Origin of the sequence: Methylohalomonas lacus, from assembly GCF_024808875.1 — a bacterium.
Taxonomy (GTDB): domain Bacteria; phylum Pseudomonadota; class Gammaproteobacteria; order Methylohalomonadales; family Methylohalomonadaceae; genus Methylohalomonas; species Methylohalomonas lacus.
Map to the genome: position 1 here is coordinate 1 of NZ_JANUCT010000015.1, position 55,943 is coordinate 55,943.

Genomic DNA, 55,943 nt, shown 5'->3' on the forward strand with positions numbered 1-55,943 from the left:
GAAGCCCGCACTCAATCGCTTTATCATCGAATACGGTGAACGCGTGACACAATATCTTTGAACGGGCACTTACACAGAATTATTTACAGGCTCGGGTGAAAGTGCGCTACGCGCTATTGGTTAATGCGCTCCTACAATGGCAGGTATTGCCAGTCACTAATCACCAATTACCAGTCACCCAACAACCCATGCCCCACTGGCGTCAACTTGTTACCCGCATCAAAGCCGAGAGCTCTGTCTGGCGCTGTGTAGCCGAGCATCCCGGCACACCACGATCGGCACGCTGGCTGCTGGGGCTGGCGCTGTTTTATCTACTGTCACCGGTCGATCTGATCCCCGACTGGATCCCCCTGCTCGGCCAGCTCGACGACCTCGTCATTGTGCCGTTGCTGATCTGGCTGGCGCGACGCCGGATACCGGCATGGGTCATCGACGACTGCCGCGCCCGGCAACACCAATCAGTCGCTGGCTGACGAACGTGCAGCCGACTGCAGCCGTTGCAGCGGCTGCTGGCGATAGAAAAGCGCGAGCTGTTCGTAGACCTGCGGGTACTCAGCCTGCAGCAGCCCCGGCAACGAAAAGAAATACTCGCTGAACACGGCAAAACACTCGGCCGGCGATTCCGTGGCGTAAGCATCGATACTGACGCGGATCCGGCTGTCGACGCGTTCGCCCAGGTCATCGTAGGCGGCCTGGAACACCCGGCTCCAGATCTCGCTGGGCATGTTGCGGTGTAGTGGCGGGTAGCCGTTGGCATCGCCATTGAGCATATCCAGCTTGTGTGCCAGTTCATGGATGATGACGTTATTGCCATCACAGTGGCCACTGTTGCGCACTTCCGGCAACGACAGTATGACCGGCCCGTGCTGCCAGGACTCACCGGTCTGCAGCATATCGTGTTCATGGACGACACCGGCATCATCGATCTCGGCATGACCACCGACGAAGTCGTACGGATAGATCACGATCCCGCGCCAGCCGTCATACCATTCCAGCCCCAAGCCAAGGATCGGCAGACAGGCCTGGGCCGCGATCCAGTACCGGTCGGCATCGGTCAGCACCAGCCCCTGTACCGGTTCGAATGACTTGTCATGCAGGAACAGGGTTGTCAGGTACTCGAGCTCACGCTTTTGATCCATCTCCAGGCCAGCGAGCAACGGCAGGCCGGCGAGCGTCTGCTGCCATAGTGCCGCATCCAGTGGTTTGCGCCGCACAACGCGTCGCCGGCGCCAGCGAGTCAACCAGGCCAGCATGGCTGTTCCCGGCATGGATTAAAAAGTCCTTTCATGGCAATCTGGCTGTTAGTGATTCGATATCATTTATTGTCCGGTGACGGCCACGGGGGAAAAGCCGCATGACCGACACACCTCGGGGAAAAGGTTCCTATCTGCGGCGTCTGGCCGAGTATCTCGCCTGCGCGCCCGGCACCATCCGCGCCGCGTTGCAGCACCAGGCTCAGCATGCAAGCGGTAACGGCCAGCACAAACGCATTGGCGAAATACTACAGGAACTGGGCACGGTCTCGCAGAGCGAGCTGGAAGCCGCCATACGTCACCAGCGCACCGACCGGCTGCGAGAGTGTTATGTCTTCAGGAATTTGAGTGGCCCGGAACTGAATTCGCTCAGCAGCCGTTTTCGTGAAGTCACTGTGCCGGAAGGTTACCAGTTCATCATCCAGGATGAAGAGGACCCCACCCTGTACGTGCTCGGCCTGGGACGCGCCGAGGTCTATCGCACGGATATCGACGGTCATTGGATGCACATTGCCTACCTCGAGCCCGGCGATCCGATCGGCGAGATGGGCTATTTTCAGGATGGCCGACGCAGCGCCTCGGTCAGGGCCATTGAACGCTGCGAACTGCTGTGTGCCAACTACGGTGATCTGACCCACTATTTCGAGAATGTACCGCACGTGGCCCATGCCTTCATGCGGCTGGTACAGCAACGCGCCCGGGAAACCGCACGTATCCAGGAAGCGTTCGACCAGCAGCAGCCGGATACCTGAGCCGACTTAATCCTCCGGCGCCGCCTCGATGGCCTGGATGCGGGTTTTCAATGCCATCGGCCCGGCCACACCGAAAAAAGTCACCTCAATACCGGCACCGCCGGCGCTGGAGAATTCGACATCACCAATACCGAGCAAACGCTGGAGGATACTCTGGCGCACGTTGATATTGCGTAGATCGCGAATACGTATGGAGCGCACATCACGGGAGATGATGCCGTAATGACTTTCTATGGCGCCATCGCTGATCTGAAAGCGCCAGACATAGTGCCGGTACAGCAATACCAGTACGGCCAGCACGGTCATCGCGGCCAGTGTCGCTGTCACCACCCCGGCTGGCATATCGGCCATACCGACGACTCCGCTGGTAACCGTCGCCAGGACCAGCAGCACAATCAATAACATTAAACCCAACTGATCCCGCCAGCTGGGCCGAATTTCCAGATCCATGTCGGTCACTCCCGGCACATTATTCTAATGCGGTCAGCATAGGCGCTGCCCCGCCATTGCTCAACTAATAGATTGATTTGAATGATAAACCGGCGCAATGCCGGAATCCCGGATCGGGACCCGATGGCGATGCGGAAAGCCTCATTCTCACTCTGTCAAGAGCCTGATAAAAATCTATCGCATTGCACAAGACGAATGTGTTCCGCATCGGTAGAATAGCGCCTCCCCTGACGGCCTGTCGCATACAGCCGTGACCGCGGGGCGTGAAGACCCGCCCGTAAAACTGTGCAGTCCGATAGTGACGACAGCTCTTTTTATGATTGTTAACGAAGAGGAAGATCATGTCCCAATCCGCCAAGCTGACCTACGATGACAAGAGCCTGGAACTGCCGGTGGTCGTCGGCACCGAAAACGAAACCGGCATCGATATCAGCTCACTGCGCGCCCAGACCGGACTTATTACGCTGGACAACGGTTACGGCAATACCGGTTCCTGCCAGAGCAACATTTGCTATATCGACGGCGACAACGGCATTTTGCGCTATCGCGGTTATCCGATCGAACAGCTGGCCGAGCAATCGACCTTTGCCGAAACCGCCTACCTGCTGATATTCGGCGAATTGCCCGGTGAATCCCAGCTCCAGGAATTCCGCAACCAGCTCACCGAACACCAGTTCATTCACGAAGACATGCTGCATGCCTTCGAGGGCTTTCCGGCGGACGCACCGCCGATGGCCATCCTGTCGGCGATGATCAATGCCCTCGGTTGTTTTCAGCCCGTGTTCATGTCACCGGACGACGACGATCACTTCATGGACCCGGCCGCGCGCCTGATGAGCAAGGTTCGCACGATCGCGGCAGCCAGCTATCGCAAGTCGATCGGCAAGCCGATGAACTACCCGCGTTCTGACCTGCGCTACACCGCCAACTTCCTGCATCAGCTGTTATCCCTGCCGCACAAGCCGTATGAACCCGATGATGTTGTCGTCGATGCGCTGGACAAGCTGCTCATCCTGCACGCCGATCATGAACAGAACTGTTCAACCTCGACGGTACGTATGGTCGGCTCCGCCCAGGCCAACCTGTACGCCTCGGTCGCCGCCGGCGTCTGCGCCCTGTGGGGACCGCTGCACGGGGGCGCCAATGTCGCGGTCATGGAAATGCTGCAACAACTGCATGACAGCGGCATGACGCCGGAAGAATACATGGAGAAGGTAAAGAACAAGGAAGCCGGCATCCGCCTTATGGGCTTCGGTCACCGCGTCTACAAGAATTTCGATCCACGCGCGAAGATCATCAAGCAGGCCTGCGACAACGTCCTCGACCGGCTTGGCATCCACGATCCGTTGCTGGACATTGCCAAACGGCTTGAGGAAGTGGCCCTGGAAGACGACTACTTCATCGAGCGCAAGCTCTACCCGAATGTCGATTTCTACAGCGGCATCATCATGCGGGCGATCGGCATCCCGACCAACATGTTTACCGTGATCTTCGCCATCGGTCGGTTACCGGGCTGGATATCACACTGGCGCGAAGTCCACATGGCACCAGCCAAGATCGACCGGCCCCGTCAGATCTACACCGGCGCCCCGAAACGCGACTACGTGCCAATGGACAAGCGGTGAGTTGGTGATTGGTGATTGGTGATTGGTGATTGGTGATTGGTGATTGGTGATTGGTGATTTAAAGAAGCGTGAGCGACGCTGTTTCGGTGTCAAGGCAGAATTAAAATTCAATAACCCCTCACCGGCATGTTCGCGGCGGGGGCGCTGCTCCTGCCTATCGTTCACGCCCGTAGGAGGCCCGCCCCCGGGCCGAACAGGCGCTCGCTTACCGCATGGTATTCGAATCTTTTTCGCGGCGGGGGCGCCGCTCCTACGCTTATCCGACCATCTCTGAGGAAGCCAACTTCAGCCGGTGAAACATGCGCCGATGGGTTCGTGGATTTCAACCCGTTCCTACAAGTGCCGGCTCTTGCCGATCACCAATTACCGGTCACTAATCAACCAGGACACCGCTCACCCAACCTGGATCGCGTCAAAGGTACTGGCGACAGGATGCTCCCCTGTCGCCTGCCCTTCGCGCACCAGCTGCGTGGTTTGCAGGCCGGCGGCACGTGCGGCGTTCAGTTCCTCGATGACGTCGGAGAGGAACAGGATGTCCGCCGGCGCCTGGTGCATAGTTTCGGCAATGCGCGTGTAGGCGCCAGCCTCACGCTTGGCGCCGGTGGTCGTGTCGAAGTAGTGACTGAACAACGGCGTCAGGTCACCGTAGTCGCTGTAACCGAACAGCAGTTTTTGCGCGGCAACCGAGCCAGAAGAGAAAATTGCCAGCTGCAGGCCCGTGGCGTGCCACTGCTGAAGCCTGCGAGCGGCATCCTCGTAAATGTGACCGGTAAAGTCGCCGCTTTCATAGCCACGGCGCCACAGCAGACCCTGCAGTGACTTGAGAACTGTGTCCTTGCGGTCCTCCTCCACCCAGTAAATCAGCAAGTCAATAATCTGGCCTTCATTGAGGTAGCGCTGCTGTTGTTCGCGCAGGTCATCCAGCAATGCCTTGACTTCCGCTTCATGCTGGTGCTCACGGATGAACGCCGGCAGGTGTTTCCGCGCGTAGGGAAACAGAACGTCATGGACGAAGGACAGCGACGTGGTCGTGCCCTCGATATCGGTCAGAATGGCCTGGCTCAATGCAGAAACACCCGGTAGTGAAAAGACTGGTTATATTTGTCGCCGTCAGCCTGTTGCGCTGACATAGCTGTCAAAATCGGGAAAGTGCTCGGCGATATCACTGCCGGTGAAATGACCGACCCAGCCTTCTGCCGTGGTGAAGAAGCGGATGCACTTGAAGTCCGGCTGTGTCCCCATGTCGAACCAGTGCGTGGTATTGGCCGGCACACTGATCAGATCCCCCCTGGTGCAAAGCACAGTATAGACCTTGTTCTCTATATGCAGGTAGAACAGGCCCTGACCGTCGACGAAGAAACGCACTTCGAAGTCATCATGGGTATGTTCGCTGAGGAATTTCTGCCGCATCTCGGCCTTTTTCGGATTGTCCGGCCGCAGGCTGATCACATCCACGGACTGGAAGCCATACTGCCGGTTCAGGCGTTCGATATCATCACTGTATGCGGCAAGGACTTCTTCCTGGTCGGCATCCGCCGATAATGGCTGATTCGCCTGCCAGCGTTCCAGTTGTATGCCGACATCACGCAAACGGGCGCTGATCGCGTCGAAGTCGGTCAGTGTTTCAGCCTCGTCTGGCCGGTTATCGGTGTAGATGGAAAGTGTCGTCATTGCACACTCACTCCCTGCAGCATCAACTCGCATTTGAATAGAAACTCGAAAGCCTCGACGTGGCGCATGGCGTCGGCGACGCTCCCCCCCCAAGTATAGAAACCGTGACCCCGAATCAGATAACCGTGAATCGGCCCGGCCGAGTCCATCCAGGCATCAACCTCGGCGGCGAGCCGGTCGATATCCTGATCATTGTTGAACACCGGCACCGTCAGGTGCGACTCATGGGTGGTGAATCCGGGAAAGGCCTTGAGCAGTTCGTAGTCGCTGAGTTCCAGCGGGCCATCGAGCAGTCTGGATAACAGCGTCGCATGCACGGAATGCGGATGCAACACCGCACCGGCGTCGCCAAATCTTTGATATATCTGGATATGCAGGGCCGTTTCCGCCGACGCACGACGGCCATCCAGCGACTGGCCAAGGCCGTCCACGAGCATGATATCGTCGGCGCTCAGATGCCCCTTGTGACGGCCGGAAACGGTGATGGCGATACGTTCGGCATCCAGGCGGGCGGAAAAATTGCCACTGGTTGCCGGCACCATGCCAAGCTGGTATAGCTGACGGCCGGCATCAGCCAGCGCCCGGGCGGCCTGTTCGAAATCCTGTGTCATGAGGCGGGCAGTATACAAACTCGTCGGCACGACGGCAGCCCCGGACAATAAAAAACCCCGCCGAAGCGGGGTTTATCAGGCTCTGGAAAGCAGTGCTTCAGGCGGCCTGGACGTTGGCGGCAGCCAGGCCCTTGGGTGTCTTCTGGACCTCGAAAGACACTTTCTGACCCTCGGTCAGGGAACGGAACCCACTGCCGGCAATGGCCGAGTAATGAACAAACACATCTTTGCTACCATCATCAGGCTGGATGAAGCCGAATCCCTTGCTTTCGTTGAACCACTTTACGGTACCGGTATTCACACTAATTCACCTCAATAAAAATAAAAGATAATGCGCAGAGGTGTCCTGAGAGAGAAATTACGAAAAGCGTGCTGAACGATCAGGTGGGCTGTTCCGAAATCACTGTAGTTGGTCCACTGCGTAATTTTCAGCATAGGACATCCATCGGCTGAATGCCACTATCAAAAGGCCGTTATTTGAACGCGTTCCGCCGCTACGGTGCGGCCCACAGGACGCGGCCGCCATGCAGTATCTGATGGAATTTGAATTCAGTAAGATAACGCATACTGTTAACCCCCGGTGACCAATTCATGACCAAGGCCACTCGCAAACGCCACCCCTGGCGCCGCCGGTTGCTCACCGGCTGCGGCCTGCTGGCGCTGGTATTCCTGCTGGTCACGCTGCTGCCGGTGCTGTTGCTGCGTTGGCTGCCCCCACCGACCAGCGCGTTCATGCTCGGCCATTGGTTCGAGCAGCAGGGTCAGACACAAGCCTGGACCGGCCACCCGCGCTATCAGTGGGTAGACTGGCACGACATTGCACCGGCCATGCGCATCGCCGTGGTCGCCGCCGAGGATCAGAAATTTCCCCGCCACAATGGCTTCGATGTCGCCTCGATCCGGGACGCCATACGCGACCACCTGCGCGGCGGCAGCCTGCGTGGCGCCAGTACCATATCCCAGCAGGTGGCCAAGAACCTGTTCCTGTGCTCGCAGCAGAGCTGGCTGCGCAAGGGCCTGGAGGCCTGGTTCACCCTGCTGATCGAACTGAGCTGGCCCAAGCAGCGTATCCTCGAGGTCTATCTGAACATCGCCGAGTTCGGTCCCGGGATCTACGGCGTGGAGGCGGCGGCGCGCGAATACCATGCCACCTCTGCTGCCGCTCTGACGCCGCCCCAGGCCGCCCTACTCGCCACTGTACTGCCCAATCCGAAATACTTCGACGCCGCCGCGCCGACGGACTACATGCTGGAGCGGCGCGACTGGATACTGCGCCACATGCGCCAGCTCGGCGGGCCCGCCTACGTCAGCGACATGTCGGAGTAGCCTGATGCGCCGCCGATACCTGTTGTGGCTCAGCTTGTCGGCCCTGCTGCTGGGCTGGCTGCTGGTCGAGCAAACCGCGATGGTGCCGGAACCGGACACCGCCACCGAGACACCCCCGGAAGCCGCGGCGGACAGCTACGCGGCCTATTACGCGGCGCTGGAACAGGACACCGAACTGGCGCTGTACCGCCAAAACCAGTTTTTGACCCGCGAACTGTCGGCCCTGCAGCCGGGCAATCCCGACGCGGTTGAACTCTACTTTCTCGGTATCGCCGGTGATGGCAGCCAGGAAGTCTTTCGCCGCGAGGTTGAAACGATCCGGACACAATTGGACCGTGACTTCGCCACTGCGGATCGGTCACTGTTGCTGGTCAACAGCCGCACGACCACCACCCAGCTGCCGCTGGCCACAAGCACCAGCATCGAAACCGCACTCAAGGGCCTGGCGGCAATCATGAACCCCGAACAGGATATCCTGTTCCTCTATCTGACCTCACACGGCAGCGAACAGCATGAGCTGGTGTTGCACCATGACGGTTTTGCCCTGCCGGATCTGTCAGCCACACGGCTGGCAGGACTGCTACAGTCATTGCCGGTAAAGTGGAAAGTGATCATGATCTCCGCGTGTTATTCTGGCGGCTTCATTGCACCGCTCAAGAACGAACACACGATGATCATGACCGCGGCGCGTGCCGACCGCCAGTCATTCGGCTGCAGCGATACCGCCACCATGACCTATTTCGGCCGCGCCTACTTCCAGGAAGCACTGCCGCTAGCACATTCATTCAGCGACGCTTTCGCGCGTGCCCGGCAACACATCAGCAACTGGGAAGCCGAATTCGAACAACAGTCATTACCGCAGATCCACGCACCTGACGCGATCCGTGCCCAACTCGATCGCTGGGCCGAAAGCCAGGGGGTGTTCGAATAACTACTCAAGGCACCGGCATGGCGCACACTAGCGCCAAAACAGTGCATCAGTGGCTTACGCTGCACCTGTTCCCGCCTTTTGATAGTCATACGAACAGTAAGTTATTTGTTCTGGCCCGATGTTTGCCTTGTCTTTTTATCAACCAGCTGCACCTGATCATGAACGGTGTTTCAGCGACCACGTAACAGGACGTGATCCGCTCTGGTCAACGATGTCACGCTGTCGAACACTGTATTGAGCCATGGCTATGTCGATCGGTTACGTCGTGGCATTGGCAAACATTTAACCCTTGGCGTAAAGTACGCGCATTATGGCGCTGACCGTCATTCACTCAACCTAAGTCGTGGCATAAGTACCGACGTCGAGCAGTTCCGGCTCTTTGCCACTGCCCCATGACATTCAGATTATCATCGAGTCCGTCACTTCGTGAGTAACAATCAATTAAAAATAATACTCATCGACGAACAACCGGAGCGGTTTGAAATTCTCGACAATGCGCTGCGCGAGCAGGGTCATGAAATTGTCGCCCGCATTTCCGCGAGCGAGGACATCATCGCCACCGTCGAACGTACCCAGCCCGATATCATCATCGTGGATCTGGAATCACCCGGCCGCGATACGCTGGAATCCATGCAGGCCATCAACCGCGATCGGCCACGCCCGATCGTGATGTTCACCAATGACGGAGACAGCGCAACGATCGAGCGCGCGGTCAAGTCCGGCGTATCCGCCTACATCGTTGACGGTCTCAGCCCGGAACGCATTCGCCCGATTCTCGATGTTGCCATGCACCGTTTTCGCGAGTATCAGCAGCTGCGCAACGAGCTGGAACAGACGCGCATGCAGCTGACCGAACGCAAGCTGATCGAAAAGGCCAAGGGCATACTCATGAAAAAACGCGGTCTTGACGAGGATCAGGCCTATCAGAGCCTGCGCAAGATGGCGATGGATCGAAATCTGAAACTGTCGGAACTGGCGCGCAGCATCATCGCAGCAGCCGAATTACTGGAATAACCCCGGAGATTGCATGCAACCTGAAACGCGTGATCTGACCCTCGGCTTCATTCCGCTCATCGACGCAGCGCCCCTGGCCGTCGCCCGGGAGCAGGGATTCTTCGAAACGGAAGGTCTGAACGTACGCCTGTCGCGCGAGGCCTCCTGGGCGAACATCCGCGACAAGCTGTGCGTCGGCAGTCTGCACGGCGCACACATGCTTGCACCCATGTCCCTGGCCATCAGCCTGGGCCTGAACGGCATCCGCACACCGCTGGTCAGCAGTTTTTCGCTCAGTCTGAACGGCAATGCCATAACCATCTCGAACAGCCTGCGCGAACAGCTGAAGAATCTGAATCCGGAGGCGCTGGCCTCGGCGCATCAGTCGGTCATCAGCCTGAAACAGATCATCGACAGCCGCCGCCGGGAAGGCCAGGCGCCGCTAACCTTCGCCATGGTCTATCCCTACTCCTGTCATAACTACCTGCTGCGTTACTGGCTGGCGGCCGGTGGCATCAATCCCGACGAAGACGTCAATCTGGTCGTTATTCCGCCGCCGCAGATGGTCAGCCAGCTGGCGGCCGGCCGCATTGACGGCCTGTGCGTCGGCGAGCCCTGGAACCAGGTTGCCGCGGCGCGCGGTTACGGCACTATTCTGCTCAAGGGTTACCAGATCTGGCAGAACGCACCGGAGAAAGTCCTGGCGCTGCGCGCCGACTGGGCCCAGGAACATCCGCACACCCACCAGGCGCTGCTGCGCGCACTGCTCGCGGCCAGCCGCTGGCTGGCCGACGACCGGCATCGTGACGAGACGGTCGCGATGCTCAGCCAGCCGCAATACCTGGATCTGCCGCCGGAGCCGATTGCCGCCGGCCTGAAGACCGGTGGCCACGTGTTTTATCGCTACTGCGCCAACTTCCCGTGGCGTTCGCAGGCCATATGGCTGCTCAGCCAGATGATCCGCTGGGGCCAGATCGGTCAGACTCTTGACCCCGAAGCACTGGCCGCCAGTGTCTATCGCAGCGACTGGTACCGCGAGGCCTGCGCCGCGGCAGACATCCCCTGTCCGTCTGTCGATCACAAACCGGAAGGCGTACACGTTTCCGAATGGCAGCTTGAATCGCTGACGCTCGGTCCGGATCGGTTTCTCGACGGCCGCGAATTCGATCCGGCAAAAATGCTCGACTACGTGGCGGATGCCGACATTGCCAGCATCCACCCGGCGTTGGAAAACACGCGCCAGCAATAAGCCGGTCCTGCACCCATCAGGTGCACGTTAGCGTCTGCGCAGCCCATTTTTGTGCGTTGCAGCGCGCTGGTCGCTGGCGGTCATTCCTGACCGGGCACAACAACCCCCTGTTATATCAGAGTTTTTCTGGAAACCTCGCGGTAATCCAATACTGGCACGGGGTTTGCTCCATTCAATACAAACGCCATTCAAGAATGGCACTTGCAGGTTTCGACCATGCGGCGACGCACCGCCGCACCCGGTAAGCCAGCGATATCAATGTGCGGGTCTAACGGCGGACCCAAAAATAGGCAAAGGCGTCAGCTGCGGGCATTGCTTCTGTTACGAGCAACCCGGTGACGCCTTTTTTGTTGCTTTATTTTTGACTAGGGAGACGCCAATACCATGGACATTGCCAACAAAGCCACGCGCATCAGACTGTTTGATTTCAAGTCGATCCAGATGCGCGCCTTCCACATGAGCTGGTTTGCCTTCCACCTGTGTTTCTTCGGCTGGTTCGGTATCGCGCCATTAATGGCCGTGGTCCGCGAGGATCTCGATCTCAGCAAGGCACAGATCGGTAACACCATCATTGCCTCGGTTGCCATTACGATCCTCGTGCGACTGATTATCGGACCACTGTGCGATCGTTTCGGCCCGCGCCGGACCTACAGCTGGCTGCTGGTGCTCGGTTCGATTCCGGTCATGGGCATCGGCCTGGCCAACAGCTATGAAAGCTTCCTGCTGGCGCGCCTCGCCATCGGCGCCATCGGTGCCTCGTTCGTGATTACGCAGTACCACACCTCCGTGATGTTCGCCCCCAACGTGGTCGGTACCGCGAATGCGACCACCGCCGGCTGGGGCAATCTCGGCGGCGGTACCACGCAGATCGTCATGCCGCTCATTTTTGCCGCGGTACTGACGCTGGGTGTATCCGAGGCTGTCGGCTGGCGCCTGGCGATGATCGTGCCGGGCATCGTGCTGCTCGTCACCGGCGTCGGCTACTATCTGCTGACCCGCGACACGCCGGACGGCGACTACAGGGAGCTGCGCGAACGCGGTGAACTGCCCGCCAACAGAAACTTCATGGAATCCTTGCGCGCGTTTATCGAGGCTGCCAGGGACTATCGCGTCTGGGCGCTTTTCGTGGTCTACGCCGCCTGCTTCGGTATCGAGCTGACCATCAACAACATTGCCGCGATCTACTTCTTCGATCGCTTCGAGCTGGATCTGAAAACGGCCGGACTCATTGCCGGCATGTTCGGCCTGATGAACCTGTTCGCCCGCACCCTCGGCGGTGTCGGTTCCGACTACTGTGCCCGCCGCAGTGGCCTGAGAGGACGCGTCAACTTCCTGTTCGTCATCCTCTTGTTGGAAGGCCTGGCGCTGGTGCTGTTTTCGCAGATGGCCGTGCTCGGCCTGGCGATCATGACCATGGTCATCTTCAGCCTGTTCGTGCAGATGGCCGAGGGCGCAACCTATGGCGTCGTGCCGTTCATGAACCGCAAGGCACTCGGTGCCGTCGCCGGCATCGTCGGTGCCGGTGGCAATGCCGGTGCGGTGCTGGCCGGCTTCCTGTTCCGTTCGGAGGAAATGAGTTATGAACAGGGGCTGTTCTATCTCGGCATCGCAGTGTTGGTCTGCTCGCTGTTTGCGCTGGCGGTACGCTTCTCGCCAGAGGTTATCGCCGAGGAAGACCAGGCCCTGAATGACGCCTTGGCCGAACGCGAACTGGAGAGTGCCAATGCCAAACCGGCACTACAGTCATAAGACATCAATCAGAACCCGGAGCAGGATATGATTAAGAAACTCGCCGATCAAAAACAGGACCTTGTCGTCATCGGCAACGGCATGGCCGGCATGAGAACGGTCGAGGAATTACTGCAGCTGGCACCGGATCACTACAACATCACGGTGTTCGGTGCCGAGCCCTACGGCAACTACAACCGCATCATGCTGTCGCCACTGCTGGCCGGCGACAAGGACGTCGACGAGATCATGATCAACACGCCGGAGTGGTATGAACAGAACAACATTACTCTGTACAGCGGTGACCCGGTGGAGCGCATCGATCGCCAGCGGCGCATGGTGCATTCGAAGTCCGGCCGCGAGATCCCGTACGACCGTCTGTTGATCGCAACCGGTTCGAATCCGTTCATGCTGCCGATCGACGGCAAGGAGCTGCCCGGGGTCATCACCTTCCGTGACATTCACGACGTCGAGTCCATGCTCGAGGCCAGCAAGGAACACAGCAAGGCAGTCGTTATCGGCGGCGGGCTGCTGGGCCTCGAGGCCGCGCATGGTCTGCACAAACAGGGCATGGACGTTACCGTAGTCCACTTGCTGGATACGCTCATGGAACGCCAGCTCGACGGTGCCGCCGGCCGGCTGCTACAGCAGTCGCTGGAACAGCGCGGCCTGCATTTTCGCATGGAGGCGAAGACCGAAAGAATCCTCGGCAAAAAGGACAAGTTGCTGGGCAGCAAACGTGTCAGCGGGGTGCGTTTCACGGACGGCAGCGAGGTCAAGGCGGACCTGGTTGTCATGGCCGTCGGCATCAAGCCGAACATCGAACTGGCGCAAAACAGCGGCCTGTACTGTGAACGCGGCATCCTCGTCAATGACACCATGCAGACCTACGATCCACGCATCTACTCCGTCGGCGAATGCGTGCAGCACCGCGACAAAACCTACGGCCTGGTCGCCCCATTATGGGAACAGGCGAAAGTCTGCGCCACGCACCTGGCCAACGTCGGCAGTGGTCGCTATGTCGGCTCGGAAACCTCGACCAAGCTCAAGGTCTCCGGCGTCGACCTGTTCTCGGCCGGTGACATCATCGGCGACGACGACAGCGAGGACCTGGTGTTTCAGGATCCGCACCGCGGCGTCTACAAGCGCATCATACTAAAAGACAACCGCATCAAGGGCGTGGTCCTCTACGGGGAAACCGGTGACGGCTCGTGGTATTTCGACCTGATGAAGGCAGAACGCGATGTCAGCGACATCCGTGACCGCCTGGTGTTCGGCCGCGCCTACGCCGAGGACGAGGCGAAGGCCGATGCCGGCGTCGAATCGCTGCCGGACGATACCCAGATTTGCGACTGCAACGGCGTCTGCAAGGGTACGATCGTCGAGACCATCCGCAGCCAGGAGCTGACCTCGCAGGCCGATGTCGAGAAACAGACCAAGGCCGGCACATCCTGCGGCTCGTGCAAGGACAAGGTCGGCGAACTGCTTGCCGCCACCATCGGCGCCGATGCCATCGCCACGGTCGCGGCCGAGGACAAACCGATGTGCGACTGTACGACCCTGAGCCATGGCAAGGTGCGTGCGGCGATCCGCGAGCAGCACCTGTTGAGCGCCACCGACGTGCGCGAAGCGCTGGGCTGGGATCGTGCCGACGGCTGCAACAAGTGTCGCCCGGCGCTCAACTACTATTGCATCTCGACCTTCCCGGCCGAGGCGATCGACGATTCGCAATCGCGCTTCATTAATGAACGCGCCCACGCCAACATCCAGAAGGACGGCACCTACTCGGTTGTACCGCGCATGTGGGGCGGCCTGACCAGCTCGCAGGAACTGCGCGCCATCGCCGACGTGGTCGACAAGTACGACATCCCGACGGTCAAGGTCACCGGCGGCCAGCGCATCGACCTGCTGGGTGTGAAAAAGGAAGACCTGCCCGGCGTCTGGCGCGACCTGCGCGAGAAAGGCGGCCTGCAGTCGGGCCACGCCTACGGCAAGGCGCTGCGCACAGTGAAGACCTGCGTCGGCAAGGAATGGTGCCGATTCGGTCTGCAGGAATCGACCAAGCTCGGCGTCGAACTGGAGCAGATGACCGCCGGTACCTGGACGCCGCACAAGTTCAAGATGGCGGTCTCCGGCTGTCCGCGCAACTGCGCCGAGTCATCGATCAAGGACTTCGGCGTCATCTGCCTGGAAACCGGCTATGAACTGCAGGTCGGCGGCAACGGTGGCGTCAAACTGCGCGGCACCGATGTACTGTGCCGCGTGTCGACGCCCGAAGAGGTCAAGGAATACTGCGGCGGCTTCATGCAGATCTACCGCGAAGAGGCGTATTACCTGGAACGTACGGCGCACTGGATCGAGCGCGTCGGTCTCGATTACGTCATCGACCGCGTGGTCAAGGATGATGCCGGCCGCAAGGCTGCCTACGAGCGGTTCCTGGAATCACAGCAATACATCGAGGTCGACCCGTGGGCCGGGCGCAGCAGCGACTCCGGCGCGGCACCGATCGAGTACGTGCCATTAAAGGAGGTCAGCTAACATGGGTGCTGCACAGAAAATGGTCGAGGACTGGATCGAGGTCGGTCCGCTGGATGCCATACCGCGTCTCGGCGCACGCACGGTCAAGTCCGGCCAGAACACGATTGCGGTGTTTCGCACCCGCGACGACCAGGTCTTCGCGCTGGACGATCAATGTCCGCATCGCGGCGGTCCGCTGTCGCAGGGCATTGTCACCGGCTGCCAGGTCATCTGCCCGCTGCATGACTGGTGCATCCGCCTAGAAGACGGCGCGGCGGAGACACCTGACGAAGGTCAAACCGGCAGCTACCCGGTCAAGGTCGACGCCGGCGTCGTCTACCTGTCGCTGACGCCGGCCTGAGCGCGCCTGCCGTATGTCAAAAACGATCAATACGACTTGTTATCCCTCATGCAACAAAAAGAACTTCCCGTTCTTTTTGTTGCCGTTCAGCGAAAACGCGGTTTCCGTTTCACTTCGAATCGCGGATCGGGCCCGGGACAGGCTATGTGCCAAACGGACAAGTCATCATGGCTGAGGAACAAACCAAAACCATCAGGACGACTTGTCCTTACTGCGGCGTCGGCTGCGGACTCAAGGTGACGCAACGGCAGGATGATGCACCGGTCATCCAGCCGGACCCGGATCACCCGGCCAACTACGGCCGCGTCTGCACCAAGGGCGCGGCGCTGGGTGAAACGCTGGATCACGACGACCGCCTGCTGCAGCCGCAGCTGCGCGGCCGCCCGGTGGACTGGGACACCGCGCTGGATACCGTCGCCGACGGCTTGCGCCAGGCCATTGACCGTTACGGGCCGGATTCGGTGGCATTCTATGTCTCCGGCCAGCTGCTGACCGAGGACTACTACGTCGCCAACAAGCTGATGAAAGGCTTCATCGGCTCGGCCAATATCGATACCAATTCACGCCTGTGCATGTCGTCGGCAGTCGCCGGCCATCAGCGCGCCTTTGGCGAGGACCTAGTGCCCGGCTGCTACGAGGACCTCGAACAGGCCGACGTGATCGTCATCGTCGGCGGCAACAGCGCATGGTGTCACCCGGTGCTGTTCCAGCGCATCCAGGCAGCACGCGAACGGCGCAGCAACATGCGCCTTATCGTCATCGATCCGCGGCGTACCGCCACCGCCGACATGGCCGATCTACATTTGGCCGTCAGGCCGGGCAGCGATGTCGCCCTGTTCAACGGCCTGTTCCGCTATCTCGATGACAACGGTTACGCCGATCGGAGCTTCATCGACGCTGAAACCGAGGGTTACACCAGCGCCCGCGATGTCTGCGCGGCATTCGATCCCGATCGCGTCGCCGTCGACTGTGATGTCGAACGCCAGGCAATTGAAGACTTTTACCGCAGCTTTGCCGAACACGAACGCGTGGTCACGCTGTTTTCCCAGGGCGTGAACCAGGCCAGCAGCGGCACCGACAAGGTCAACGCCATCATCAACTGCCACCTGCTCAGCCACCGCCTCGGCAAACCGGGCTGCGGCCCGTTTTCGCTCACCGGCCAACCCAATGCCATGGGCGGCCGCGAGGTCGGCGGCCTGGCCAATACCCTGGCCGCGCACATGGGCTTCGAGGCAGACAACGTCGATCGCGTACGCCGCTTCTGGGACAGCGACAGCATCGCCGGCGAACCGGGTCTGAAGGCAGTCGACCTGTTCAACGCCATCGAGGCGGGCCAAATCAAGGCCGTCTGGATCATGGCCACCAACCCGCTGGTCAGCCTGCCGGACGCCGACCAGGCGCGGCGCGCGTTAAGCGCCTGCGACTTCGTCGTCGTCTCCGACTGCATGGCCACCACCGACACGACTCAGTATGCCGACGTCTTATTACCGGCCGCGGCCTGGGGCGAAAAGGACGGCACCGTGACCAATTCGGAACGGCGCATTTCGCGCCAGCACGCATTCCTGCCGCTGCCCGGCGAGGCGCGGCCGGACTGGTGGATCATCAGCGAGGTCGGCAAGCGCCTGGGCCATGAGCAGGCTTTCGACTACCGCCAGCCCGCCGATATTTTCAGCGAGCATGCACGCCTGTCGGCATTCGAGAATGACGGCAGCCGGCTGTTCAACATCGGCGGCCTCGGTGCGCTGAGTCAGACCGAATACGATGCCCTGACACCGCGGCAGTGGCCACTGAAAAATGCAGACGATACCGGCAGCGCGCGCCTGTCGGGCGTTACCGACGGCACGCGGCAACCGGCGCGCTTTGTCACCACCATGGCGCGGCCGCCAGTGCATGCCGTCAGCGCCGAGTACCCGTTTATTCTCAACAGCGGCCGCGTGCGCGATCACTGGCACACGCTGACGCGCACCGGCAAGTCGCCGCGCCTGTCGGCGCACCGCGACGAGCCTTTTGTCGCCATCCATCCGGATGACGCCGACGCCCTGGCCCTGCAGGAAAATACCCTGGCCGAGGTCGAGACCCGCTGGGGCCGGCTCAACGCCCGCGTGCGCCGCGATAATGGCCAGCGCCGCGGCGAACTGTTCGTACCCATCCACTGGAATGATGTGTATAGCCAGCGCGCCCGTGTCGGGGCGCTTGTCAATCCGGTCGTCGACCCCCTCTCCGGCGAACCGGAATTCAAGCATACCCCGGCGCGGGCCCGACCTGTCGCCATGGCCTGGTACGGTTTTCTGATGACGCGCGAAGCACCCGCGCCGCAGCGGTTCAGTGGTCTCGACTACTGGACCCGGGTGCGCGGTTATGCCCACTGGCGCGTGGAAATGGCCGGTCTTGAGGTACAGAAGAACTGGGCACCGTGGGCGCGGCGCCTGCTCGGCGCAGTCCGCCCGGATGCCGACTGGCTGGAGTTCAGTGACCACGCCGGTCGTAACTACCGGGTCGCCAGCATCGCCAGCGACGGCCGGCTCGATGCCTGCCTGATGCTGGCGGCGACGCCGGCGGCGCTGCCGGCGCGTGACTGGCTCGGCGGCCTGTTTGCCCGGGCCGCGCTCGACAGCGGTGACCGCATGGCCCTGCTGGCCGGCCGTGACGCCGGCGCCAGCGATGCCGGCGCGATCGTCTGCAGCTGTCACGCGGTCGGTCGCAATACCCTGATCCAAGCGATTAGCGAAGAGGGATTGAACAGCACCGAGGCGCTCGGCCGGAAACTGAAGGCCGGCACCAACTGCGGCGCCTGCATACCGGAACTGCGTCAGCTCATTGCCAGCTGCCAGCCCGCCGATTCGGCCGTCAGCTAGTTCGCGTCAACGAAGGCGTCATTGATGTAACTGTCGCCCAGCCTGATCAAAGGCTGCGCCGCACCACGCAGCTATTCCGCCAGGGTTTCACCCGAGCCGCCCATATCGCCGGGCAAGTCCTTCATCTTGGGCAGGCCGTCCTGAATACGCAGAACCGCTTCCTGATAGTGCACATGGATTTGCGGGCTGAAGCTCAGGTCCGGAATCACCGCAGCATAGACATCAGTCAGTCCCATGCCCGGATGTTCCGTGAAAACGTGGCCGCCACATGTCTTGCACCATTTGCGATAACTCGCCGGTGTCTTGTTATAGGTACCGATATTGTCGGCACCTTGCGTGATCTGTACCGCATCGGGCTGCCACAGGCTGAATGCATTGACCGGCCCTGCAGACCAGTGCCGGCATGACTCGCAATGACAATAGCCCATGGCGGCAGGCACGCCGTTGACCGTGAATTGAACCGCACCACAGAAGCAACGCCCTGTGTAGGACTTGTCGCTCGACATCATGTGCCTCCTTGTATGCTCCACAATAGAACGTCGATACTGCCTTAAAGTATCGACAGTGGCGAATCCTGCTGCGTTCAGACGATCACCTATTGCATGTAGGGCTTGACCTGCGGCTCGGGTTCCGGCGCCTCGGTACAGCCGCCGGCCTGGTGCATGACCATGCGGATCTCGCCGTCTTCCTCGATGAAGGCGTTGGTCGCCACCAGCCGGTTGTCGCCGACCGTTTCGTAGCAGACGACGCTGGCGTAGTGGCCGTGATCGAACACGCGCACGTTGTCGTGACCGATATCCGGAGACTCGTCGCCACTGAGAATGCGTTCCCAGCTCTCCATGACCGACTCGCGATCGGTCAGCGCCGGCCAGCCGGGATGGATGCAGAACACCGGCGCCTGCCGCGCCCACAGCGCCTCCATGAGTTCGTAGTCAGAGTTGTTGAAGGCCAGGTAAAACTGGTCGTTGGCAAACAGCAGGGTTTCACGGCGCATGGGAATCTTCGGCGGTTGAGAATTTCGGCGACGGCTATACGAGCCGGCGCATACTATAACGCAATTGCCCCTGTTTTTGTGCCCGTGCCAGGGCCGGGATCTGCCGCAAGTGCTGCTTCATGACATGGGCCTGGGTGCGAAAACGCGGGAATGCGCCAACGACGTTATTCAACAACGGCGTACGCAGTGCGTAGGCCACCGGCAACTGCCGCTGCAGCGTTTTGTGTGTTGACCAGGCGCACTGGCGACAGGCACGGCTGTCCGGCAGATTCATCGTCAGCACACCGTCACCCGTCACTCGCGACAGCAGCAGCCGGAACCAATCGACGTCGGCCTCGATGGCGCGCTGGGCATCGCTGCCCTCCTCCAGGAAAAGGTCGTCGATGATCGCATCGAATGTCGGCCCTTCATAAGACTGCAGCCAGTCGCCGGCGTCGGCCTCGTGAAGTTCAACGTCGCGCAGACCAAAATAGCGTTCAGCCACCTCCAGGTGCACTGCGCTGACATCCACCCCGATCACCTCGGCATGGGGCAAATGCTGACGTAGCAGGTGCATCACGCTACCGCCACCGACGCCGAGCACCAGCACCCGCTTGATGCTTTGCGGCGGTTTGAACAGCAGCGGCAGAAACAGGCAGTCCCAGACGCTGCGGGTGATCGCGCGATCCGGATGATAATCGCTGTGACAGACGCCGTTCGTGTACAGTCGCCGCGTACGGCCATGGCTTCGCACCTCGTACCGGTTGCCATTGATCTGCTGCTGCCAGAGTACCGCCATCGATCTCATATCTTCGTGAAAAGCAGACGTGCATGATACACAACCGGCGCCTAGTGCGAACGTCGGCACTTGCATTCGGTTTTGCGACATCGCATCCTCGTATTGGAGGTCAATGCCATGTCAGCCACCGCCAGCCGCACCATCGAACACGTGACGATCGAATGTTGCCAGGGCGACATTACCCGGCAGCCGGACATGGATGCGGTGGTCAACGCCGCCAATGCCGAGCTTATGCCGGGTGGTGGTGTCGCCGGTGCCATTCACCGCGCTGCCGGCCGCGGCCTGGCCGAAGAATGCCGGCCGCAGGCGCCGATCCGGCCGGGCGAGGCGGTCATCACCGGCGGCCACGATCTGCCGAACCGGCACATCATCCATTGCCTGGGTCCGATCTACGGCGTCGACCGGCCCGAAGCCGACCTGCTGGCCAGGTGCTACCACAATGCCCTCAGCCTGGCCGAGGCGAATGCCCTGACCCGCATTGCCTTTCCGGCGATTTCCGCCGGCGCCTTCGGCTACCCGCTGGAACCGGCCGCGGAAGTGGCGCTCTCCAGCGTCCGCCAGTTCGGCGGTGATGACATGCGCACCTTTCAGAACCTGCGCCATATTCGCTTCGTGCTGTTCAGTGCCGCCGATCGGGACGCTTTCAGCGCGGCGCTGCATCGCCTGGCAGGCTGAATACTACTTTTGGGCCGAAACCGGCCTATAATCCGCGCGCGCCACTCGGCGCCTGCCTGGACAACGTACATCGATGAACAACCCCTGCCTGAGTTGCGGTGCCTGCTGCGCCCATTACCGCGTGTCATTTTACTGGCGCGAAGCCGAGAACAACGTCATTCGGGCCGAACTCACCGTTGCGGTAACGCCGCACCGGCTGGCCATGCGTGGGACCGAGCGCACGACACCGCGCTGCGACGCGCTGCTGGGGACGATCGGCGAATGCGTCAGCTGCGCCATCTACACCGCCCGGCCCTCACCCTGCCACGGTGTCATGCCCTCCTGGCACGCCGGTGATGCGGACGCGCACTGTGACCGGGCGCGCGCCGCCTGGGGCTTGCCGGTGCTGCAACCAACCGGTCCGGATGCAGCACCGGCCACGGCAGATCTCTCGCAGGTGGCCTGAGTCAATCCAGGCTCGGCGCCACTTCACATTTCTTGCGCAATATTGCCGAAGAATGAATAACCTGAATTGAGGTTCGACACGTCCCACCATGCATTTAACCGTCGGTCATAAACTGTTTCTGATGCTGGTCATCGTCACCGGCCTGGTGGCGTTTGCCATGGCGACGTTCATGAGCTGGTCGTTCGAACGCGGCTTCATCAACTACATCGAGGAGCGCAAGCAGGAACGGACCGACGATTTCGTCCAGCGGCTGGAGAACTATTACCGCAATAACGGCAGCTGGGCCCCTCTGCTTGATGATCGTGCCGCCTGGCTGCGACTGATCTTCAGCGACGAACCCCACGAGCAGGACAAGCCGCCGCGCTGGATAGACCGGCTCATGAAGGAAAGCATGCGCAGTCCGGAACCCGACGAGGCACACCCCGATAGCCAGCGTCCGCATCTGCCGATCGACAAGCGCGTTGTGTTATTGAGTCCGACCAAGCAGCAGCTCATCGGTCGCGTCGATAATGTCGCCGAGCTCGAACATTTCCCGATCGAGCTCGATGGCGAAATCGTCGGCTATGCCGGTATTCGTTCCGGCCCGCCACTGGAACGCATTGTCGAGGCACGCTTCCTGGAAAAGCAGCACACCATGGTGATCTGGATTGCGCTGGCCACACTGCTGTTCAGTGCCGCGCTGGCCATACCCATCGCCAGGCGCCTGGTCAAACCGCTGAAAGCCTTCAGACGCGGCTCCCGGGCGCTGGCCACCGGCCAGTACGACACCCGCATCCCGGTCGAATCGAACGACGAGCTCGGCCAGCTGGCACGTGATTTCAACAGCCTGGCTGCGGCGCTGGAGCGCACCGAGGCCCAGCGCCGCCAGTGGGTGGCCGACACCTCGCATGAACTGCGTACGCCCCTGAGCATTCTTCGCGGCGAGATCGAGGCATTGCAGGACGGCATGCGGCCGTTCAACAAGCAGGCGATCGATTCGCTGCACGGTGAAATCATGCGTCTGAACCGCCTGATCGACGATCTCTATGAATTGGCGCAGTCCGACGCCGGTTCGCTCAGTTACCGACCCGACGAGGTCGAGGTGGGCGACGTGCTGGAGGAAGTACTCAACCAGTACGCCAGCGAGTTCGAGGCGCACTCGATCAAGCCGACGCTGGTTATCGACGACTCAACCCCCGAGGTCATCCATGCGGATGCGGATCGGCTGGCCCAGCTGTTTCGCAACCTGCTCGGCAATGCACTACGCTATACGGACAGCGGCGGCTGCATCAGCATCAGCACCAGTGCGGCCATGGACGGGCACCAGATCGTTATCGATTTCGAGGACAGTGCCCCCGGTGTGCCGGAGACTGAACTTGAACACCTGTTCGAACGTTTCTATCGTGTCGAAAGCTCGCGAAACCGCGACAGTGGCGGTGCCGGACTGGGGCTGTCGATATGCAGGAATATCGTCGCCGCCCATGGCGGCACGATCAGCGCACACCACTCGGCGCTCGGCGGGCTACATGTACGCGTCAATCTGCCAGTAAGCCAGTAAGCCAGTAAGCCATGACCAGCAATCATCCCCACATTCTGATCGTTGAAGACGAAGCCAAGCTGGCCCAGCTGTTGCAGGACTACCTGCAGGGTGAGGGGTACGGCACGACGGTGCTTGGCAATGGCAGTGCCGTCGCCGAGTTCCTGGCCGAAAATCAACCGGCACTGATCCTGCTCGACCTAATGCTGCCGGGCCGCGACGGTCTCGATGTCTGCCGGGATATACGCCAGGGTGCAGACGGTAACGCCGAACTACCGATCATCATGATTACCGCCAAGGTTGAAGAGATCGATCGCCTGCTCGGCCTGGAACTTGGCGCCGACGATTACATTTGCAAACCTTTCAGTCCGCGCGAGGTTGTCGCCCGCGTCAAGGCAGTACTGCGACGCAGCCATGCCACTGAACCGGCCACCGACGCACCGATGCAGCTGGACGCCGACAGCTATCGCGTGCATGCCGGCGATGCCACGATCGACCTGACCAGTGTCGAATACCAGCTGCTGGCGACGCTGATGTCGCAACCGGGTCGCATTTTCAACCGCGATCAGCTCATGGACCGCATCTATAACGACGGCCGCATCGTTTCTGATCGCACCATCGACAGCCACATCAAGAAATTGCGCCGCAAGCTGCGCGAATTGCTGCCCGACCAGGAGCTGGTCCATTCCGTATACGGCGCCGGCTACCGCTACGAGCCCGGCGACCCTTCCTGACGGGCCACTAACCGGCCCGGTACCGGCCGTTTCCACAATCCTTGCATAAATGCTGCGCACTGTGTGCGCAATCGATCGCTATTCTGCAGAACATGGGTACGGTACCCGAACCGGGATGAGTCAGCCCGGCAAGCTGAACATCCTCAGGAGACATGCAGATGAAAACAACACTGGTCGCATTGATTCTGACCGCTTTCATGACCCCGGCGATGAGTCATGACAAGGGCCATGATCATGAGCACGAAAAAGGACAGCACATGATGGAGCGCCTGGACAAGGAACTCGAACTGAATGATGAACAACGCCAGCAGGTACAAGCCGTATTCGCGGAACAGCATGCCAGACACAAGGCGCTGCGCGATGAGACCCAGGGCCGCCTGAACGAGATCCTCGACGAGGAGCAGCAGGCCAAGCTGGAAACGCTGCGTGCCGAGCGCAAGGCCAGATGGCAGGAAAAGCGCGAACAATGGAAAGCGCACAAGACGTCGCACTAACGATTTTATTTTTGGCTGATACCAGGAGCATACGTCAGAGTTAACCCTTAACTCCCGCTCTCTCCCACTTTACCCCTACTCCCTCAGCCAGGGCCCGGTTCGCCGGGCCTTCTTTTTTCCATCAATCAACGCAACAACAGGATTGGCCGATCACAGGTCCGCAGCAACGCCGTCGTCGTGCTGCCGACGATGAACTGGCGGATGCGCGAATGACCATACGCGCCCATGATCAACAGCGACAATTGCTGCTCCTCGGCGTAGGCGGGAATGACCTGTTCGGCATACCCGGGGCGCAACTCGGTATGCACATTGAAACCGGCCGCAGCGAGCAGATTCTCCGCGTCCCGTATCTGTCCGCGATGCTTGTCGTTGTCCTCGGCCACCATCAGCAGGTGCAGTTCCATACCCTGCAATAACGGACTGGCGGCGATCATCTCGATACCCTTGCGGGTCGTGGCGCTGCCATCAAACGCGATCAACGCGGAGCGCATTTCCTGGTGCTGTTCGGTGACAACCAGAATGGGTCGGTGCAGCGCCCGCACTGCGCGCTCCAGGTTGGCGCCCAGATGCGGCTGCGCTTGATCGGCAGAACGGCCGCATTTGCCGACCACAAACAGGCGTGTATCGCTCTCAAGGTCGGTCAGCGTTTCCACCAGCGCACCGTGACGCTGACGCGTTTCGACGTCAGTGAGACCGGCGTCCAGGGCGCGCTGTTTAACACCTTCCAGTAGCAGCCGACCGCGTTCCTGGGACAGTTTACTGCGCTGTTCGTCGAGTTCAGACAGTTGCTCCAACAGGGTTTCCTGGGCTCCCAGACCAATGTTGCCGCTCAGGTCCGCAGCCGTTGCCGTCTCCGGATGGCGGTTGATGGCATGCAACAACTCCAGCGGGATCTGCAGCTGCCGCGCCGCCCATACGGCGTGGTCGCAAACACTGTTGGCGTATATCGAGTCGTCGATGCAGGCGATTACTTTGCTCATGTTCAGTCCTGTTAGTGGCCCATCAGCTGTTCAACGGCGTCGGGCTTGTCGTGCACCGCGAACCGATCCACCAGGGTCGCGCTGGCCTCGTCCATACCGATGATCTCGACCTCGGTACCCTCACGCCGGAACTTTATCACGACCTTGTCCAGCGCGCTGATCGCGCTGATGTCCCAGAAGTGGGCCCGGGTGACATCGATGCGCACGCGCTCGATCACTTCCTTGAAGTCGAAACCGGCGACAAAACTGTCTGCCGAAGCGAAGAAGATCTGCCCCACCACCTGGTAATGCCGTGCCCGGCCCTCCTCGGTGATACTGGAACCGATATACAACACGCGACCCACCTTGCGGGCAAAGAACAGCGCACTAAGCAGTACACCGACCAGAACGCCCTTGGCCAGATCATGTGTTGTTACCGTCACGATGACCGTCGCGACCATGACGATGCTGGAGCTCAACGGATGTGTGCGCAGGCTGACCAGTGACGACCAGCTGAAGGTACCGATCGCCACCATGATCATCACTGCCACCAGCGCCGCCATCGGGATCTGCTGCACCCAGTCGCCGAGAAAGACGACCATGACGAGCAGATAGATACCGGCCATCAATGACGACAGACGGCCACGACCGCCGGATTTGATGTTGATCACCGACTGGCCAATCATGGCGCAACCGGCCATACCGCCGAAGAAACCGGAAACGATATTGGCCACACCCTGGCCGCCAGCCTCACGGTTCTTGTTACTGGGCGTGTCGGTCAGGTCGTCAACGATCGAAGCGGTCAGCAACGATTCCAGCAGACCCACCACGGTCAGCGTCAGCGAATACGGCAGGACGATAAGCAGGGTTTCCAGGTTCAACGGCACGTCCGGCAACAGGAATACCGGCAGACTGTCCGGCATCTCGCCCATGTCGCCGACCGTGCGGATATCCAGTCCCAGGGTCATCGCCACGGCGGTGAGTGCGACGATGCACACCAACGGCGACGGAATGGCGCGGGTAAGAAACGGGAACAGGTAAATGATGGCCAGCCCGGCGGCTGTCATGGCGTAGACCGGCCAGTCGACACCGGTCAGCTCCGGCAGCTGAGCCATGAAAATCAGTATGGCCAGCGCGTTCACGAAGCCGGTGATCACCGAGCGTGACACGAACTGCATCAGCGCACCGAGTTTCAAGACCCCGGCCAGGATCTGCAGCACGCCGGTGAGAATGGTCGCCACCAGCAGGTACTGCAGCCCATGCTCGCTGACCAGATCCACCATCAGCAGGGCCATGGCGCCGGTGGCCGCCGAGATCATACCCGGCCGGCCGCCGGTAAAGGCGATCACGACCGCAATCGAGAACGAGGCGTACAGACCGACGCGGGGATCGACGCCGGCGATAATGGAAAACGCGACGGCTTCGGGGATCAGGGCCAGGGCAACAACAAGGCCGGCGATCAGGTCACCGCGCACGTTGCCCAGCCAGTCCTGGCGTATCGAGCAAGCGATATTCAAAACAAGTTGTTCCTGTGACCCGCCACAGCAGGCTGTGCACGGGCTGCGTTATGTGCGGATCGACCAGGCGATCAGCGGGTGAGCCAGGGGTGAACCGGGGAAGTCAGGCGGAATGGCGTGGCGACCGAGCGGCGCAACGCAGGCAGCAGTCCTTCACAATTCAACATGATTGGTTATTAAAACGGCAGGCATTATACCTCAAATGCATCGTCGCCGGCGCCAATAAAGTCGGGTACTGACTGAAACAGTGTGTTTCCCGACAGTCGTCGGTGCTGCAAACCGGCACCAGCCAGGCCGGGTGTCGTTCAACAGCAGCCCGCCGATCTGGTATTCTGGGCCAATATCTGAACTTTAAACCGAAAACCGAGGATTTATCGATGGCCGGACAGGAACTGCCCGAAATCAAGCTGGATGGCGACAGCCTCTACCAGGAAGAAATTTTCACCGATCGCCGTGTCGGCACACTCATGCGCATGACACCGGTCAACAAGGACGGCAGCCCGGACGACAGCCGCCAGGTGGTCTATGCCGGCAGTGCCTCGCTGATGACACCCATGGGATCGTTGCCGTTGCAGTTTGAAATCGAGGCCGACTCGATCGAGGACGCACTGGCCAAGTTCCCCGATGAAGCCAACAAGGCACTGGAACGCGCCCTCAAGGAAATCGAGGAAATGCGCCGCGAGCAGTCCGGCGGCGGTATCATCACGCCCGACAAGATGGGCGGCGGCCAGGGTGGCCTTGGGGGTCAGGGCGGCCTCGGCGGTCAGGGCGGCGGCGGCGGCGGTATCCAGATGCCGTGATCGTACCGTGTCGCTCCCCGTACCTCGAAAAACGCGTTTCGGGGTACGGGTCCGGCGACAGTCATGAATATGTCAGTACACCACATGGCGGGTTTATCGTAATCCGCCATCCTGTCTGCCGCAGTTTGCCGGTATAATCCGTTTCCCCATGTCACTGCTTACCATCGACGATATTTCCCTGGAGTTCGGCGACCTGCCGATCCTGCGCCATGCCAATCTGACGCTCGAACCCAATGAACGCGTCTGCCTGGTCGGCCGCAATGGTGCCGGCAAATCCACCCTGCTGAAACTGATCACCGGCGAGCAACAGCCGGACAGCGGCGAGATCCGCTATCGTCAGGCGCTGCGCATCAGTCAGCTGCAACAGGCATTGCCGAACGAGCTGAACCAGACGGTGCACGAGTTCGTCGCCGGCGGCCTGGTGCACCTCGGCGAGTTGATTCGCCAGTACCACCGGCTGTCGGAGCAGCCACTGGATGATCGCGGCCTGCGCGAACTCCAGGATCTGCAACACCGCATTGATGCCGAGGGCGGCTGGAATCTCGACCAGCGTGTCGAAACCATCCTGTCGGAACTCGACATTCCCGGCGACAAATACCTGAACGCGATGTCCGGCGGTTGGCAGCGGCGCGTCGGCCTAGCCCGCGCACTGGTCTCGAACCCGGAACTGCTACTGCTGGACGAACCGACCAACCACCTGGACCTGGCCGCAATCCAGTGGCTGGAAGATCGCATCCGCAACTTCGCCGGCAGCGTGCTGTTCATTACCCATGATCGCGCCTTCCTGCAGCGACTGGCGACGCGCATCGTCGAACTCGATCGCACCCGCTTGACCAGTTGGCCGGGCGACTACAGAAACTTCCTGAGGCGCAAGGAGGAAGCCCTGCACGCCGAGTCGCTGGACAAGCAGCAGTTCGAAAAGAAACTCGGTGAAGAGGAAGCCTGGATCCGCCAGGGCATCAAGGCACGGCGCACCCGCAACGAGGGGCGGGTACGGGCGCTGGAAGCCATGCGCGAGGAATACGCCGAGCGCCAGAAACTCAAGCGCCAGTCAAAAGCACGTATCCACATCGAGGAATCTGACAACGAGTCCGGCCGCAAGGTCATCGAGCTGCACAGTGTCAGTCACGGTTACGGCGGCGAGCCACTGATTAACAAGCTGTCGCTCAAGGTCTTGCGCGGCGATCGCATCGGCCTGGTCGGCAACAATGGCGTCGGCAAGAGTACGTTGCTGAAGATCATGCTCGGTGAACTGACGCCCGACAGCGGCACGGTCAAGCTCGGCACCAATCTTGACACCGGTTACTTTGACCAGATGCGGCGCGAACTGGATCCGAACAAGACCATTGCCGAGGTGGTTGGCGACGGCCGCGAGTACATCCGCATCGGCGGCAAGGACCGCCATGTCATCGGTTACCTGCGCGGTTTCCTGTTCAGTGCCAAGCGTGCCATGACGCCGGTACGCGCGTTGTCCGGCGGCGAGAAAAACCGCGTCATTCTGGCGCGGCTGTTCACCCGGCCGACCAACCTGCTGGTGCTCGACGAACCAACCAACGACCTGGACGTGGAAACGCTGGAAGTGCTGGAAGAAAAGCTGGTCGAATACCAGGGCACGTTGATCGTCGTCAGCCACGATCGCGAATTCCTCGACAATGCAGTCACCAGTGTACTGGCCTTTGAGGAAGGCGGACGCGTACAGAGCTATGCCGGTGGCTACAGCCAGTGGCTGAAGCACGGTCGCCGGTTAAAGGAAACCGACGACCTGAACCGGGGCCGCAACGATGGCCCGGACGCCAGTGCCGACGCGACCGCGCCGGCGAAGCCGAAAAAACTCAGCTACAAGCACAAGCTCGAACTTGAGCAACTGCCGGATCGCATCGAGCAGCTGGAACAGCAGATCGCCGATCTGGAAAAACGCATCGCCGATCCGGAGTTCTACAATCAGGCCTTCGAAAAGGTGCAGCCGGTCATGGAGGAACTGAAGACGCGGCAGGCGGAACTCGACCAGGCGATGGCGCGCTGGGATGAACTCGAAAACCAGCAGGCCTGAGTCCGTCAGCTTCAGTCAGCAGACAGCCAGTCATCCGCTTCCTCCAACCAGTCCGCCTGCCAATGGGGACCGGCATAGATCAGTTCGTAGTGACTGCTGTCCCGATCCACGGCACGCAGCCGCAGCAGCACCCGGGTCTCATGATCACTGAAGTAACTCGACCAACGGCCGCAGCCATCATGCGCCAGACACTTGTTGAACTCGTAATACTCGGTGTATTTTTCCCGGCCACTGTACTCGGCGGTTTTATCGGCTGAACCGAAACGCTCGGCCAGAATGGCCTTGAGTTCATCGTAGCGCTGGCGGATCTTCTCGCCGGTACGATCGTTAGCGACGACCTGGCCGGTGACCTTGATGCCCTGCAGGCCGTTATCCGGTGTCAGCCAGAGCCGGTAACTTTCGCCATCACCGAGATCGCCCGGCAGGCTCCAGAGACGGTAAACGCGGACGCTGTCATGCTGCGCCACCGGATCCTGCAGTTCGACCCCATCGGTCGCCAGCGCCTCGCTGGTCATGCCCCAGCCAAGCCCGAAGGCGACACTGCGCTCGATCGGCACGATCTCGGCGGCCAGTGGCATTGATGCAAACCACAGCGCCAGCGCCGCCAATACAGGTTTTCCAGTCATACACTTTTACGCGCGGGCTGCGGCCAGCAGCCACAGCGATTCCATTGAGGTGTTGGCGTATCCGACTCAAACGACACCGGATTGTTCGACGCCGAATCAAAAAAAGGGCCCTGCCGGGCCCTTCTGTCATATCGACCAGCGATCGCTTATGACTTGACTTCAATGCGTTTCGGCTTCGCCTTCTCGCTTTTTGCGATGACCACTTCGAGCGTACCGTTCTTGCCCTTGGCACTGATCTGCTCCGGATCAGCATAATTCGGCAGGGTGAAACGCCGCACGAAGGCGCCATACTGCCGCTCGACGCGACGGTAGTCGTGCGGGTCAACGCTTTCCTCCTTGCGCTCCCCGCGAATGGTCAACACGTTGTTCTCCATGGTGACTTCGACATCCTTCGGGTCGATACCCGGCAGATCGGCACTGACACGGTAGGCATTCTCGTCCTCACGGATATCGACCGCCGGCAACCAGGTCCCCTGCGAAAGCTCCGGTGCGCGGCTGGCGATATCTCCCGTATCATCCAGGTCGCCGAACAGGGTATTGATGTCGTTGCGCATCTTTCTCAGTGCACCCCAGGGTTCATAATTCACCAGATTCATCACTATCACCTCCGGTTCACGGAATTCGTTGCTTGTCTGTCTACGCGCAGAGATAGGGACGACGGTGATTTTTTCAAGGGCTGGGTGTAGCGCTGTCGAGCACGCCGGCGAACGGGATCAATGGCCGTCGTGCTGGGCCTGCTCGTAGGCGCTACGCGCGGCCACCAGCGGCACCAGCCGATAGAGGCACCAGGTGAAGGTAATGGTAATGGCGGCGATCAGTCCGGGCATGCTGTCGAGCACGCTGGCAAAACCGCGACTATAGCCCATGATCACCGAGGTCAGCAGCATGATTGCGGGTATCACCAGCAGATAGGTGAGGTAACGGACGATGTTGAAATTGATGTGGTACAGCCCGGCCCGGCTGTCGCCGGTATCACGGCGCCGGTCGCCGATGCGCAGGCGATAGGCCAGCCCGAACAGTATTGGCAGGATCACCAAAGGCAGCATGAAGAACAGGGTATAACCCAATGTGGCGGACAGGAAATCCAGCAAGTTCGACTCCCGTGAGTGGCTAGATTGGCATTATAGGGTCAACCTCACTCAGGCCCAAGTCCCGCCGGGTGAATACAGGGACGGGCAGTGCCCCGTCCCCGATCCGATTATTGCCGCATGTTCCAGACATGGGAGCGCAACGACCACTCACCGTCATCACCCCGGTGGAAATGACTGCTGAGAATGCCGCCATAGACGGGCCGTTCGCCACCGTCACTCGCCGCGCCATGCGCCTGCCAGCGGGCTACCTGGTTCAGGCTGTCACCATCCCGGTGCGCGGCTATCACCTCGATACTGTGATCATGCAGACCATTATCGAAAAAGCCCTGGAACAGGCCGGCAATATCATCACGCCCTTGCAGGGTTTCGCCATTGCCCGGTGAGACGATGGCCTGTGCATCGTAGAGTTTCGCCAGCGCACTGGCATCCTGCCGATTAAAGGCGGCATCCCAAGCCGAATTAAGCTGGGCGGCGGTCTCCCTGGCATCGTCGGCATAAACCGGTGCCACAGCCAGCAGGGCTGCAGCGGCCAGCATCGCGGTCAGCAGGCGGTTTAACTGTTTCCTAATCATGACTCACTCCTTCGTACAGTTGCATAACATGGGCGCCAAAATCGAAGCCCGGTTTGTGGGGTAACAGTTGTGCATTTTCGGCTCGCTAATGATAATTTTCCAATATAAAATTATGCTTAAATGATATCCAATTTTTATCACGATCGGATCGAACTCAAGCACCTGCGCTCGTTCATGGCGATAGCCCGACTATTGAGCTTTCGCCGCGCAGCCGAACAACTCGGTGTCGCCCAGCCGGCGCTGTCCCGGCAGATGAACCAGCTCGAAACGGCCTTGGGCTGTCAGCTGTTCAACCGCGACCGGCAACGCACCCAGCTGACGGCCGCCGGCGAACACCTGCGGCAGGAGTTACCCGCTCTATTCGATCGGATCGCCTCGCTGGCCAAACAAACGCACCGAATCGCCAGCGGCCACACGGTGTCATTACGAATCGGCTACGCCGCCGCGGCCATGTCCAGCTTTCTTCCTGCTGTTATTCGCAAACTGCATAAACACCTGGAAAACTGCGAATTCGAATTTACCGAAGCCACATCCGATCGTCTGATTGATGCCGTGCTCGCCGGTCACCTGGACACGGCGTTTATCCTTTACCGCCCGGATAATCCACTACTGAACATGATCCCGATCCGCGCTGAACAAACCGGTGTGGTATTGCCGGACGATCATCCGTTAACGCAGCAGCAGACGGTTACACTGAAAAGCCTGGAGAATGAAACCCTGATCCTGTTTCCCCGGGCCATGAATCCGGTGATGTATGACAACATCATCAGCGCCTGCCACGATGCCGGTTTCAGTCCTATGTCGGTACGTGAGGTGGCACCACGCTCGGTGGCCATCGGCCTGGTAGCTGCGGGTGTCGGGATTGCCACCATTTCCGAGTCTTTACGGCACACCTGTGTAAACGGAACAACCTACCGCCCGCTCACCCAGCCGGCTCCACTCATCGAGTTCAGCTGTATCAGTCGCAAGGAAAGTCAGGGCGAATGGTGGCAGCAGCTGACCGCGCTACTGCGCGAAGATCGGGCCGGTCAGCGGTGACACCCGCAGCCGGACTTGCACGATCAGATGCTGTAACGTTGGCGACTATGCCTCATCTACAATAAACAGATATGTCGGCCAGTAAGCCGGACCGGCCGTGTCCAACTGGATGGACTCTCAACCCGGAGAATGATCATGGCCAGAAGTATGCAACATAGATTATTGTCCCTGCTGGTGGCCATTGCCGTGGCCCTGCCCATCCTGGCACTGGCGCCGGCCGAGGCCCAGGCCCGTTATGGCAGCTATTTTTCGGTGGGCTACGGCCATTATGGTCACCATTACCACGGCTACCACGATTTCCACCATCGCTACCGTTATCGTGGCTACGGCCATCGCTATCATGGTCATTATCGGCATTATTCACCCGGCTATCACAGCCGCTACTATTACAAGCGTCGCCACGGCTATTCGCGCAGTTATTCCAGACATGACTACAATCCGCTTACTGCGCTGCTCGTAGCTCCGGCCTATCTCGCCCATGGTATCCTGAAAATGCCCGCAGTCATCGTGAACAGCCTGACGGACGGCCACAGCAGTTCGCCAACACGGACTTATTCCGATAACGCCGTCAGCCAGCAAAATCGCAATCAGTCGGCGGCACCTGACAACGCTGGCCAGCCTGATGATTTACTTGCCAATCCGGCCTGGGAAGCATTAGCGGCCGGTCACAATCGACTGGCGTTGCGCCAATTCAGTCAGCAGGCGCAGCGTGTACCGCAGCAGTCCGAAGCCAGGATTGGCTATGCGCTCGCCAGTGCCCACCTCGGCGATCTGGACCGGGGCATATGGGCCGTCAAGCGGGCATTGCAGTACGATGCGGAAAGTTTGCACTATCTGCGACTGGATGAACCCCTGCGGCAAACGCTGGGGCCATTGCTGGATCACTATGAGCAGGAATACGGCGGCATAGCGGCGGCGGGTACCTATGATGCCGATGCAGCGGTAATGGTCGCCATGCTGAATTATCTCAATGACGATCTCGACAATGCGCGACGCACCCTCGCCGCTGTCGACCGTTCGCGTCAGGGCCCGGAACTGGCAAAACTGCGCCGCTTGCTTGATCAGCACCCGCCATCGGCTGAAGCAGCCGAAACAGCGGAAGTTCTGGCTGGCGCCGAGCCTGCCGAACGCTGAAACAGATCACGTACAGCGATCACCATATTGGCCACATGATTTTTCCACATGGCGTAACACTGAAAAATTGTTCTGAATCGCTGAACCGAATTATATCAATGCGTATCCGGCTGCACGAGTTACACGAGCTACGGAATCTTTCAGCAACTGCTCCGTTCAATGCCAATCGATCCAGGCGGATGGAACGAATGGAACCTTAGCATCGTTCCATCAAAAATCCGGGAGCAGCTATCGGCATACCTTCTAGCGTTTCAGTTCACCGACTGTGATGCCATGGCTGTCCTTTCTGGCATTCTTGGCGGCGCGCTTTTCCTTCTGCGTTAATACCGGCTTTTTCTTGTCTTCCCGGTTTTTCTTGTGTTCCTTGGTCATGGCATGCTCCTGGGCTTTGCCCATCGTTCCGACCCTGCCCGGCAGGGTCAACGATCCCCAGTATCACCCTATTCGCAGCGTCTGAATAGCTTTATTCACGCCACGTTGCCGTCCGCCGCCGGCTTCACTATGCTGGACTGGACAGGAATATCCCGGCGGGCGGCGAACAGGTATGGCAGACATGGACAAACGCGGCAAAGACAGCAACAGACTGGACAAACTGGTGGCCGAATCGCGCCGGGCGGCGGAACAGCGCGGCCACGGTTACCGCGAACAGGCGCTGAAAATGTACCCGTGGGTATGCGGCCGCTGCGGCCGTGAGTTCACGCGTGCCAACCTGCGTGAACTGACCGTGCATCACCGCAATCACGACCACGACTACAATCCCGCCGACGGCAGCAACTGGGAACTGCTGTGCCTGTATTGCCACGACAACGAACACTCACGCCAGCTCGACCATGCCCACGGCGAACTGGCCGGCGGCGACACTGCCACGGCCGGCACGCATCAGCCGTTCGCCCAGCTCAAGGATCTGCTCAGGCGCGACGACGACTGAGCAGCCGGACAGACACCCTAGTGACCGGTCTTGCGCAGCCAGCTTTTGACCAGCGCCACGAAAAAGCCACCGGTGAACATGCCCAGCAGGTAGACCGCCACGATCAACAGGCTCAGCGGTACGGTCAGGCTCATGTCCAGAAACAGCACCGTCGCCATGCGGAAGTTCTGCAGGGCAAAGACCAGCACCAGTGCGATCAGCAAACCCAGCAGGGTGATATAAATGTAACGCATCCTTTCCACTCCCTTATTGGTTTTGGTTTTAGTGTGCCGCCGTTGCCCGTCAACGGCCGCGGAATATCGACACCAGCACCCAGATACCGCCAATACCGGCGGCCAGGAAACCGAGCGCGCCAATCAGCGGCAGACCGAACACCTGCGGCCCCTCGTCCACCGTCATGACGATCGCCGAGCCGATGATCAGTGCCGATGTAATCAGACCGACCGTCACCCGGCTGGCGGAGCGATCCAGGCGTTCGGTCAGGCGTTCGAGCTGGCCGACGTCGATGTGCACCTGCAGCGTTCCGCGCGACAGCGAATGCAACGTATCGCGGAATTCGCGTGGCAGGCGCGCCAGCAGCTTGGCCGCATCGATCAGGCTGCGCTGACTGCGCTTTGCCAGCGCCAGTGGCGAGTAGAACGTGTGAAAGGCGCGCTTGACCACCGGGGCACTTTCGTTGACCAGGTTGAAATCCGGGTCCAGGTGCCGGCCCAGGCTCTCCAGCGTAATGATCACCTTGAAGGTCTGCGCCAGCTCGAGCGGCAATATCAGTTCATGGCGTCGCAGTATCGCCAGCAGATCGTGGATCACGTTGGTCAGATTGAGATGCCGCAAACCAACGCCGTGGTAGGTATGCAGGAACATCGACACGTCTTCGATCAGCGTATCCCGGTGTATCGACTCGCCCTCGCCCAGCTCGACCAATGCATCGGCGACGCCCTCCTCGTCCTTTTCAACGATCGCGTACAGCAGGCTGACGAACTGCTCGCGGCGCCGATCCGACAGGTGACCGACCATGCCGAAGTCGATGAAGACGATATGGTTATCGCGCAGGAAAAACAGGTTGCCGGGATGCGGATCGGCGTGAAAGAAACCGTCCTCGAGAATGGTCGACAGCACCGCGCCGGCACCGGCACTCGCCAGGTAGCGCCGGTCGAGACCGGCGTCCTCGATCGCCTGACGATCGCGCGCCGGGATGCCATCGACCCGTGCCTGCACGTTGACGCGTTCACTGGTGTAATCCCAGTACACGGTCGGTATGCGGATCGGTGACGAACCGCTTGGATAATGTCGTTCCAGGTTGTCGCGCAGACGCTCGGCGCTGCGGCACTCGGCCGCCAGGTCAAGTTCCTGCAGGATCGAACGCCGGAACTGGCCGGCCAGTTCCGGCAGACGGTAATTGCTGGCCTCACCAAGGTTGTCGTTGGCGATCTCGGCAAGCCGTTCCATCAGCCGCAGATCCGCGAACACGGTCGACTCGATGCCGGGCCGGCGCACCTTGACCACGACCTCAGTGCCATCGTGCAGCGTCGCGGCATGGACCTGGGCGATCGAGGCCGCCGCCAGCGGCGTGGCATCAAAGCGGGCAAAGGCGGTCTCCGGCGGCTGGCCGAGATCCTCGCTCAGCTGCGCGTGCAGCTCAGCATAGTCGACCGCCGGGACATGATCCTGCAACTGTTCGAGTTCCTCGATCCAGTCGGCCGGGAACATGTCGACGCGCGTGGCCATGAGCTGGCCGAGCTTGATGAAGGTCGGCCCCAGTTCCTGCAGGGCCGCGCGGATGCGCTGTGGCGTGCGCATCTCGGCGACGTCTTCGGCCTGGTCGCCGTGCACGCGCTCGCCGAAACGGGCGAAGGCGGAAGCCAGGCCAAGGCGCTGGACGATATCGGAAAAACCGTAACGCACCAGCACGGCGCTGATGTCGCGCAAACGGCGAAAGTCGCGCGCCGCACCCAGTAGGTCATTAAACATCAATGCTGGCTGTCGTCAGACCCGTCCTTCTTGTCGTCCTTGCCGGCATCACGGGTATGCAGTTGCTCGGCAACGCTGCTCAGCACGCCACTGGCCACTTCCGCCGCCCGCGCGCTGACTTCGCGCGCCGCGCCGAGGCCGGCCAGCGCGGTTTCCTTGAGCGCCGCCGGCAGCGACGCCGCCAGCTTCTGCATCGAGTGCTCGACCTCGTCGCCCAAGCGCGTACCGGTGCGCCGGGCGTGTTTCACCAGGTCGTCCAGCGCCGCGGTACCGGCATCACTGCCGGATTTCGCCGCCGCCGCCAGCGAGTCGAGCATCGCCGACTCCATCTGCCGCAGTTCGCTCAGGCGTGTTTTCAGATCCTGCTCGTAAAATTTCTCGGCACGCGCGGCCTGTTCCTTGGTCGCCAAACGGGCGCTCTCGAAGGTGTGCAACATGGCATTCTGCAGACCCTCGAACGCTTCATTGACGCGCGAACGGGCCTCATCCGGTTGCTCGCTGGCACCGGCGCTGGCGCCGCGACCGATGCTCTCGATGATGCGCTGCATACGGGCAAATTCGAGCTGACCGGTCTGCAGCGCCTCACGCGCGACCTGTTCGACCTCGCGGGTAATGTTCTCGCCGGCGGCGACCGCCTGGCGAACCTGTTCCTGGACGTTTTCGGCGTTGGTGTTGTCCTGCTCGGTCATTGGCTTCTCCTGTTCCGATCGGCCTGTATAGGGTCTTTACTCTAACATGGCCGGAAATGGGCGGGCGCGGCGGTAACACCACCAGGCGCCCGGTAATGGTACTGGGGTTTAATGACAGCCGTTTCAAGCCGTTGTTTCAGCGGCTTCCAGATCGGCCATCGCAGCAAACCATTCGCCCTCGACCTGGTCGCGCTCGCGCTTGACCTCGCCCTGCTTGTGCAACAGCTGCTGCAGGCGTTCGCCGTCACTGTCCTCGTACAGCGCCGGATCGCCCAGCTGCTGCGCGATCTCGTCCTGCTGCTGTTGCAGGGATTCGAGCCGCCGCTCCAGCTTGTTGACCTGCTTGCGCAGCGGCTGCAATGCCTGGCGCCGGCCGGCCTCGCGCTGGCGCTGCTGTTTACGCTCGCCGGCGCTAAGCTGCGCCGCCGCGGCCGGCTGCTCGCCACCCTGGTTGCGGGTCAACCAGCGGGCGTAGTCGTCCAGGTCGCCGTCGAAGTCCTGCAACCGGCCGTCACTGACCAGCAGCAGTTTGTCGGTGGTACTGCGTAACAGGTGGCGATCGTGGGCGATCACGACCAGGGCACCGCTGAAATCCTGCAGCGCCAGCGCGAGCGCGTCGCGCATGTCGAGATCGAGGTGGTTGGTCGGCTCGTCGAGCAGCAACAGGTTCGGCCGCTGGTAGATCAAAAGTGCCAGCACCAGCCGCGCGCGTTCGCCGCCGGACATCGGCGCCACCCGTGACAGCGCCATGTCACCGCGGAAACCGAAGCGGCCGAGGTAATCGCGCAGGGCCTGCTCGCGTGTTTTCGAATCGAGCCGCTTGAGGTGCAGCAGCGGCGTTGCCTCGCCGTCCAGCTGTTCCAGCTGATGCTGCTCGAAGTAGCCGATGCGCAGGTCCTGGGCCGTGAAGCGCTCGCCGTTGCGCAGCGCCAGCTGCCCGGCCAGCGACTTCACCAGCGTCGACTTGCCGGCGCCGTTGCGACCGAGCAGGCCGATGCGATCGCCCGGTACGATATTGAGATTGACGTTGTCGAGCACGTGGGTATCGCTGTAACCGCACTCGGCCTTTTCCAGTTTCAGCAGCGGCGTCGGCAGCTTGTCCGGCTTGAGAAACTCGAAGCGGAACGTGTGCTCGGGATCCACCGGCGTGATCTGTTCCATACGCTCCAGCGCCTTGATCCGGCTCTGCGCCTGGCGTGCCTTGTTGGCCTGGGCACGGAAGCGGTCGATGAATTTCTGGATATGGGCGATCTCGGCCTGCTGTTTTTCATAGGACGCCTGCTGCTGTTGCAGGCGCTCGGCGCGCTGGCGCTCGAACGCGGCGTAGTTACCGCTGTAGCTGTGGATACGGCCGTGCTCCATGTGCACGATGCGATTGCTGACACGATCGAGAAAGTCGCGATCATGCGAGATCAGCAGCAGCGTGCCCGCGTAGCTTTCCAGCCAGCTCTGCAGCCAGATCACCGCATCCAGGTCGAGATGGTTGGTCGGTTCGTCCAGCAACAGCAGATCCGAGCGGCACATCAGTGCCTGCGCCAGGTTAAGGCGCATCTGCCAGCCGCCGGACAACTCGCCCACGCGCACCTGCTCCTGTTCCGGCTGGAAGCCGAGCCCGCTCATCAGCCGCGCGGCCCGCGCCTCGGCACTGTAGCCGCCGATCGACTCGAGCTGACCGTACAGCCGTGCCAGCCGTTCGCCCTCGTCGCGCGCCTCGGCCTCGGCCAGCGCCTGCTGGACCTGGCGTAGTTCACGGTCGCCATCGATGACGTAGTCGATCGCGCGGCGGTCGGTGGCATGCGTTTCCTGGGCAACATGGGCGACCACCGGATCGCCGGCCAGGTAGAGTTCACCGGCGTCGGCCTCGAGCTCGCCGAGTATCAGGGAAAACAGGCTCGACTTGCCGCAGCCGTTGGCACCGACAATGCCGGCACGATCGCCCGGGTAGAAGGTCAAACTGGCCTGCTCGAACAGCAGCTGGCGGCCACGGCGCAGGGCAATATTGTTCAGATTCAGCATGGCCGCGAGTGTAACGATTCAGCGTCGGCTTTGCCTGCCCGATGTCATTCGCATCGGCCGGGACAAGCCACTACAATCGCCGCCTTTCGTCAGCCGGAACCGCCGATCGATGAACCGCATTACCCAGCTTGTACCCGATTTCATGCGCGCGCAGCCGAAACTGGCCGCCTTCGCCCTGATCGCGACGTTCAGTTCCGGCTTCGGCCAGACGTTCTTCGTCGCCGTGTTCGGCGGCGAACTGCGCGCGGCATTCGATCTCAGCCACACGGGCTACGGCGCGCTTTACGCGGGGGCAACCGTCATCGCGGCGCTGTTGCTGCTGCAGGCCGGCACCCTGATCGATCGCTGGCCGCTACGCCGCATTACGGCGGCCGCGATCGTGTTGCTGGCACTCGGCTGCATCGTCATGGGTCTGGCCTTTCATGCCCTGGCGCTGGGCCTCGGCTTTGTCCTGATTCGTCTCGGTGGTCAGGGTCTGCTCGGCCAGCTGGGGCTCACCGCCGCCGGGCGTTACTTTCACGCCCACCGCGGCAAGGCGGTGGCGGTCGCCGCACTCGGCATCCCGATCGGCGAGGCCAGCCTGCCGGCCGCCGCGGTCACTGTCATGGCCCGTGTCGACTGGCACTTCGCCTGGTTGACGGCCGCCGGCTTGCTGTTATTGATCCTGTTGCCGCTGCTGCGCTGGCTGTCACGCGACGCGCCAATGCCCCAGCATGTCAGCGTGGCGACGGACGACAACAGCGATATCGTGCACTACAGCCGCCGCCAGGCACTGCGCGATCCGGGTTTTTACTGTCTGTTGCCGGCACTGCTGATGGTGCCGTTCATTGTTACCGGCATCCTCTTCCACCAGTCGGCGATTGCAGAAGCGCGGGGCTGGTCGCTGACGCTGATCGCCAGCGCCCTGACCGGCTTTGCCAGCGGCCACCTGCTCGCGCTGCTGCTGACCGGTCCATTGATCGATCGCATCGGCGCGCAGCGTTTTCTGCCATTGTCGCTGTTGCCGCTGATCACGGGGCTGTTGCTGCTGGCGTATTACAGCGGCGCCTGGGTTGCCTTCGCCCAGCTCGGCCTGACCGGCGTATCACTGGGACTGGTATCTATCGCCGGTGGCGCGCTGTGGCCGGAGCGTTATGGTGTCCGCCACCTGGGCGCGATCCGCTCGCTGGCACAGACCGCCATGATTTTCGCCACCGCCGCGGCGCCGATCCTGCTCGGCGTGATGCTGGACCGGGGCGTCAGCATCGCCGCACTCGCCGTGGCGCTGGCGCTGGCCACGGCCCTGGCGGCGCTGCTGGCGTTGCTGGCGCCGGCCAGACCGGCGTTGACTGACAGGCATTAGAGCCGCTGGCGCCGATAGTAATCGTCACTGCGATCAGGAGCATCGCGTTTCAGCCTGACGCTGTCATCGCGGCACTTCCGGCTTGATTTTAATGGACCGCAAATGAACGCCAATAAACGCGAATACTGACGGTTAAGGCTGGATTTTCCTGGAGATTGAGATACTTCGCTATTGGTTGGCTCTGTAAAGTTACAAGTATTTTGTTTTTCACATAAAAACTGACTTACTAACGCTTGTATATTTTATTTGCGTTCATTGGCGTTCATTTGCGGTATAAATATTTGAAGCATTACCTGTTAGCCAGTCAAGCAGCCCAGTATGCAGACAATGTGAAACTGTGGACTAGCGCAGTTCGCGATCGGCGAGTACGCCGGAACGGTCGATAATCCCGGCGACGTCGGCTTCGCGTTTGTAAGCCATGATGTGTGCTCCGGCGACACCTTCAATATCACGCAGTGCCTGCAACGTCTCGACACAAATCCGCGCACCTTCGTCCCGCGGTTCGCCGGCGCGTTCGAGTCGCTCGATGATGCTGTCGGGAATATGCAGGCCCGGTATATGTTCGCGCATCCAGCGTGCCGACTGCGCCGATGAAGGAACGCCGACACCGACCAGGATGTAGGCGCGTCGATGCAGTTCGCGCGCACGGACCTGCGCCATGAAATCCTCGAGCATCGGCAGATCGTAACAGTACTGGGTCTGGATGAACTGCGCACCGGCATCGATCTTTTTCTCGAGCTTGTGGATCTGGAAATCGTGCGGCGGTACGAACGGATTGACGCTGGCGCCCAGGAACACGCGCGGCGGCGTGCTCAGGGGCCGCCGCGTGAGAAAGTGCGCGTCGTCGCGCATCATGCGTACTGCGCGCAGCAGCGAAACCGAATCCAGGTCGAAAACCGGCTTGGCTTCCGGCTCGTCACCGGCCTGAACACCATCGCCGGTGAGGCAGAGGATATTGGTTACGCCCATGGCGGCCGCCCCCAGCACATCGCCCTGGATGGCAATGCGGTTGCGATCGCGGCAGGTGACCTGCATGACCATCGAATAACCCTGCCGCGACAGCAACGCGCAAACGCCGACGCTGGACATGTGACAGTTGGCACCGGAACCGTCGGTGGCATTGATGGCATCGACACAGCCATCAAACAATCGCGCCCGTTCGTAGACATCTTCCGGATCGGCGGAATCGGGCGGCGCCAGCTCGGCGGTGATGGCGAACTGGCTCGACTTGAGGACCCGCTCCAGCCGGCCGTCGGAGGACAGGCCGCGCAGTTCCCCGCTGCCGTCGGGCGGTGCGTCGATGTGCGTCATTGCCCGGATACCGTCCCGGTCATCCGCGTCTTTTCCTCGCGCACCACCCGCAACCAGCTGGAGCGGCCCTGCAGGCGCGCGTCCAGCTGCGGCTGAACCTGGTGAATGCGCGTGCCGCGGCGCATGCGTTTAGATCCTTCCCATGCATCCACCCAGACGCAGCGCATGTCGGGTTTCACCTCGCAGTAGCCGTCGGCACGCACGCCGCCGCAGGGTCCGTTACGCATCTGTTTCGGGCAGTTCATCGGGCAGGACATGCCGGTCGAGCTGAGAATGCAGTCGCCGCACATCCGGCAATCGAACAGCAACCCCTTCACGCCGCGCTCCACCAGGGCAACCGGTTTTTCCAGGCGCTCATAGCCAATCAACCGGAACAGCGGCTGCATCGCAATCAGAACACGCTCGAAACCGGCATAAAGGATCTCCATGGCGCGGGCGTGACGCACGGACCAGCGACGAACAGCGTACATGGCAACCTCCGGTAAAATCGCAACAGCACCAGTGTAACCGAACAGCGGCCGGTTTGACCCCTGCCGCGCTCTGGATCATTGGCGGGGCATCCCGGATAATGCGCGCTCCAATGAATTCCTCGAACGACTGTTAAACATGGCGCAATACGCATTCCAGATGGCCGGCCTGACCAAGGTCGTGCCACCGAAAAAGAAGATCCTCGACAACATCAACCTCAACTTCTTCCCCGGTGCCAAGATCGGCGTGCTCGGCTACAACGGCGCCGGCAAGTCGACCCTGCTGCGGATCATGGCCGGTGTCGACACCGAGTTCGAGGGCGAGGCGCGACCGCAGCCCGGCCTGAAGGTCGGTTATCTGCCGCAGGAGCCGCAGCTGGATCCGGAGCAGGACGTGCGCGGTAATGTCGAGGCCGGCATCGGCGAGGTCAAGGCGCTGCTCGACCGCTTCAACCAGATCAACGAGGAATTCGCCGACCCGGAGGCCGATTTCGACGCGCTGCTGGCGGAACAGTCGAAACTGCAGGACCAGATCGAGGCCGCCGGCGCCTGGGACATCGATCGCAAGCTGGAAGTCGCCGCCGACGCCCTGCGCCTGCCGCCATGGGAAGCCGACGTGACCACCCTGTCCGGCGGCGAGCGCCGCCGCGTGGCGTTGTGCAAGCTGCTCATCGGCGACAACGACATGCTGATCCTCGACGAACCAACCAACCACCTCGACGCTGAATCCGTTGCCTGGCTGGAACGTTACCTCAGCGACTTCAGCGGCACTGTCGTTGCCGTCACCCACGATCGCTACTTCCTCGATAACGCCGCCGGCTGGATCCTGGAACTTGATCGCGGCCACGGTATCCCGTTCGAGGGCAACTACTCGGCCTGGCTGGAACAGAAGCAGCAGCGCCTGCAGCAGGAAGAAAAGAGTGAAAGCGCCCGCCGCAAGACGATGGAGAAGGAACTCGAATGGGCGCGCACCAACCCCAAGGGCCGGCAGAGCAAGAGCAAGGCGCGTCTGAGCCGCATCGAGGAGCTACAGAGCCAGGACTACCAGAAGCGCGCCGAAACCAATGAGATCTACATCCCGCCGGGTCCGCGGCTGGGCGACAAGGTCATCGAGGCCAAGGATCTGCGCAAGACCTTCCGCGATCGCGAACTCTACCAGGGCATGTCCTTTCACGTACCAAAGGGCGGCCTGGTCGGCGTTATCGGCCCGAACGGTGCCGGCAAGACCACCATGCTGCGCATGATCATGGGTACCGAGGAACCCGATGGCGGCACCATCGAAATCGGCGATACCGTACAGGTCGCCTACGTCGATCAGTCACGCGACGCGCTTGATGGCGACAAGACCGTGTGGCAGGAAATATCCAATGGCCAGGACATCATCGAGGTGGGCAACTGGCAGGTGCAGTCGCGTGCCTACGTCGGCCGCTTCAACTTCAAGGGCCCGGACCAGCAGAAACTGGTCAAGGATCTCTCCGGCGGCGAACGCAACCGCCTGCATCTGGCCAAGCTGCTGAAAAGCGGCGGCAACCTGCTGCTGCTCGACGAGCCGACCAACGACCTCGACGTCGAAACCCTGCGCGCCCTGGAACAGGCTCTGCTCGACTTCCCCGGCAGCGCCGTGGTCATCTCGCACGATCGCTGGTTCCTGGATCGCATTTCCACGCATACGCTGGCGTTCGAGGAAACCGGCGAAGTGTTCTTCTTCGAAGGCAGCTACAGCGAATACGAGGAAGATCGCAAACGCCGCCTCGGTGACGACGCCGATCAACCACATCGGCCGAAGTACAAGCGGCTGGATCGGTAGTTCAATCAGGGATCTTTCGTTATTTAATCACGATCTATTCCTCCCCCTTGACGGGGGAGGATCAAGGTGGGGGTGATAAATACCCACCAATATCCGTCAGTACTGCGTCGACATTAGAAAGCACTTCATTATTCCAGTATCGAAGTACGCGATAACCCTGCCTTTCCAGCCACCGGCTGCGTTTATCATCATAGGCCACTTGTTCCTGATGCTGGCCACCGTCGATCTCAACAATTAGCCCCGCTTCAAAACTGATGAAATCGACAATATAGGGACCGATCGGCTGCTGGCGACGAAACCGCACGCCGTGCATTTGGCGCCTGCACAGATGACGCCATAGCAGGCGCTCGGCATCGGTGGGGTTAGAACGTAACTGTCTTGCTCTTTGAACATCCATGTTCTTTTATTCACCCCCATCCTAACCTTCCCCCATCAAGGGGGAAGGAACAAAGCGCTACGCGGTTCCGTCATGCCCCATACTGGCCTTCCACTATCAACCTCCCCCTTGACGGGGGAGGTCGGCGAGCTTTGCTCGCCGGGTGGGGGTGCAGACAACTACTCCTCGGCCAGACTCTTGCTCACGATCTCGTAGAGATTACTGCTCAGGTTACCGGCCTGCTGGATGCGTTCCAGTTCGGCACGCATTAGTTGGCGGCGTTGCGGTTCGTAACGCCGCCAGCGCGTCAGGCAGCTGACCAGACGCGCGGACAATTGGCCGTTGAGCTGATCGATCTTCAGCGTATAGTCGGCGACAAAGCGATAGCCGCTGCCGTCGATGCGATGCAGCCCCGGCATGTTGTCGACCGTGAACGCGCCGATGACGGCACGCACGCGGTTCGGATTGCGCAGGCTGAAGATCGGATGCTGCATGAGCTGTTCCAACCGCTCGAGGATATCGTCGCGGCGGGCCGTCGACTGCAACCGCAGCCACTTGTCCATAACCAGGTGGTTCTCACGCCAGCGCTGTTCAAAGTCGGCGAACAGCTGTTCGCGTGTGTCACCGGGCAGGTCATTGATGGCCGCCAGGGCGCCGATGGTGTCCGTCATGTTGTCGGCCTTGTCGTATTGCTGCCAGCAGTAACCTGCCAACGCATCCGGATCGTATGCGGCCAGGTAATCCATGACCTGGCGTTGCAGTCGCCGGCGGCCGATGCTGCCGGCATCGATGCGGTACGCTCCGCCCGGCCGCAGTGCCTCGTAAGCCGCTTTCAGGTGCTCGCCCATGGCCCCGGCAAGATACTGTCTGAGGGCCTGGTAGGCACCGACCACGGCATCCGGGTCGACGACGTCAAGCTGTTCGGCGATATAGGTCTCGCCCGGTAGCGCCAGCATTTCGGCCAGCAGGGCCTGGTCGTCAGAACCAGCCGTCTCCAGCAACGCGCTGAAGGTCTCGCCCAAAGCTTCATCAAACGCCGGCGCGTTGCCGGCCCGCAGCGCCTGTTCAGCTTCAAGTGCCGCGCGCAGCAGCAGGGTCTGGCCGGCATCCCAGCGACTGAACGGGTCGACATCATGGCGCACCAGGAAATGCAGATCCGACTTGTCATGCGGCAGATCCAGTTTTACCGGTGCGGAAAAGCCGCGCAGCAATGAGACCACCGGTCGCGATGGCCTGTTCGGGAAGCGCAGTGTCGTCTCGGTCTCGCGCAGATGTACCAGGGCCTGCGTCGGCGACTGCGGCGTTACTTCCGCCGCCGTCTCGATGTCCAATGACACTGGCTGGCCGCTGTCATCCAGCAGGCCGAGCACCAGCGGAATGTGCATCGGCTGCTTGTTCTTCTGGCCGGGCGTATCCGGCACGTGCTGTTTGATAACGAGCTCGTAGACCTGCGCGTCGGCATCGTAGTGTTCCGTTACGGTCAGCCGCGGCGTTCCCGCCTGGCTGTACCAGAGCCGGAACTGCTGCAGGTCCTGGCCGGAACTCTGTTCCAGCGTCGCAACAAAATCCTCGATCGTCACCGCCTGGCCGTCAAACTTCTCCAGGTATTCCTGCACTGCGTGGACGAACGCCGCATCACCGAGAATGGTGTGCATCATGCCGATCACCTGTGCGCCCTTCTCGTACACCGTCGGCGTATAGAAGTTGTTCATCTCGATGTAGGATTCGGGGCGTACCGGATGCGCCATGGGACTGGCGTCTTCGGGGAACTGCACGCGCCGCAGCTGGCGCACCTCGCCGATGCGCTTGACCGCGCCCAGGCCCTGATCGGCACTGAACGACTGTTCGCGGAACACGGTCAGGCTTTCCTTCAGGCTCAGCTGGAACCAGTCGCGCAGGGTGACGCGGTTGCCGGTGTAGTTGTGAAAGTATTCGTGGCCGATGACATCCTCGATATGGATGTAGTCCTCGTCGGTGGCACTGGTATCATCGGCAAGCACGAAACGATCGTTGAACAGGTTCAGCCCCTTGTTCTCCATCGCGCCCATGTTGAATGCCGACACCGCGACCACCATGTAGACGTCGAGATCGTATTCGAGACCATAGACGCGCTCGTCCCAGGCCATGGCCGCCTTGAGCGACTGCATGGCATGCGTGCAGCGCGACTCGTTACCGTGGTCGACGTAAAACCGCAGGGCGACATCGCGGCCACTGGCGGTCGTGTAGGTATCCTCGACGCGGGCAAGGTCGCCGGCCACCAGTGCAAACAGGTAACAGGGTTTCGGGTGCGGGTCGTCCCAGGTGATCCAGTGCCGGTCGCCTTCTGCGTCCTCGGCGATCGGGTTACCGTTGCTCAGCAACACCGGGTAGGTCGACCTGTCCGCCTTGATGGTCGTGCGGAAGCTGGCCATGACGTCGGGCCGATCGAGATAATAGGTGATGTGCCGAAAGCCCTCGGCCTCGCACTGCGTGCAGAGGATATCGCCGGAACGGTACAGTCCCTCGAGCGCAGTATTGTTATGCGGATCGATCACCACCCGGGTACGCAGCTGGCAGCGATCCGGCAGCGACGGAATATTCAGCCCCTTGGCATGAACCTCGAAATCCGCCTCGGTGAGGAATTTGCCGTCGAGCTCAATCGATAGCAGTTTCATGTTCTCGCCATCAAGCTGCAGTGGCTGGCCACTCGGCCGGTCCGGGTTGCGCTCGATATCCAGCAACGCTTCCACCTCGGTTGTTTCACCGATATCGACCGTCATGTCGATATGACGGATGAAATAGTCCGGGGCGGTGTAATCCTTGCGATACTTCGGCTGGGGTGCTGCAGCTGTCATTAAGTGTTCCTTTATTGGCTGATTGCTTGTGATATTGGCCAGACGAGCGCTTTGCAGCTGGCGTGCCATTGCATGCTGCGCGTGGTGGGCGGTACCGCGAACAACGCCGGCCTGTTCAGTCCAGTTGCCGGGCTTCCAGGCTGGTCAGCCGCTCGTGCAGACCACGCATGACCTGCTTGATGCGCGCGGCGTTATCGGGCCCGATACGAACCATCAGCTTGTGGCCGGCGGACATGTCTTCCAGTTCCGGATCGGCGAACTTGTAGAACACGTTGGGCCGCACCAGATCAACCGGTTGTTCGATATCCGGCATGGCCAGCAGATGCTCGAGCACCTTGACCAGGCGATCATTGAAATAACGATCCGGATAGCCCAGTTCCTCGTAGGCCTGCTGAAACAGCGGGTAGTAACGCGTATACAACGACACCACCTGGTCCAGGTTCACCGATTCGGCAAACAGCACGAAACGCTCGTAGCGTTCGTAGTTGGCCGGGTCCAGCTCGTATTCCTCGTCACCGACCTCGCGTACCTTGAACGTGTCCGGCGGCGGCTGGGTGAAATCATATTTCTCCGGCAGCTTCTCGCGCGTCATGTTGTCGATGGTCACGACGAAATGACGGATCAGAGACTCGGGGATGAACAGCTCCTCGAACCGGTTTTCGGGCACGAACGTCTGTACCGATTCGCGCACGCTGGCATCGCTTTCTTCCAGTGGCGGCAGTGACCGGTCGGCGCGTTCCCCTTCCGCGTCGATCTCGCGGTCAGTATCGTCATCCGTGTCCCCGGCCTGCGATTCCGCATCATGATCCGGGTCGAGTTCATCCGGCAGAGTCGCCGTGTCCGGCACCGGGTACTGCGGCTCTTCAGGTTCGTTCGCCTGTTCGTCGGTGGGCTGGTCGCCGGACTCGGCCGATGTCCCGGCCGCCTCGCCGGTACGCCCGGACTGCTCCATGACCTGATCGGACAGGGTCTCGACGCGTGGCCAGTAGTAATAGGTCGCGGCGGCAACCAGCGCCAGAACCACGATGGCAACCAGCCATGGGCCGTATGACGGCCCATCGCCGTATTGGGGACGGTCGCGGGGATCGGGTTTCATAGTGGCGAAACTTTAACATACCGTCTGTACGATGCACCTCTTGCAGGCCCTGAAAATGGCCAGCCGAGGGCTCGCCGGATACATCGCCAGGCCGTCCCGGCAATCAAAAGTGTGGCCGTGCTGCCAGGCCGGGACGAAACTGCAATTGTCTCGTCCCGGCCTGATAGCACTACCGGGACAGATTACTTTTCCATGTTCCAGACATGGGACTGGATGCGCCAGTCACCGGCATCATTACGCTTGAAAACGGTTTTCAGTATGCCCTTGTGCAGCGGAATGACCGCGTTCTTCGGCTTTCCGGAAGCGCGCCATTCAGCCACCTGGTACAGCATTTTGCCGCTGGCATCGGCGCGCAGCACCGTAATGCGGTGCTTTTTCAGGCCGTTGTCGATGTAGCCCTGAAACAGTTCCTGAATCGCCTCACGGCCCTTGATTACCTTGCCGCTGGCCGGCGACACCAGCGCGTCTTCCGCGTACATGCTGGCGAGTTCCTCGGCATTGTGACTGTTGAAGGCCCGGTTCCAGTCGCGGTTGAGTTCCTCGGCCGTTTCGGTGGCACTGTCTGCCAGCGCCGGGCCGGTCAGCCCGAGGGCCAGTAGCCCCGTGAGGGCGAGTGCGTAAAGTTTGCCCGTGTTTTTCAATCCATTCATTTAAGAGTCTCTCCATCAGGCGCAATAGCCTGTTAGCGGTTATGCCCTGTTTCAGCCATGTATGTATTATTCTGTGATGACCACCCGGCCTTGTTGCGCTGTCACTGTTGACCCGCAGGCGTTACGAATGGCGGTCATCCTGTATCCTCACCGGCTTTGAGGAGCAATCCGGTACTTCGTTCAGTCGCCTGTCGCTATGACCAGCCGCCGCCGAACTGCGCCTCGACCAGTTTGTGCACACGCTGCACGCCGTCGATGTTCTTCAGGCACAGCCACTCGATCGGCGCCTGGTTGTTGGTCAAACTGTTGGGGCAGTGTATCCATTCTTCAACAATACGCGGGCTGTTGGCGTAGCGCTGTTGCAGGCTGCGGTGAATCCCCAGCAGGTGCCCGGCACGTTGCAGCGCCTCGGAATCCGCCTCAAGACTGCCGCCCTCTGCCAATGTCTGCAGCAGTGCCGTGTTGTCGGCGCTTTCACCCAGCATCTGCAGCCGCTGTTCGTCCGCCACATGCCACTTGTCGAACAGACTGAGTACGGCAAGGGTCAATTGCCGCCGGCGGCGGCTGTCCATGGGCGTGGTTTCATTGATAGACGCGGTCATACATTCACATCCGTTCCGGAAATTGGCGCGGGTTCAACAAAGACGATCATTTTACGGCGCCCGCTGCGGCGACAACAGTCGCGCAACCCGTAGCGGGCTTTTCTGACTGCCGGCAATATCGCAAACTTGGCAGCGTGATATTTTCACCGGCTACCTGAACCAGCTACCCATGCTGACTGCCATCACCCTGTTTGCCTACCTGGCCGTACTGCTCGGCATCGGCGTCTGGACGCGCGAGCGTATTGGCGACAGTAGCGATTTCCACCTGGCCGGCCGGCGCATGGGCCCGGTCGTTGCCGGCCTCAGTGCTTCGGCGAGTTCCGCCTCGGCCTGGGCACTGCTCGGCGTCAGCGGCGCCGCCTACCAGTGGGGCCTGCAGGCCGTCTGGCTGATCCCGGCCGTGCTGTCCGGGTTTCTGATCAACTGGTGCTTCATCGCCCCGCGCCTGCAGCCGGCCAGCCGCGACAGCCAGGCGCTGACTTTGCTGGAATTCCTCGGCCAGGGTGCCGACCGCGGCGCCGACCGCGGCGCCGAGCGCCGCCTGCGCCGGGTCGGCGCGGTCATCATCCTGTTCTGTTTCACGCTTTACGTCGCCTCGCAGTTCCAGGCCGCCGGCACCGCCATCGACAGCGCCCTGCCCATCGGCAGCGGCACGGCAATCCTCATCGGTGCGGCCATCGTGATCGCCTACGTTTTCCTCGGCGGCTTCTGGGCGGCGAGCGTCACCGATGCCGTTCAGGGCCTGATGATGCTGGCGGTCGCGGTCATTCTGCCCGTCACGGCATTCATTGTGGTCGGCGGCCAGGACGGCCTCTGGCAGGGCCTGCAGGCACTGGACGAACCCGGCCTGCTACGGCTGGTCGATCAGCCCGACCTGCTCATGGCGATCGTCTTCGTCGCCGGTCTGTTCGGCATCGGCCTGGCCTACCCGGGTCAGCCGCACGTGGTGAACCGTTTCATGGCGCTGGAATCGGCGACGCAGATCCGCTTTGCCCGCGCCATCGCCCTGACCTGGGCCTGCCTGGTCTTCAGCGGCATGGTCCTGCTCGGTCTGTGCGGGCGGGTACTGCTGCCGGAGATTGATGATCCCGAGTCGATTGTCCTGGGACTGAGCAGCGAACTATTGCCGGCGTTACTCAGTGGCATCATCAGCGGCGGCGTGCTGGCGGCGATCATGTCGACCTCGGACAGCCAGCTGCTGGTCGCCGGCAGCGCGGTCAGCCATGACCTGCGCGACGGCCGCTTTTCCCTGCGCATCGATCGCGCCGTTATCCTGGTCATCGGCGTGCTCGCCGCGATCATGGCGCTGTATTTCCCCGAGTCGATCTACGATCGCGTGCTGTTCGCCTGGCTGGCGCTGGGCAACGCCTTCGGCCCGCTGCTGATCGTCTTGCTGTTTTTCGGACCGGTCGCGGCGCGGTATCGCATGGCCGCCCTGCTGACCGGCTTCACGCTGACCGTCATTCTCAATTTTCTGCCGGAGGCGCCCGGCAATGCACTGGCACGCCTGCTGCCGTTCTTCATCGCCCTGGGTATCGCCTGGCAGGGCTGGCGCAGCCACAACAAAACCAGGCCTGAATAATGACATCAACATTCGATTGGTAAAGCGAATGAAACAACGGTCATGCCGGGTAGCGCGTAGCGGGTAACCGGAATCCCCCGGTAGAATGGCAGCTGAAATACAGCCATACACCAGACCAGGCCTACATCCCGGCATGACCGCACTGACCCGTTACATCCTCGTCCAGATTCCCGGCTGGCTGCTGCTGATTTGTCTGCTGGGGTGGGCCGTGGCCGGCGAACTGATAGGCCTGCACCTCGCCTTCTGGATCATGGCCGGGTGGCTGATCAAGGACGCCGCCCTCTATCCGCTCTGCCGGCTGGCGTTTACAACCGGCCCGGCCACCGGGGCCCGGGCACTGCTTGGAGCCACCGCCCAGGTCGTCGCGCCGCTGGCTCCGGAAGGCCAGATCAGGATCAAGGGCGAACGCTGGCTGGCGCGCAGCCATGATGAAACGCCCATCCATTCCGGACAGCGCGTACGCGTCGTCGACAACGACGGACTGGTCCTGATCGTCGAACCGTTGGACCCGTCTGAATCTGGTCAGCCTGCATAGACACGAAACAGGCAGCGTATTATTACGCCGGTTTTTCTGGCAGGATTACTCTTTTTCGGACCCCCCGCATGAGCATAACCGCAGCCGGCAATGTGCCGACCGCGCGCGCTGCATTTGCGCGCGCAATGAAATATCTCAGTTACCTCATCGGCGTGTTCCTCGTCGCCATAACCATGCCAGCACAGGCCACTTGGGTTCTCGATGAGGCCGGGAAGCTGAGCCTGTTCGGTGACCTGCGTGGACGTTTTGAAACCGATTTTGATTCTCGCAATGAGTCCGGCGCGCAACGTGATGATCGCAACCGCCTGCGCTACCGGATAAGACTGGGCCTGCGCCATGAACCAACCGAGCACTGGCGCCTGCAATTTCGTGCCCGCACATCCCGCGAGGCCAGCCAGCAATCCTCGGCGCTGACGATCAAGGACCTGAGTGGCGGCACGCGCGATGACTTTCGCATGTTTCCGGATCAATGGTTCGCCGAGTACAAACGCTCCGGCCACCATGCCTGGCTGGGTCGCAATAGTTATCCGTTCTGGCAGGCCAATAACCAGGAAATGATCTGGGCCGACAATGCGACGCTCATGGGCGCCTTCGCCGGCTTCGAAACATCCGGCCACGATACCCGCATGGGGCTAAGAGCCGGTCATTTCGGTCTGCCGGACGGCATGTACGATCTCGGTGGCCGCCTTACCGCCGCGCAGGCGACGCTATCGACCACACCCGCACCGGCCTGGCGGCTGCGCGCGGCAGTGGGCGGGCTGGCGATCAACGGCACGGACCGCAGCCGTTTTCTGATCAACGGCAATGGTGAACGCGACTATCGCATCGGCATGCTGTCAGCGGAGGCGCGTCGTGAGCTTGATCATGCCGGCCCCGCCTACATCAGCTTGGGTGTGGATTTGCTGCGCAATTTCGAGAACTATAAATCGGACAGTGAACCAATTACCGCGACATTTCGCGACCAACGTAATGGCCTCGTACTGTCCCTGCTGACCGGCGGCCCGATCGAGCATGCCTACGGTCGACGCTGGGAGTTCGGCTATGTCTACGCCTATCTCGAAAAACTCGCGCTGAATGCTGCCTATGCACAGTCCGACTGGGTTCGCTGGGGCAGCGGCGGCCAGACTCAGTCCAGCGACATCAAGGGACATGGCATCAGCGGCCGCTACTGGCTGAGAGATGATCTCGACCTGCGCGCCCGACTCTACCTGGCCGAATCGATCGCCACGCCACAGGACGGCAACCGTTTTCGCCTGGATCTCAACTATCGCTTCTGAACCGGCTGAACTGCCGGCAAAATGTTCTATACTCCATGCAAACCGCCAATTTGAGGAGGGTGAGCGATGCTGCGTCTGTTTGCCCTGGTTTACGGTCTGGTCTGCTATGGCGTCTTCTTCGCCACATTTCTGTACCTCATCGGCTTCGTCGGCAATCTCGTCGTGCCGAAGACGATAGACAGCCACGCCAGCGACAGCCTGGCATTCGCCCTTGTCGTCAACACATTGCTGGTTCTCGCCTTCGCCGTTCAGCACACCATCATGGCGCGACCGGGCTTCAAGCAGAAGCTGACCACCTGGCTGCCGGCGCCACTGGAGCGCAGCACCTACGTACTTGTCGCCAGCCTGTTCCTGATCCTGTTGTTCTGGGGCTGGCAGGGTCTGCCGCGGACGATCTGGTCGGTCGAGGCGCCGCTGGGACAGGGCCTGATCTACGCATTATTCGCGGCCGGCTGGCTGATCGTCCTGCTCAGCACTTTTCTCATCAACCACTTCGACCTGTTCGGCCTGCGCCAGGTGTTCCTGTTCGCGACCAACCGGTCATACACCAGTCCGGAGTTCAGACAGACCCTGCTCTACAACTGGGTACGCCACCCGTTGATGAGCGGCTTTGTACTGGCGTTCTGGGCGACGCCGACGATGAGCCTGGGCCACCTGCAGTTCGCCATACTGATGACGCTCTATATCCTGATCGGCATCCGCATCGAGGAGCGCGACCTGATCGCCAAGCACGGCAGCACCTATCTGCAGTATCGCGACGAGGTTCCGGCTTTATGCCCGTTCGGCCGCCGGACGGCGCGTTAGCTCAGGGGCCACTACCACCGCCGCCGCCGCCACCGCGTGGCACCCAGCCCTTGAGACGGGCGCAACCGACACCCATGAGAAAGATCGGCACCAGAAAATCCAGCGGACCCGGCGGACCGAAGGTTTGCAGTATCAAACCCTCGATCAGCTTGATGATACCGAGCAGAACGAGGAACCAGCAGATCCATTTTTCCGTACCCTGCGCCGGCGCGTAACGATCGTCATCCATGTCACTCCCCCTATGCATAGCACCTGTCAGCCTGCCATAGAATGCCGGTCACAGGCGAACAGCCCATGGATCCAGTGGCCTTGTCTATCACCCCCACCCGATGAACTTCGTTCATCGACCTCCCCCGTCAAGGGGGAGGTTAAAAAATGAAACAACCGATCATTTCCTCCCCCTCGATGGGGGAGGTTAAAGCCTGTCCCGTACTTGATACGGAGGTGGGGATGATAAAAAATCCACTACTGCTTTTCTTTAACAAACCATCAATATATACGCCACGTTCAATGCTACCTTCAGCATCCAAAAAAGATTATCTCCTCCCCCTCGACGGGGGAGGATTAAGGTGGGGGTGATTAAAAATCACGCTGCTGCTTCAGCGCATTGTTACGTCCGAACCGCGTCCGAATAAAGTTGCCGCCTGTTTTGAAGTCAAAAAAAAGCCGCCGTTGGAACGGCGGCCCTGATAAGACTATGCTTGCCCGTCTATTCGCGCTAACAGGCGCGTTTACAGGGAAACTGAAGCCGGTATCGCCTGGCCCTGGTCAGCTTCGGTACGCCGGGTTGTTTTTCGCGTACGCCTGGCTGCCGGCCGGGATTCATGCGCGCCTGTGTCCGGTAGCACATCGATATCCTGTGCTTCAGCTGCGTCACTTTTACCGTCATTCTCACTATGAGTGGTGCTCAATATGTCATCAGCCGTATTCGGGCCAGTAGACTGAGTAGCGCCTGCCGATCCGAGCCAGTACTGACTTGCCTTCTCCGCATCAATCTGCAAGGTGGCGGCTGCGTGCAAACAACTGGCATTGTAGCTTTGCGCGATCTCAAGACCCGTCTTGCCAATCTGTATATTCTGCAGCGCCATGGTCTGAACCGGCTCCGGCAGTTCGCCGGCCTCGACAATCCTTTTCACATCGTTCAGCCAACGCAGAGGAAGCTGCCATGCCGGCTCCATGGCGCTCTCCACGCCATTTACCATATCCGTCTGCCAGCGGTCGACACTATCGATCACCATGTCAGCACCCAACAGTTTCAACCAGGATTGGTAAAATTGCTGCCAGACTGCCGCTTCCTCTTCTATTTCCTTGTTCATTCTTGTCTACCTCTCTAACACCTTATTTTGTCTTCGGGGACGGCCAGTAAACCAGCAGCCGGTCTGGTCAACAATCAGGGTGTTCCCCTACCCCTGCGGGACATATTTGCAGGGCTTCCGGGGCAAGGCAGCCGTAAATGCTTGCCGGGATTCTCAGCCGGCCGGAGAGCGCTGGCTAACCGGTCGCTTCTTCGAGGTAGCGCCAAAGTAGTTTCGTGGTGGATTGCGACCTCAATTTCTGCAAAACCCTTGAGCGATGGATTTCCACTGTCTTTGAGCTCAGGTCGAAACTTCGGGCAATTTCCTTGGTGGAGTAACCATGGAGCATTTCACCGGCAATGACCATTTCACGGGGCGTCAGACGGGACAGTTCCCTTATAAGGTGAAGAGCGGTACTAACATCGTTGGCTGTGCGGTAGGGTTTGAATCGCCGGGTGTAACGGATAGCCCGAAGCAGCACCTTATGTGAATAAGGTTCGTCCAGGAATATAAAATTGTATAATCGCAGCATCTGCACAGGCAGGGGCAATTCACCCCGGAAGTTGATCACCACGGATGGCCAGCGCCATGTGGCTTTCAGCAGGTCTTCCAGCAT

57 protein-coding genes (1 of these 57 running past the window's edge) are annotated in these 55,943 nt (G+C 60.7%); 27 read left to right on the forward strand and 30 right to left on the reverse strand.

What is annotated here, in order from left to right:
• Positions 1-188: 188 nt before the first annotated feature.
• Positions 189-473 (forward strand): YkvA family protein, encoded by a 285-nt coding sequence (locus J2T55_RS10210; protein WP_259056088.1) that lies wholly within the window; start codon positions 189-191, stop codon positions 471-473.
• Here the strand turns inward: J2T55_RS10210 and J2T55_RS10215 are convergent.
• Positions 459-1,268: a M90 family metallopeptidase gene (locus tag J2T55_RS10215; protein ID WP_259056090.1), complete on the reverse strand. Its 810-nt coding sequence runs from the start codon at positions 1,266-1,268 to the stop codon at positions 459-461. The genes J2T55_RS10210 and J2T55_RS10215 overlap by 15 nt on opposite strands.
• An 86-nt stretch (positions 1,269-1,354) precedes the next feature.
• Here J2T55_RS10215 and J2T55_RS10220 point away from each other — a divergent pair, with 86 nt between their 5' ends.
• The gene (locus J2T55_RS10220) at positions 1,355-2,005 is read left to right on the forward strand and encodes a cyclic nucleotide-binding domain-containing protein (protein WP_259056093.1); all 651 of its coding nucleotides are present in this window, start codon (positions 1,355-1,357) and stop codon (positions 2,003-2,005) included.
• Between the two features lie 6 nt (positions 2,006-2,011).
• Here J2T55_RS10220 and J2T55_RS10225 read toward each other — a convergent pair whose 3' ends face one another.
• The gene (locus tag J2T55_RS10225) at positions 2,012-2,455 is read right to left on the reverse strand and encodes a PH domain-containing protein (RefSeq protein WP_259056095.1); all 444 of its coding nucleotides are present in this window, start codon (positions 2,453-2,455) and stop codon (positions 2,012-2,014) included.
• 341 nt (positions 2,456-2,796) lie between these two features.
• Between J2T55_RS10225 and J2T55_RS10230 the strand changes: the two genes are divergently transcribed.
• Positions 2,797-4,080, forward strand: a complete 1,284-nt coding sequence (locus J2T55_RS10230) for a citrate synthase (protein ID WP_259056120.1) — start codon at positions 2,797-2,799, stop codon at positions 4,078-4,080.
• A gap of 393 nt (positions 4,081-4,473) precedes the next feature.
• Here the strand turns inward: J2T55_RS10230 and mtnC are convergent, their stop codons facing one another.
• The 4 genes from mtnC to J2T55_RS10250 form a co-directional block, all read right to left on the reverse strand.
• A complete protein-coding gene (gene mtnC, locus J2T55_RS10235; protein ID WP_259056127.1) occupies positions 4,474-5,145 on the reverse strand; it encodes an acireductone synthase in 672 nt (223 codons plus the stop codon).
• Positions 5,146-5,190: 45 nt separating this feature from the next.
• Complete coding sequence (locus J2T55_RS10240; protein WP_259056130.1) at positions 5,191-5,751, reverse strand: 1,2-dihydroxy-3-keto-5-methylthiopentene dioxygenase; 561 nt, start codon at positions 5,749-5,751, stop codon at positions 5,191-5,193.
• Positions 5,748-6,362, reverse strand: coding sequence for a methylthioribulose 1-phosphate dehydratase (locus tag J2T55_RS10245; protein WP_259056380.1), 615 nt, complete (start codon positions 6,360-6,362; stop codon positions 5,748-5,750). The genes J2T55_RS10240 and J2T55_RS10245 overlap by 4 nt, the downstream gene beginning before the upstream one ends.
• A 97-nt stretch (positions 6,363-6,459) precedes the next feature.
• Positions 6,460-6,663 carry a cold-shock protein gene (locus J2T55_RS10250; RefSeq protein ID WP_259056132.1) on the reverse strand — a complete coding sequence of 68 codons (204 nt, stop codon included), beginning with the start codon at positions 6,661-6,663 and terminating at the stop codon, positions 6,460-6,462.
• Between the two features lie 290 nt (positions 6,664-6,953).
• On the opposite strand from J2T55_RS10250, the gene mtgA reads away from it, so the two are divergent.
• The 8 genes from mtgA (at position 6,954) to J2T55_RS10290 (ending at position 18,322) form a co-directional block, all read left to right on the forward strand.
• On the forward strand, positions 6,954-7,688 hold the full coding sequence (gene mtgA, locus J2T55_RS10255; RefSeq protein ID WP_259056133.1) for a monofunctional biosynthetic peptidoglycan transglycosylase: 735 nt from the start codon (positions 6,954-6,956) through the stop codon (positions 7,686-7,688).
• A gap of 4 nt (positions 7,689-7,692) precedes the next feature.
• On the forward strand, positions 7,693-8,619 hold the full coding sequence (locus J2T55_RS10260; protein ID WP_259056135.1) for a C13 family peptidase: 927 nt from the start codon (positions 7,693-7,695) through the stop codon (positions 8,617-8,619).
• Between the two features lie 426 nt (positions 8,620-9,045).
• Complete coding sequence (locus J2T55_RS10265; protein WP_259056138.1) at positions 9,046-9,633, forward strand: ANTAR domain-containing response regulator; 588 nt, start codon at positions 9,046-9,048, stop codon at positions 9,631-9,633.
• A 13-nt stretch (positions 9,634-9,646) separates the two neighbouring features.
• The gene (locus J2T55_RS10270; RefSeq protein WP_259056140.1) at positions 9,647-10,861 is read left to right on the forward strand and encodes a CmpA/NrtA family ABC transporter substrate-binding protein; all 1,215 of its coding nucleotides are present in this window, start codon (positions 9,647-9,649) and stop codon (positions 10,859-10,861) included.
• Positions 10,862-11,245: 384 nt separating this feature from the next.
• Positions 11,246-12,610, forward strand: a complete 1,365-nt coding sequence (locus J2T55_RS10275) for a NarK family nitrate/nitrite MFS transporter (RefSeq protein WP_259056142.1) — start codon at positions 11,246-11,248, stop codon at positions 12,608-12,610.
• A gap of 27 nt (positions 12,611-12,637) precedes the next feature.
• On the forward strand, positions 12,638-15,127 hold the full coding sequence (gene nirB / locus J2T55_RS10280; protein WP_259056143.1) for a nitrite reductase large subunit NirB: 2,490 nt from the start codon (positions 12,638-12,640) through the stop codon (positions 15,125-15,127).
• A gap of 1 nt (position 15,128) precedes the next feature.
• Positions 15,129-15,467, forward strand: a complete 339-nt coding sequence (gene nirD, locus J2T55_RS10285) for a nitrite reductase small subunit NirD (RefSeq protein ID WP_259056150.1) — start codon at positions 15,129-15,131, stop codon at positions 15,465-15,467.
• Between the two features lie 167 nt (positions 15,468-15,634).
• Positions 15,635-18,322 (forward strand): nitrate reductase, encoded by a 2,688-nt coding sequence (locus tag J2T55_RS10290; protein WP_259056153.1) that lies wholly within the window; start codon positions 15,635-15,637, stop codon positions 18,320-18,322.
• A gap of 71 nt (positions 18,323-18,393) precedes the next feature.
• Here J2T55_RS10290 and J2T55_RS10295 read toward each other — a convergent pair whose 3' ends face one another.
• The 3 genes from J2T55_RS10295 to J2T55_RS10305 form a co-directional block, all read right to left on the reverse strand.
• Positions 18,394-18,828 (reverse strand): GFA family protein, encoded by a 435-nt coding sequence (locus J2T55_RS10295; RefSeq protein WP_259056382.1) that lies wholly within the window; start codon positions 18,826-18,828, stop codon positions 18,394-18,396.
• Positions 18,829-18,917: 89 nt separating this feature from the next.
• Positions 18,918-19,316, reverse strand: coding sequence for a nuclear transport factor 2 family protein (locus J2T55_RS10300; protein WP_259056155.1), 399 nt, complete (start codon positions 19,314-19,316; stop codon positions 18,918-18,920).
• 34 nt (positions 19,317-19,350) lie between these two features.
• Positions 19,351-20,094 (reverse strand): spermidine synthase, encoded by a 744-nt coding sequence (locus J2T55_RS10305; protein WP_259056162.1) that lies wholly within the window; start codon positions 20,092-20,094, stop codon positions 19,351-19,353.
• A 117-nt stretch (positions 20,095-20,211) separates the two neighbouring features.
• Here J2T55_RS10305 and J2T55_RS10310 point away from each other — a divergent pair, with 117 nt between their 5' ends.
• From J2T55_RS10310 to J2T55_RS10330, 5 genes are all read left to right on the forward strand, one after another.
• Positions 20,212-20,769, forward strand: coding sequence for a macro domain-containing protein (locus J2T55_RS10310; RefSeq protein WP_259056180.1), 558 nt, complete (start codon positions 20,212-20,214; stop codon positions 20,767-20,769).
• A gap of 73 nt (positions 20,770-20,842) precedes the next feature.
• Entirely contained in the window at positions 20,843-21,214 is a 372-nt protein-coding gene (locus J2T55_RS10315) for a YkgJ family cysteine cluster protein (protein ID WP_259056188.1), read from the forward strand.
• Positions 21,215-21,302: 88 nt separating this feature from the next.
• The gene (locus J2T55_RS10320; RefSeq protein ID WP_259056189.1) at positions 21,303-22,751 is read left to right on the forward strand and encodes an ATP-binding protein; all 1,449 of its coding nucleotides are present in this window, start codon (positions 21,303-21,305) and stop codon (positions 22,749-22,751) included.
• An 11-nt stretch (positions 22,752-22,762) separates the two neighbouring features.
• On the forward strand, positions 22,763-23,464 hold the full coding sequence (locus J2T55_RS10325) for a response regulator (RefSeq protein ID WP_259056192.1): 702 nt from the start codon (positions 22,763-22,765) through the stop codon (positions 23,462-23,464).
• Between the two features lie 158 nt (positions 23,465-23,622).
• A complete protein-coding gene (locus tag J2T55_RS10330; protein ID WP_259056202.1) occupies positions 23,623-23,958 on the forward strand; it encodes a hypothetical protein in 336 nt (111 codons plus the stop codon).
• A 125-nt stretch (positions 23,959-24,083) separates the two neighbouring features.
• On the opposite strand, the gene J2T55_RS10335 is transcribed toward J2T55_RS10330, so the two are convergent.
• Together J2T55_RS10335 and J2T55_RS10340 are read right to left on the reverse strand one after the other, a co-directional pair.
• Positions 24,084-24,938 carry a universal stress protein gene (locus J2T55_RS10335; RefSeq protein ID WP_259056204.1) on the reverse strand — a complete coding sequence of 285 codons (855 nt, stop codon included), beginning with the start codon at positions 24,936-24,938 and terminating at the stop codon, positions 24,084-24,086.
• Positions 24,939-24,949: 11 nt separating this feature from the next.
• Positions 24,950-26,428, reverse strand: coding sequence for a SulP family inorganic anion transporter (locus J2T55_RS10340; RefSeq protein WP_259056383.1), 1,479 nt, complete (start codon positions 26,426-26,428; stop codon positions 24,950-24,952).
• A gap of 383 nt (positions 26,429-26,811) precedes the next feature.
• On the opposite strand from J2T55_RS10340, the gene J2T55_RS10345 reads away from it, so the two are divergent.
• Positions 26,812-27,234, forward strand: coding sequence for a hypothetical protein (locus tag J2T55_RS10345; protein ID WP_259056207.1), 423 nt, complete (start codon positions 26,812-26,814; stop codon positions 27,232-27,234).
• Positions 27,235-27,382: 148 nt separating this feature from the next.
• The gene (gene abc-f, locus J2T55_RS10350; RefSeq protein ID WP_259056209.1) at positions 27,383-29,284 is read left to right on the forward strand and encodes a ribosomal protection-like ABC-F family protein; all 1,902 of its coding nucleotides are present in this window, start codon (positions 27,383-27,385) and stop codon (positions 29,282-29,284) included.
• A gap of 11 nt (positions 29,285-29,295) precedes the next feature.
• On the opposite strand, the gene J2T55_RS10355 is transcribed toward abc-f, so the two are convergent.
• From J2T55_RS10355 to J2T55_RS10370, 4 genes are all read right to left on the reverse strand, one after another.
• Positions 29,296-29,910: a hypothetical protein gene (locus tag J2T55_RS10355; RefSeq protein ID WP_259056213.1), complete on the reverse strand. Its 615-nt coding sequence runs from the start codon at positions 29,908-29,910 to the stop codon at positions 29,296-29,298.
• Positions 29,911-30,056: 146 nt separating this feature from the next.
• The gene (locus J2T55_RS10360) at positions 30,057-30,506 is read right to left on the reverse strand and encodes an Hsp20/alpha crystallin family protein (RefSeq protein ID WP_259056216.1); all 450 of its coding nucleotides are present in this window, start codon (positions 30,504-30,506) and stop codon (positions 30,057-30,059) included.
• A gap of 117 nt (positions 30,507-30,623) precedes the next feature.
• A complete protein-coding gene (locus tag J2T55_RS10365) occupies positions 30,624-31,001 on the reverse strand; it encodes a hypothetical protein (protein ID WP_259056219.1) in 378 nt (125 codons plus the stop codon).
• Between the two features lie 107 nt (positions 31,002-31,108).
• Positions 31,109-31,573: a YybH family protein gene (locus J2T55_RS10370; protein WP_259056221.1), complete on the reverse strand. Its 465-nt coding sequence runs from the start codon at positions 31,571-31,573 to the stop codon at positions 31,109-31,111.
• Positions 31,574-31,693: 120 nt separating this feature from the next.
• Between J2T55_RS10370 and J2T55_RS10375 the strand changes: the two genes are divergently transcribed.
• Together J2T55_RS10375 and J2T55_RS10380 are read left to right on the forward strand one after the other, a co-directional pair.
• Complete coding sequence (locus J2T55_RS10375; RefSeq protein WP_259056230.1) at positions 31,694-32,611, forward strand: LysR family transcriptional regulator; 918 nt, start codon at positions 31,694-31,696, stop codon at positions 32,609-32,611.
• A 135-nt stretch (positions 32,612-32,746) separates the two neighbouring features.
• Positions 32,747-33,745, forward strand: a complete 999-nt coding sequence (locus tag J2T55_RS10380) for a hypothetical protein (protein WP_259056233.1) — start codon at positions 32,747-32,749, stop codon at positions 33,743-33,745.
• Between the two features lie 243 nt (positions 33,746-33,988).
• On the opposite strand, the gene J2T55_RS10385 is transcribed toward J2T55_RS10380, so the two are convergent.
• Positions 33,989-34,117, reverse strand: coding sequence for a hypothetical protein (locus J2T55_RS10385; protein WP_259056235.1), 129 nt, complete (start codon positions 34,115-34,117; stop codon positions 33,989-33,991).
• A gap of 181 nt (positions 34,118-34,298) precedes the next feature.
• On the opposite strand from J2T55_RS10385, the gene J2T55_RS10390 reads away from it, so the two are divergent.
• Entirely contained in the window at positions 34,299-34,673 is a 375-nt protein-coding gene (locus tag J2T55_RS10390) for a YajD family HNH nuclease (RefSeq protein ID WP_259056237.1), read from the forward strand.
• A gap of 17 nt (positions 34,674-34,690) precedes the next feature.
• Here the strand turns inward: J2T55_RS10390 and J2T55_RS10395 are convergent, their stop codons facing one another.
• The 4 genes from J2T55_RS10395 to J2T55_RS10410 form a co-directional block, all read right to left on the reverse strand.
• The gene (locus J2T55_RS10395; protein ID WP_259056240.1) at positions 34,691-34,906 is read right to left on the reverse strand and encodes a LapA family protein; all 216 of its coding nucleotides are present in this window, start codon (positions 34,904-34,906) and stop codon (positions 34,691-34,693) included.
• Positions 34,907-34,955: 49 nt separating this feature from the next.
• Positions 34,956-36,644, reverse strand: coding sequence for an ABC1 kinase family protein (locus J2T55_RS10400; protein WP_259056254.1), 1,689 nt, complete (start codon positions 36,642-36,644; stop codon positions 34,956-34,958).
• A complete protein-coding gene (locus tag J2T55_RS10405; RefSeq protein WP_259056257.1) occupies positions 36,644-37,333 on the reverse strand; it encodes a DUF6781 family protein in 690 nt (229 codons plus the stop codon). The genes J2T55_RS10400 and J2T55_RS10405 overlap by 1 nt, the downstream gene beginning before the upstream one ends.
• 123 nt (positions 37,334-37,456) lie before the next feature.
• Positions 37,457-39,349, reverse strand: coding sequence for an ATP-binding cassette domain-containing protein (locus J2T55_RS10410; RefSeq protein WP_259056259.1), 1,893 nt, complete (start codon positions 39,347-39,349; stop codon positions 37,457-37,459).
• Between J2T55_RS10410 and J2T55_RS10415 the strand changes: the two genes are divergently transcribed.
• Positions 39,348-40,691, forward strand: a complete 1,344-nt coding sequence (locus tag J2T55_RS10415) for an MFS transporter (RefSeq protein WP_259056262.1) — start codon at positions 39,348-39,350, stop codon at positions 40,689-40,691. The two genes, J2T55_RS10410 and J2T55_RS10415, sit on opposite strands and share 2 nt — an antisense overlap.
• 342 nt (positions 40,692-41,033) lie before the next feature.
• On the opposite strand, the gene J2T55_RS10420 is transcribed toward J2T55_RS10415, so the two are convergent.
• Together J2T55_RS10420 and J2T55_RS10425 are read right to left on the reverse strand one after the other, a co-directional pair.
• Positions 41,034-42,002 (reverse strand): methylenetetrahydrofolate reductase, encoded by a 969-nt coding sequence (locus J2T55_RS10420; protein ID WP_259056265.1) that lies wholly within the window; start codon positions 42,000-42,002, stop codon positions 41,034-41,036.
• A complete protein-coding gene (locus J2T55_RS10425; protein ID WP_259056284.1) occupies positions 41,999-42,472 on the reverse strand; it encodes a methylenetetrahydrofolate reductase C-terminal domain-containing protein in 474 nt (157 codons plus the stop codon). The genes J2T55_RS10420 and J2T55_RS10425 overlap by 4 nt, the downstream gene beginning before the upstream one ends.
• 136 nt (positions 42,473-42,608) lie before the next feature.
• Between J2T55_RS10425 and ettA the strand changes: the two genes are divergently transcribed.
• Positions 42,609-44,276: an energy-dependent translational throttle protein EttA gene (gene ettA / locus J2T55_RS10430; RefSeq protein WP_259056286.1), complete on the forward strand. Its 1,668-nt coding sequence runs from the start codon at positions 42,609-42,611 to the stop codon at positions 44,274-44,276.
• A gap of 61 nt (positions 44,277-44,337) precedes the next feature.
• On the opposite strand, the gene J2T55_RS10435 is transcribed toward ettA, so the two are convergent.
• From J2T55_RS10435 to J2T55_RS10455, 5 genes are all read right to left on the reverse strand, one after another.
• Positions 44,338-44,673, reverse strand: a complete 336-nt coding sequence (locus tag J2T55_RS10435; protein ID WP_259056289.1) for an endonuclease domain-containing protein — start codon at positions 44,671-44,673, stop codon at positions 44,338-44,340.
• Positions 44,674-44,831: 158 nt separating this feature from the next.
• A complete protein-coding gene (gene pepN / locus J2T55_RS10440) occupies positions 44,832-47,486 on the reverse strand; it encodes an aminopeptidase N (protein ID WP_259056304.1) in 2,655 nt (884 codons plus the stop codon).
• A 115-nt stretch (positions 47,487-47,601) separates the two neighbouring features.
• A complete protein-coding gene (locus J2T55_RS10445) occupies positions 47,602-48,582 on the reverse strand; it encodes a DUF3014 domain-containing protein (protein WP_259056306.1) in 981 nt (326 codons plus the stop codon).
• 182 nt (positions 48,583-48,764) lie between these two features.
• Positions 48,765-49,232 (reverse strand): YybH family protein, encoded by a 468-nt coding sequence (locus J2T55_RS10450; protein WP_259056308.1) that lies wholly within the window; start codon positions 49,230-49,232, stop codon positions 48,765-48,767.
• Between the two features lie 194 nt (positions 49,233-49,426).
• Positions 49,427-49,834 carry a hypothetical protein gene (locus J2T55_RS10455; RefSeq protein WP_259056310.1) on the reverse strand — a complete coding sequence of 136 codons (408 nt, stop codon included), beginning with the start codon at positions 49,832-49,834 and terminating at the stop codon, positions 49,427-49,429.
• Positions 49,835-50,003: 169 nt separating this feature from the next.
• Here J2T55_RS10455 and J2T55_RS10460 point away from each other — a divergent pair, with 169 nt between their 5' ends.
• The 4 genes from J2T55_RS10460 (at position 50,004) to mddA (ending at position 54,032) form a co-directional block, all read left to right on the forward strand.
• Positions 50,004-51,416 carry a sodium/proline symporter gene (locus J2T55_RS10460; RefSeq protein ID WP_259056313.1) on the forward strand — a complete coding sequence of 471 codons (1,413 nt, stop codon included), beginning with the start codon at positions 50,004-50,006 and terminating at the stop codon, positions 51,414-51,416.
• A gap of 85 nt (positions 51,417-51,501) precedes the next feature.
• Complete coding sequence (locus J2T55_RS10465) at positions 51,502-51,951, forward strand: NfeD family protein (RefSeq protein WP_259056315.1); 450 nt, start codon at positions 51,502-51,504, stop codon at positions 51,949-51,951.
• Between the two features lie 68 nt (positions 51,952-52,019).
• Entirely contained in the window at positions 52,020-53,228 is a 1,209-nt protein-coding gene (locus J2T55_RS10470) for a putative porin (protein ID WP_259056316.1), read from the forward strand.
• A 66-nt stretch (positions 53,229-53,294) separates the two neighbouring features.
• Positions 53,295-54,032 (forward strand): methanethiol S-methyltransferase, encoded by a 738-nt coding sequence (mddA, locus tag J2T55_RS10475; protein ID WP_259056318.1) that lies wholly within the window; start codon positions 53,295-53,297, stop codon positions 54,030-54,032.
• A gap of 1 nt (position 54,033) precedes the next feature.
• Here the strand turns inward: mddA and J2T55_RS10480 are convergent, their stop codons facing one another.
• The 3 genes from J2T55_RS10480 to J2T55_RS10490 all read right to left on the reverse strand — a co-directional run.
• A complete protein-coding gene (locus tag J2T55_RS10480; protein ID WP_259056320.1) occupies positions 54,034-54,261 on the reverse strand; it encodes a hypothetical protein in 228 nt (75 codons plus the stop codon).
• A gap of 502 nt (positions 54,262-54,763) precedes the next feature.
• On the reverse strand, positions 54,764-55,348 hold the full coding sequence (locus tag J2T55_RS10485) for a hypothetical protein (RefSeq protein WP_259056322.1): 585 nt from the start codon (positions 55,346-55,348) through the stop codon (positions 54,764-54,766).
• A gap of 175 nt (positions 55,349-55,523) precedes the next feature.
• Positions 55,524-55,943: the 3' portion of a LuxR C-terminal-related transcriptional regulator gene (locus J2T55_RS10490; RefSeq protein WP_259056323.1), read on the reverse strand. The gene runs 201 nt beyond the window's last position; only the last 420 of its 621 coding nucleotides appear in the window; the start codon falls outside the window, past its right edge — the gene reads right to left on this strand; it ends in the stop codon at positions 55,524-55,526.

What these genes read in the sequence shown, in the direction of transcription:
- J2T55_RS10320 (WP_259056189.1), top strand. Translation starts at nt 21,303, where the DNA reads ATGCATTTAACCGTCGGTCATAAACTGTTTCTGATGCTGGTCATCGTC.
- J2T55_RS10335 (WP_259056204.1), bottom strand. Translation starts at nt 24,938, where the DNA reads ATGAGCAAAGTAATCGCCTGCATCGACGACTCGATATACGCCAACAGT.
- J2T55_RS10305 (WP_259056162.1), bottom strand. Translation starts at nt 20,094, where the DNA reads ATGGCGGTACTCTGGCAGCAGCAGATCAATGGCAACCGGTACGAGGTG.
- nirD (WP_259056150.1), top strand. Translation starts at nt 15,129, where the DNA reads ATGGGTGCTGCACAGAAAATGGTCGAGGACTGGATCGAGGTCGGTCCG.
- J2T55_RS10470 (WP_259056316.1), top strand. Translation starts at nt 52,020, where the DNA reads ATGAGCATAACCGCAGCCGGCAATGTGCCGACCGCGCGCGCTGCATTT.
- J2T55_RS10270 (WP_259056140.1), top strand. Translation starts at nt 9,647, where the DNA reads ATGCAACCTGAAACGCGTGATCTGACCCTCGGCTTCATTCCGCTCATC.
- J2T55_RS10480 (WP_259056320.1), bottom strand. Translation starts at nt 54,261, where the DNA reads ATGGATGACGATCGTTACGCGCCGGCGCAGGGTACGGAAAAATGGATC.
- abc-f (WP_259056209.1), top strand. Translation starts at nt 27,383, where the DNA reads ATGTCACTGCTTACCATCGACGATATTTCCCTGGAGTTCGGCGACCTG.
- J2T55_RS10465 (WP_259056315.1), top strand. Translation starts at nt 51,502, where the DNA reads ATGGCAGCTGAAATACAGCCATACACCAGACCAGGCCTACATCCCGGC.
- J2T55_RS10310 (WP_259056180.1), top strand. Translation starts at nt 20,212, where the DNA reads ATGTCAGCCACCGCCAGCCGCACCATCGAACACGTGACGATCGAATGT.
- J2T55_RS10315 (WP_259056188.1), top strand. Translation starts at nt 20,843, where the DNA reads ATGAACAACCCCTGCCTGAGTTGCGGTGCCTGCTGCGCCCATTACCGC.
- J2T55_RS10220 (WP_259056093.1), top strand. Translation starts at nt 1,355, where the DNA reads ATGACCGACACACCTCGGGGAAAAGGTTCCTATCTGCGGCGTCTGGCC.
- J2T55_RS10345 (WP_259056207.1), top strand. Translation starts at nt 26,812, where the DNA reads ATGGCCGGACAGGAACTGCCCGAAATCAAGCTGGATGGCGACAGCCTC.
- J2T55_RS10380 (WP_259056233.1), top strand. Translation starts at nt 32,747, where the DNA reads ATGGCCAGAAGTATGCAACATAGATTATTGTCCCTGCTGGTGGCCATT.
- J2T55_RS10445 (WP_259056306.1), bottom strand. Translation starts at nt 48,582, where the DNA reads ATGAAACCCGATCCCCGCGACCGTCCCCAATACGGCGATGGGCCGTCA.
- J2T55_RS10405 (WP_259056257.1), bottom strand. Translation starts at nt 37,333, where the DNA reads ATGACCGAGCAGGACAACACCAACGCCGAAAACGTCCAGGAACAGGTT.
- J2T55_RS10300 (WP_259056155.1), bottom strand. Translation starts at nt 19,316, where the DNA reads ATGCGCCGTGAAACCCTGCTGTTTGCCAACGACCAGTTTTACCTGGCC.
- nirB (WP_259056143.1), top strand. Translation starts at nt 12,638, where the DNA reads ATGATTAAGAAACTCGCCGATCAAAAACAGGACCTTGTCGTCATCGGC.
- J2T55_RS10450 (WP_259056308.1), bottom strand. Translation starts at nt 49,232, where the DNA reads ATGAATGGATTGAAAAACACGGGCAAACTTTACGCACTCGCCCTCACG.
- J2T55_RS10395 (WP_259056240.1), bottom strand. Translation starts at nt 34,906, where the DNA reads ATGCGTTACATTTATATCACCCTGCTGGGTTTGCTGATCGCACTGGTG.
- J2T55_RS10415 (WP_259056262.1), top strand. Translation starts at nt 39,348, where the DNA reads ATGGCCGCGAGTGTAACGATTCAGCGTCGGCTTTGCCTGCCCGATGTC.
- J2T55_RS10410 (WP_259056259.1), bottom strand. Translation starts at nt 39,349, where the DNA reads ATGCTGAATCTGAACAATATTGCCCTGCGCCGTGGCCGCCAGCTGCTG.
- J2T55_RS10375 (WP_259056230.1), top strand. Translation starts at nt 31,694, where the DNA reads ATGATATCCAATTTTTATCACGATCGGATCGAACTCAAGCACCTGCGC.
- J2T55_RS10485 (WP_259056322.1), bottom strand. Translation starts at nt 55,348, where the DNA reads ATGAACAAGGAAATAGAAGAGGAAGCGGCAGTCTGGCAGCAATTTTAC.
- J2T55_RS10435 (WP_259056289.1), bottom strand. Translation starts at nt 44,673, where the DNA reads ATGGATGTTCAAAGAGCAAGACAGTTACGTTCTAACCCCACCGATGCC.
- pepN (WP_259056304.1), bottom strand. Translation starts at nt 47,486, where the DNA reads ATGACAGCTGCAGCACCCCAGCCGAAGTATCGCAAGGATTACACCGCC.
- J2T55_RS10230 (WP_259056120.1), top strand. Translation starts at nt 2,797, where the DNA reads ATGTCCCAATCCGCCAAGCTGACCTACGATGACAAGAGCCTGGAACTG.
- J2T55_RS10455 (WP_259056310.1), bottom strand. Translation starts at nt 49,834, where the DNA reads ATGACCGCGTCTATCAATGAAACCACGCCCATGGACAGCCGCCGCCGG.
- J2T55_RS10275 (WP_259056142.1), top strand. Translation starts at nt 11,246, where the DNA reads ATGGACATTGCCAACAAAGCCACGCGCATCAGACTGTTTGATTTCAAG.
- J2T55_RS10295 (WP_259056382.1), bottom strand. Translation starts at nt 18,828, where the DNA reads ATGTCGAGCGACAAGTCCTACACAGGGCGTTGCTTCTGTGGTGCGGTT.
- J2T55_RS10330 (WP_259056202.1), top strand. Translation starts at nt 23,623, where the DNA reads ATGAAAACAACACTGGTCGCATTGATTCTGACCGCTTTCATGACCCCG.
- ettA (WP_259056286.1), top strand. Translation starts at nt 42,609, where the DNA reads ATGGCGCAATACGCATTCCAGATGGCCGGCCTGACCAAGGTCGTGCCA.
- J2T55_RS10400 (WP_259056254.1), bottom strand. Translation starts at nt 36,644, where the DNA reads ATGTTTAATGACCTACTGGGTGCGGCGCGCGACTTTCGCCGTTTGCGC.
- J2T55_RS10290 (WP_259056153.1), top strand. Translation starts at nt 15,635, where the DNA reads ATGGCTGAGGAACAAACCAAAACCATCAGGACGACTTGTCCTTACTGC.
- J2T55_RS10355 (WP_259056213.1), bottom strand. Translation starts at nt 29,910, where the DNA reads ATGACTGGAAAACCTGTATTGGCGGCGCTGGCGCTGTGGTTTGCATCA.
- J2T55_RS10385 (WP_259056235.1), bottom strand. Translation starts at nt 34,117, where the DNA reads ATGACCAAGGAACACAAGAAAAACCGGGAAGACAAGAAAAAGCCGGTA.
- mddA (WP_259056318.1), top strand. Translation starts at nt 53,295, where the DNA reads ATGCTGCGTCTGTTTGCCCTGGTTTACGGTCTGGTCTGCTATGGCGTC.
- J2T55_RS10215 (WP_259056090.1), bottom strand. Translation starts at nt 1,268, where the DNA reads ATGCCGGGAACAGCCATGCTGGCCTGGTTGACTCGCTGGCGCCGGCGA.
- J2T55_RS10325 (WP_259056192.1), top strand. Translation starts at nt 22,763, where the DNA reads ATGACCAGCAATCATCCCCACATTCTGATCGTTGAAGACGAAGCCAAG.
- J2T55_RS10260 (WP_259056135.1), top strand. Translation starts at nt 7,693, where the DNA reads ATGCGCCGCCGATACCTGTTGTGGCTCAGCTTGTCGGCCCTGCTGCTG.
- J2T55_RS10225 (WP_259056095.1), bottom strand. Translation starts at nt 2,455, where the DNA reads ATGGATCTGGAAATTCGGCCCAGCTGGCGGGATCAGTTGGGTTTAATG.
- J2T55_RS10360 (WP_259056216.1), bottom strand. Translation starts at nt 30,506, where the DNA reads ATGAATCTGGTGAATTATGAACCCTGGGGTGCACTGAGAAAGATGCGC.
- J2T55_RS10370 (WP_259056221.1), bottom strand. Translation starts at nt 31,573, where the DNA reads ATGATTAGGAAACAGTTAAACCGCCTGCTGACCGCGATGCTGGCCGCT.
- mtgA (WP_259056133.1), top strand. Translation starts at nt 6,954, where the DNA reads ATGACCAAGGCCACTCGCAAACGCCACCCCTGGCGCCGCCGGTTGCTC.
- J2T55_RS10420 (WP_259056265.1), bottom strand. Translation starts at nt 42,002, where the DNA reads ATGACGCACATCGACGCACCGCCCGACGGCAGCGGGGAACTGCGCGGC.
- J2T55_RS10390 (WP_259056237.1), top strand. Translation starts at nt 34,299, where the DNA reads ATGGACAAACGCGGCAAAGACAGCAACAGACTGGACAAACTGGTGGCC.
- J2T55_RS10425 (WP_259056284.1), bottom strand. Translation starts at nt 42,472, where the DNA reads ATGTACGCTGTTCGTCGCTGGTCCGTGCGTCACGCCCGCGCCATGGAG.
- J2T55_RS10240 (WP_259056130.1), bottom strand. Translation starts at nt 5,751, where the DNA reads ATGACGACACTTTCCATCTACACCGATAACCGGCCAGACGAGGCTGAA.
- J2T55_RS10210 (WP_259056088.1), top strand. Translation starts at nt 189, where the DNA reads ATGCCCCACTGGCGTCAACTTGTTACCCGCATCAAAGCCGAGAGCTCT.
- J2T55_RS10460 (WP_259056313.1), top strand. Translation starts at nt 50,004, where the DNA reads ATGCTGACTGCCATCACCCTGTTTGCCTACCTGGCCGTACTGCTCGGC.
- J2T55_RS10245 (WP_259056380.1), bottom strand. Translation starts at nt 6,362, where the DNA reads ATGACACAGGATTTCGAACAGGCCGCCCGGGCGCTGGCTGATGCCGGC.